Raw genomic sequence first — 50217 nt, 5'->3', positions numbered from 1 at the left:
CCGCCGTACCAGAGCTGACGCTTCTCGGTGCGGAGCACGAGCCGCTCGAGCGCGTAGAGGATTGACTCGGCCGACGGCGGGTTCTCGCTGGAGTAGCCCATGTAGCTAGGCGGCATCCCGTACTTCGACGCGACCGTGAGCGCGAGGACCTTATAGCTCTCGTGGAAGTTCCGCAGGTCACTGGCCGAGAACTGGCCGACCTGGATCGGTGGCGCGGTCTCGCCGCGGACTGTCGACTTCGCGTGAGGGATGCCCCAGACGTCTCCGGTGGCGACCTTCCACAGCGGGATCGGCTTGTTGTTCTCGTCGACGAAGTCTTTCGCCGTGGCGCCGACGATCCACTTGCGACCGACGGCGTGGTGCTCGATGCCGGCCATCATGTTCGTCATCGTCTGGTTAGCACCGTCGAGGCCGTGCTGCAGCTGCTTCAAGTCCGAGAAGTACCGGCCGCGGCGGGGATTCGACCGCATCGGTACGAGCGGCACGCTGGGTAAGCTGCGGTCGTTGGCGATCACACGTGACCAGTTGCCGAGGTCGGGCAGCTGCTCGAACTTCCCCTTGTCGTTCATCTCGTACACGCGGCATGGCCCGAACGCGCCGTCCGTGACGGTCGGGAACGTCGGGATGTAGAGCGCGGCGCGCTCGGTGTTGCCGCCTTCGAAGTTGTCTTCCTGCCACCGCTTGAGACCGACGATGGGCTGCCGGGTCCGCGGGTCAAGCTCGACGGCGACCTCGTCGGCGTATTCGGTGGTGACCATCGGTCCGCCGCCGGGGCCGTCCGGACCGACCATGACGTACTGCAGGCCGCCGACGCCGGCGGCGATGTGCGCCTCGTCGCTGGCCTCGTCGAGGTCGTTGGCCTGCCAGGCTTGGTTGAGCTCGTCGACGGGCTGCTCGCCGGAGAGGAACGCCTCGTGCCGGAGCCGTTCCACAACGGACTCGATCACGAGCTCGGACCAGGGCATGAGCATCGGCGGGAACCGGCCGTCCTGCTCGGCGATGATCCGCGCGACGTACACGAGGTCCTGCTCGAGGTCCATGTACTTCCACCACAGGACCGCGTCTTCGCGCTGCTGCTCGGCGCGGTCCTTGAGCCGCCCGTACCACTGCTCGGGTGTGAGGTCGGACAGCTTCACGCGGACCTCCCCCTGCTCGAAACGACGATCTTGCGGCTTTCCGGCGGCGCAGTTTCAGCAAGCGGCGACCGGAGCATCGCGTTGCACGCCATCGCTGCGGCGGGCACGCCGTCGATTCGCTTACCGGTCTTGCTGCGTTCCGGCTTGTCCGGCCGGATCAACTCCGGGTTGTACGGTGCTTTCCGCACCTCGACCTGGTCGAAACAGCTGCGCGCTACCGGGTTCCCGTGGTGCATCAGGAGGTTCTGTTTGACCAGCGCCATCAGCTCGTCCATGCCGGGAGTCATGGACTGGTAAGTGTTGTTGTACGACTCGATCTCCCAGATACCGGTGCGTGCCTCGACCTCCTGGATGACCGGCGCCATCGACCACTGGTCGGCGTCCGCGGCGACGAGCTCGAAGTCGTTCGCGTCCTTCTCGACGTCGGCGTAGATCCGCTGGTAGTCGACGACGTTTCCCTCGGTGATCGTGATCCAGCCTTCGCGGGCCCAGCGGGTGAACTTGCCGTCGTTGTGCTTGTCCAGCTCGGGCAGCGCATCCTCCGGCAGCCAAAACCTCCACATGGCGTGAACCCAGCGGTCTTCCGGAACGAGCACGCACCAGGCGGTGAGGTCGAACTTCGCCGCCAAGTCCATCCCTGCCCACGCCGGCTTCCCAACGAGCCGCGAGCGGTGATAGTCCGGCTTCAGCCACACGTCGCCAGCGCACTCGTCGTACAGGTGCATCGGCATCCAGCGGAACTTCTGCCGCACCCACTGCGCGAGCCGGTACTGGCGGAACGAGTTTTCCTTCGCCGGGTCGTTGCGCGCCTCCTGCGCTTCCTCGCGAAGTGCCTGCCACGACAGGAACTCGCCGAGCGCGGGGTTCGCGAACTTCCAGCCCGATTCGTCCCACGGGTCGGCGTCCGGCGGTGTGTTCCGCAGGAAGACGTGTGTATGCGGCGCCCGGTCGGGCTGCTCGGCGACGCGTTCCATCTCGTCGTGCATGCCGCCGCACCACGACGACGGGTCGTCGCCGGGCGTCGTCGCGGCGACCATCATCGCCTGGGAACGGGTTCCCATGGCGGTGCGCAGCGAGTCCCACAGGTCCCCATTCTTCTGGGTGAGGACCTCGTCGAAGACGATGCAGTGCGGGTTGTGGCCGAGGTTACCGGCGGCGTCCGCGGCGATGACCTCGTAGTAGGACCCGGTCTTCTCGTCGACGATGCGCTTCTCGTGCTTCTTGATGATCAGCCGCTTGGACAGCAGTGGCGACAGCTGCACCATTCGCGCGGCGACGTCGAACACCTTGCGGGCCTGGTCGCGGTCGCACGCGGCGCCGTAGATCTCGGCCGAGTCCTCGCCGTCGGCGCACAGCATGTAGAGCGCGATCCCGGCGAGGATTTCGGACTTGCCTTGCTTGCGGGCGAGCTCGATCCACACGATGTGGATGACTCGCACGTAGCGGTCGAACTCGTCGGACCAGCGGACCGGACCGAACACCGGGCGGATGATCTCGTGTGCCTGCCAGTCGGCGAGCAGGAACTTCTTCCGTGCCCAGACGCCCTTGGTGTGGACGAGGACTTCGGAGAAGAACAGCTCGGCGTGCCTGGCGCGTGGCTCGCAGAAGTGGTCGCCGCGCTCGGTGCACTCGATGTCGTCGAGCACGCGCCCGCAGATCGGAGGGGCCATGGTGACGCCTCCGGTCCTCAGCCGAGGAGCCGCTCAGCTCCCTTGCCGGACTCTTCGACCGGCGGCAGGGACAGCTGCGAGCGGTCGGACGGGTTGAGCCCGAACCGGCCGCCGAGGGTGACGATGAGCGTCGCGGATTCTCGGGCGACCTGCCACGCGGGGTTCTTGCGCAGGTCGTAGATGCAGGTGCCGTCGTGGGTTTCGCGGACCAGCGTCGTGATGCTGGTGCCGTTCTGCTCGACGTCGCGGGTGGCGTCCTGGTTGACGACGACCATGGTGCAGAACGTCGCGAAGCTGTCGACGTCCCAGGCGGTGAGGACTCCCTTGCGGATGAGGTCGGGGGCGAGCCGGTCCCAGATCTCTTGAGCTCGGTGGTCGAGCTCCCGCGGTGGCACGACGGTTGCGGTGTCCGGGACGGGCTCGTTCTGGTTGATCCTGCTCGGTTTGGTGCCGTGGAGGATTTTCAGCGCGGTCGGCGCCGGGGGCTTCCCTCGCGCTCCCATGATCACCTCCGCTATCGCATGCCCAGCGGGTTCCGGCCGCCGTGCTCAGGAACGTTGGCCTCGGTCCGAGACTGGATTTGGAAGTCGACCGGCGCGGGCAAGTTCGCGGACTTGGCCACGAAGTCGCCGAGTGCGATGTTCAGCAGCAGGTGGACTTCGTCGTTCAGCACGAGCTGGTCGAACACCTCGTCGTCGAGGATCAGCCGCACGTCGATGTCCCGGTAGTCCGGCCGGGTCAGCGCCGAGCCGACGAGGTACGGCGGCCTGCCGAATGCGGCGGTGATCGGCCGGCATGCCCAGTCCAGGCGGCGAAGATCGGGCGGGCTCAGGTAGGTCGACCGCGAGCCCATCAGCGGCCAGCCTCTTCGTCGTCCTGGAACGCCGCGGCGTTCATCACGGCGTGAGCCAGCCTGATCGTGTTCTCGATCGGCAGGCCGAGCAGCGACGGGCGCGACGTCACGCACATCTCGATGCCAGCTCGGAGGATGTCTCCGACCGGGCCGCGCAGGTCCGGCGGCTGGATCACGCCGAGGTTGGTGAGCGCGCCGGACAGCAGCACGGAGACAGCGCGCGGACTGTGGTGGTCGATCTCCATCTTGATCACCGCCGTCCGAAAACTCGAAAAGTCGTCCGCCCGTACGTGTGCCTTGCCCGGGGCGAATGGGCGCGTCGGTGGGGGGAGGGGGCACCCCCTGGGTCTGCTTGCTGATCATCTTTATACATTTGTTCATCCATTGTGGATGATCATCATTGGTGATCAACTAACGATGATCGCGTTGCCCTTGTGCCCTGCCTGCTGCTGCCTGCCCTGACCTGGTGCTCACTGTGCCTGCGTCGCGCTTGCTGCAGCTGGTCAGCGTGCTGCCTTGCGGCTGTTGCAGGGGCGACAGAGGACCGAGAGGGGGCCGCGGGGGTGGCCACCCTTGGCGATGGGTGTCACGTGGTCTGCGGTGAGGTCGCTGCTCGCGTGGGCTGGGACGCGGTAGCCGGGGCACCAGTCGCCGTGTTCGGCTCGGTGGGCTGCGACTGTTCGGCGTCGGCGGTTGATCTCGGTCCAGTCGCGTGTGCGTTTGGTGGGTGTGGTGCGTGCGCGGTGGCGGTTGGCCATGGCGCTGTGTCGGGGGCAGGGGCCGCGGTGGTCGACGGGGGTGGGGCAGCCGGGTTTGCTGCACGTGATGACCGGCATGGCGGTCAGGTCGTGTCGTTCGAGCTCAGGATCTCGAAGACGTGGAAGACGGCGTGCTGCCCGGGTAGGAGGGCGCTGCCGAGGTGGTGGTGCGGGCGGTCGTCGAGGGGATGCCCGGTGCCTGCGATGCGGAAGGTGCGGGGGGTGTCTGGCTGGCTGCTGTCGACGCGTGCCCAGACGTCGATGTCGGGGAGCTGGGACCACGGGCGGTGGGCGACGTGAAGAACCTCGGCGCCTGCGGGCATCGGGACGGTCTGCTCGTCGACGACCTTGAGGCGGTAGCGGTGGATCGTGGTGGCCACGGTGCGCCTCCCGTGGATGTGCGAAGACCCCGGCCGGGTGGGCTCGGGGTCTGGGTGATGGATCAGGTTTCGGACCCACTGATCGACATCTTGGCAACATAGTGCGTTCGCCCAGGTCGGTTGTCAAGTTGGGCGTGGGGCTGGCGTGGCGGATGTGACGGAGCCGACGGGGCCTCGCGTGTGTGCGCGCGTGCGCGACCCCCCAAAGAAACCACCTACGAGACGTAAGAGATCCACTTCCCTAGCCATAACCATGACAGGGTTCGCGAAGGGTATCGAGAGGGTATGGATTTCGGAGGGTTCTCGAAGGGTATGCGTAGGGTCTCGGAAGGGTATGCGACTACAAGATCTTGTGGTTGGCAAAGGGTTCCGGAACCGTTCAGGAAGGGTCTCGCAGGTACGATCCGGCGATGCTGACGCCGCCTCCCACCTTCACCGGAACCGACATGCCGCTCGCCGCGACCGTGTTCGGAATCGACGCCGATGTCTTCGCCGGCTGGGGCCAGTGGGCAGGCGCGATCGGGTCTATCGCCGCGGTGATCGTCGCCCTATCGATCGCGATGCGAGATGGACGGCTTCGCGACCGTGAGCGCCGGGACCAGGAGTCAGCTCAGGCCCGGCTGGTCACGGTCGGCCGCGACCTGATCAAGACGGTCAGCACCCGGCTGACACGGGCGGGGGCACAGAAGGTCGAGAGCAACGTCCCGGGGATCGTGATTGAGAACCACAGCGCCTTCCCCGTGTCGGCGGTGTCCTTGGTCTCAGTGGTCCCGTCAAAGCTGAACGGGACGGCCGAGCCCGGGTTCGTGATCACGATCGGAATCGACGAGTTCGACAGCAAACGTCCGCTGTACGTGTCCGATGTGCTGGGTCCCGGCGATCGGGTCGAGCTGCAGACGTTGATCACACCCGCACCTGGGCAAGACCGCGAGGCATTGCCCGAAGGAACGCTCATCACGATCGAGTTCACGGACGCGGTCGGCCTCCGCTGGCGACGGGTCGGCGTTGGCAATCCAGACAGGCAGCTTGACGACGCGATCGCCAGGTCCCGACGCCGACTGCAACGTCCTCGCTCGGCCGAACGCACGAACGGTTCCTAGAACGCGGGCTGGCCGTCTTCGGTGTCGTAGTAAGGTCCGGCGGTCGAGCGCCCGTCGGGCAGGAGCGCGGGCTGGCCGAGGCCGTCGCAGCGCCAGATCTCCTCCGTGATGATCCACTGGTCGCGGTCGTGCTCGGCAAAGTAGGCCTCGGCGTCCAGCGGGTGGCGCCAGCCGCGGACTTCGCGGGTGAGCGTGTGGACTGCTCGAATGGGCATAGCGGGTCTCCAGCGTGGGGGCGGCGCTGGCCGGGCTTCCGGGGAAACGGCGTGCCCGGCCAGCCGCTGGAGTCGAACACGCGTGCTAGCAGGGTGTCAACAGTCGCAGTTTCTGGCCATCCTGAAAGGCGCCTCAATCACGATGCGACCTCCGGCGGGCGCTCCCCGACCCGCCGCCACCTCGTGCCGCCGAGGTCATTGAACTCGATCTCGATCTCGACGTGGCCACTGGACATGATCGAGAGTGGGGCTTTCGCAGGTATCACCCACAGCCCCCACTGCTTTCCAGGCAGGAGAACGTCGGTCCGCTCGACGAAGCGTGAGCACTCGACTGGGCCATAGGTGTCTGAGTGGACCTTCACGAATTCAACGTTCAGGATGGGTTCGGTTGAGTGATTGTCGACAACGACCCGCGCGCGACCTTCGGTTGTTGTGCCGCCATACGCCCCCGAGACGTAGTAGGTCTGGATAGCCAACCGCTCGGCTTCCCTGGCATTTTCGCGACGCGCCTCGCCCTTGGCGATGTCCAGCGCCGCCCACGCCGCGAAGAACGCGCCGAGTCCGCCGACCCATTGACCGAGCCCGGCCCAGTCGGTCGCTCCGAGCAGGAAACGGAACGAAACGACGATCAGGATGGTCGATGCCGCGACGAGCAGGATCGGCCATTGCTTGGCCCACTTGAGCAGCCACATCTGCAGCCGTCTCGGGTTAGCCACGTTCGGTTTCCTCCTTGAGGAATTGTGCGCGTCCGGCCAGGTACTGGTGTGCCTCGACGGTGTCGTGGTCGGCGTCGAGGTTAAGGACGCGGTAGTCGATCTGGGGCGAGCTGACATTCGGCTTGTACTCGACGATCTCGAACACGCCGGCCACCTCTGGCAGCCGGTAGCGCGCGCCGATCCGGTAGAGCGAGTGTCGATGGACGGGCCGACAACGTTTTATTTCGGCATGTTCGACGGCGTCTCGCCATTGCCAGTCCGCCGTGCGCACCGTGTATCGGTCGCCGTCCAACTGCTCGGCGACGATCAGTTCGACGCCGGCGTCGTCGAGGTAGCGGTAGCCGAGCGGGTACCGCTCAGCCACCGTCGCCGACCTCGCCGTCCTTGAGTAGGTGGGTGTTCTCGCGGATGTAGTCCTTGAGGCTGTCGCGCAGGATCTCGGACAGGTTGTCGCCGCGGGCGTCGGCGATGCGTTGGGCTTGGTCGAGCATCGAGGGCCGGACGCGGAACTTGAACGGCTCCATCTTCTCTGCAGGCATCCGCGAAGTGTACCCCCATATTGGCCCACATTTGTCCCCTCTTCCCTCTTGCATCGTGGCCACGCATGGGGGTACATTTGTACCCACAGGCAGCGAGCAACGGAGGACACGATGACCGAGCAGACCACCACCACCCCGGAGATCACCCCCGCCGCACTCGCCGACATGCGCGACGTGCTGGAGCGCGACCTCGGCTACGTCGGCGCCGAGCGAGCCCCGGAGGCCAACGTCATCGCCAAGATCGCCACGACGTTCGGCAGCGTCCAGAAGTTCCTCGACCACTACGGCCACTGACCGACCCGCCCCCGGCTCGGGGGCACCACCTCGCGCAGTTCCATCGCCGCCCGACCGTCCACGCCAGACAGGAGATGGGCGGCCGGGCCCTTCCCGCCTCCACACCAGACAGGAGCACCGAGATGCTTGGCACCGAGCCCACCGACCTGACCGAGCCGGTCACCGGCGAGCAGTACATGGACATCCTGCTCGCCCGCCAGGCAGCCTGGATCGCGCGCTATGACGGCAACCGCAGCTTCCCGCCGCTGCTGGAGTGGTTCATCCGCGATGGCGACGAAGCGTTCGTGGTCCTGCCAGCCGCCGCGCCAACGCCCAAGCGGCCGCGCACGCCACGCCTCTACCGCTCGGCCGCGTCGCTGCGAGAGGAACGCGCGCAGGTGCAGGCCCGGCTCGACGTGTTCAACGACGACGGCCCCGCAGATCGGGCCATGGCCAACCTGTCGCCGAACTCGCGCTCGCGCGCCGCTCGCAACGCTGGACGCCGCCGGTTCGAGCAGATGGACCGCGACCTACAGCGCTACGCCGCGCTCACCGAGCGTCTGAACCGGCTCGATGGCCGTATCGCGCTCGCCGACGCCCGAGAGGCCAAGGCGGCTACCCGCGACCGACCGCAGCACTGAACAACAGCCTCCCGCCCGCCGGGTGTGACGCCGGGGATCGAATCCCCCGGGAGGCACTTCACCGTCCACACGCGACGCCGTCGCCACCTGTCCCGAATCTGAAATGATCGCTGACCAGATTGGAGATCGAGATGACCCTGTCCACCTCACTGACCAACCTCTCCGACGCCGAGCTGCGCGAGCGGCTCGACGACGCGCTGCTGAACCTCGACGCCCCGGTCGACGCGCCCGACAACGACGGCGTCGACGTCGAGGTGCGCGACCTGATGGGTGAGACGCAGCGCCGCGCACTCCTCGACCACGCCGCGCGCACCCCGGCGCTCAAGCCCTGGCCCGCCGTCGGCCGCGGCTCGACCCTCTAAGCCGCGCCGACCGACTCGTGAACCCGCTCCAAGGCCTTCCCCGCCGGTACCGCACCTGCTTCGAGTGGCCGCACCTGCCAACCGATGTGCAGCGCCGCGCCCGGCTCCACGAGCGGGAAGCGGTGCTCCTGGCCCGCCAGATGGCCCGCATGGATGACACCGGCCGCACCGCGTGGGTACTGGACGTCGATCCGGTCACCGGCACCGAGACCGAACTTCTCCGCTACACGCCCGAAAACCCGCCACCCGACACCGACGACGATCTCAACTAGAAAGGAACCCCGCATGATCACTGTGGAACCCATCCCCGGCCTCACCCTCGACGAGACGATGTACGAACTGGCCGCCGCCGGCGTCGCCGAGCACACGCCGCACGTCGGCCAGCTCACCTGGGAACGCTTCACCGACCCGGCCCACTGGCTCCACATCCCCGACCTCGACGGCGAGATCTCGAAGTCCGAGCTCACGCTGCTGAACGGCGTCGAGGCCACAGTGAAGCTGAACATCTGGTTCAGGCCGGACGTGCGCGGCGGCGAAGACCAGCAGATCCCGCACAACCACCGCTGGTCGCAGTTCCGCGGTCACCTGCTGCGTGGCGCGTACGCCGAGGCCCGCTACGAGCGCACGAACGTCGATCCGGAGACCGGCCGCGCCGAAGTTCTGATCACGCCGCGTGTCGTCCACGAGAGCCCCGGCGTGAACGCCGTTGACCACGAGACGTACCACGAGGTTCTCGACGTGCTGGTGCCCGCGACGATGAGCCTGATGGACTGCGACCGCGGCGAGTTGGGCAACTGGGGCCACCTGGACCTCGCGACCGGCAAGCAGTTCCGCGACCAGCCGGTGCCGACTTTCGAGGCGATGTTCGCGGCACTCAACCCGCATCGAGCCCCCCGCTGACGATAGCTCCCATTCGCCAGAACCCACACCAGAAGGAGAATCACTGTGCCCGACGTGCCCCCTGCCGAGCCGTGCGAATTCGAGGCAGGACAACGTATCGCGTTCACGTTCAGCGACAACGTCTACAACGTCACCGAGGTGGTCGACCACCAGGTGACATACCGCGCGGCTGCCGACGAAGAGGACTGCACGACGTCGCCGTGCCACGAGCTCAAGCCGCACGTCGAGATCCTGACCGGAAAGGGCTGACCTCATGCCGTCACGTAGCGAAAAGCGGGCCGAGGAAATGGCCCAGCAGAAACGCGACAACGAGGAAGAGGTGGTGCGTGCGGCGGGCAACTCCGACCCGAACGACCAGAGCCCTGCGGCGCAGCACCTTCGCGAGACCGCCGACGACATCCGCGACCAGTGGTCCAGCGGCAGCTAGCCGCGCCGACTCAATAGGAAGATCGGCTAGGCAGCAAGCGGCCCCCGGCCTGAGCCGGGGGCCGTTCGTCGTCGAGCTACTGCCGCGCCGCGGCTTCGCGGTTCTGCTCGAAGCGGTCGAGCGCGTCGCCCACCGCGATCGGGTCGCGCCTGTCGACGCCGGCCGTGGCGCGGGCGACGTCGGCCTGGGTCAAGGTGGGTCCGTAGACGACGGTGATTTCAGGGTCCGCCTTGTACAACATGTTGATCATCCTTCCGTTAGTCCCCCTCACCTCCTAGCTCGTTAAGGAAGGCATGTGGACAGGATGATCAGCATTAGGTCGACGGTAGCCACGTCGAGCGACGCTTTAGCCTGGTCATGATCTCACTCGGGCGGCGAATTCGGCGGCTTGGCTGCCGGGGAACGGCGCGTGGGACGGCTCCCCCGGTATGGCCGTCCTGTGCGCGTGCGGCAGACAACGATTGGTGCCGTTCGCTGCGTCGAGGATGCAGCCGCTGACGTTGCACCGCCGGTACGACGTCAACCCGGATCGTCCGACTGGAGCTTCGCCACTGCTTCGCCACTGTCCACAGTGGATGGCGAAGTACGTGGCGAAGCTACATCGCACCGCGTGCACTCGCACTCGGCTCGCTTCCACGCGTTGTGGTAGTCGCTGCCCGCCTGTCCAGGCTCGTTGGAGCCAGTGCAGGAGTTACCGTGGAACCGGGCGTGCGGGCAGCGCTTGTTGCCGCACGTCTCGCACACGACCATGTAGCTCTCCATGTCACCCCAGGTCGGCGACACACAGGCAAAGCAGGGGCAAACGGGACTCGGCTTCGCCTCACCCGGCGTGGGCTGGTCGTCTTGCCACCACCGGTCGGCGGCCGTGCCTTCGCCCGGATGTTCGCGTTCGGAGATCTTCTCGATGGCGTCCGCCCACAGGTTTTTCTGTTCGGTGGTCAGCTGCTTGGTGACGTAGCGCCACTTCACATACAGCCACAGGTAGGCGAGCAACTCCTCATGCTGGTCGACACGGGCCTTCAGCTCGTCCCGCTCGGCTTCGGCCTGGCGGCGAGCCTGGTGCGGGGTAAGCCCGTTCTCCCGCTGCACGGTGAAGATGAACCGCTCGGTCTCGCCCGCAGCCTTCACCTCCATCGAAACCGGTGTCTCGCTGTAGTTCGGGGCTTCACCGAGCATGTGCCGAGCGGCACGTACCCAGGCGACGACGAGCTCGTGCGGTGGCACCATCTCCAGGTTCATTGCGCCGCCGTCGGCAAACATCGCCTTCAGCTGCGCGGTGTCGGCGAAGGCGTTAGCCGCCTGCTCTCGAAGCGTTTGCAGATCGGTCGCGACCTCACGAGCGTGGATGCTGATAGCTCGGCCGTCCGGCGTACCAAGGCTTTGCCGGATTCGGGCAAGCACCCAGTCATGGTCGCGGGACTCTTGCTCCAGCAAACCCTTCAGCTTCTCCACTTCGACGCTCTGCTCGACGTCGACCAGCAGCCCGTCGCGCGCAAGCGCATCCACTAGATCAGCTGCGTCTGCGTCCAAGCCAGCGTTGAACGGGTCGTTCCCCAGTGTCTCGACGACAACGCGCCTGGCCTTCTCGATCAGTTCTTCCTGTGTCTGGGTCATGCAGCACTCGTCTTCTCTGCTTCTTCAAGCGCACGCGTTACCACGGCATCACCCAGGCGCGCCTCTGCCCACTCCTCCAACTCGGTCGGCACCGCAGCGAGAAGAGCGCCGAGGACGTCGTACGGAACGAGGGCGTTCTTGGTGCGGCCGGAGCGGACACGCCAGCGTCCCATGTAGACCGTGAACGCATGTTTGCACGCCGGGCACGGCTTCTCGCTGCGTTTGTAGTGTGCCTGGTAGCCGCCGTAGGTACCGCACCTCGAATCGATCGACGTAGGCGTCTCAGGCACGGATCGCGTCCTCCTCGAATCGGACGATGATCTCCCCGTCGCCGGGGATCAGACGGATCAGGTCGTCGGCTGCTTCCTCGCAATTCTTGAGCTTCCTCGACGCGACGAGTTCCTGGTGCGCAGCGCTGATCGCCTTGGTCAGCTCGACCCAGCACGCGCCTTTCGGCCACGGCGCGGGCACGACGAACTCGACCGCATACGTCGTGACTTCTCTACGTTCGTAGGTGGCCATCACCTGCCCTCTCGTTCAGCGCGAGCGCGGTCCACAATGGCCTGCCACTCCTCGGCGCTCGGCCGGAAGGTCTCGACGAATACAGCGCCGACCACCGCGCCGCCGACACCATGGCTCTGCTGGACCATGTGTTCGTCCACTCGAATCGCCGAGCCGTATTTGGAGACGATGAAGGTGCCGATGGGCACGGTTTCGCCGGGGAAGAACACGCGTGGCGGAGTGAGCAGTTTGGCCAGCGGGATGACGGGCTCCAACCCGCAACCCGATTCGTGCGGGAAATCGCCGCCGCTGCCACAAGTGCACTTGTCCACCCACTCGGCAAGCATGTCGCCAACGATCTCGAACCTCTGCGTTGTCACAGTCCGTCTCCTTCGCGCACGACGCTCAACCCTTTAGCTGGCTGAGCGTTCGAGGCACACCGATGCCCGTCTGGCCGGTGCCGAACGGCAAGGTAGATCTGCCCGACCGTTTCGCCGTTCATGGTGGCCCGCCACGTCTTGGTGTCGGGGCCTTCTGTTGGTCGGCATGTCGCTTCAACTGGGACGTGGCGAGGCGCGCCACAGCGAGGGCAAGCAAGAATGGCGTGGCCGATTTCGACGTACTCGCCTCGGGGTTCAGCCATCGCGGGTGGGCTCCTCAAACGAGCAACGCCACAGCCCGTCTGGGCGCAACAAGTCGGCGATCTGGCTGATGTTCACCAGCGCGTAGCGATCATGGCCCTGGATCGCCTCGCAACGCGCTTTCACGCGGTCGAACGCAGCCAGCTTCTGCTCGTAGTCCTTGCAGGACGTTGGCCGCCACCCGGCAGCCAGCAGCCCATCGGCGGCCGCCCTAGCCTCCGTGAGCCCATGCCCGGTATCGCATCTACCAGCCACGGCCTGGTACTGGTCGTTGATCAGAACGGCCAGTTCATCGCGGATCTGCTCGCCGCTTGTCATGACACCCCCTGATTCGTCGATCGTGCTAAGCCATTCCCTGCCTCGCGCGCGTCGGACAGCCGGGCCTCAGCCGGGTCGAAGTCGTCCAGCGCCAACCCGACCATCCACCGGCGCGGCACGTGCCACAGCTCCAGCATCACCGGGTCGACCGGCCACCGCGGGTTCTTCGTCTTCCCGTTCACCTTCGCCACATGGTGTTTCACGATGCCTCCTGAGTGCGGGCGGATTCCGCCCTGATCTGGTTGAGCAGGTCGATCACGTCGCCGACGCGGTACGTCGGGTCGCTCTGCTGGCCGCGCTGGCGGTACCCGTGCGGCAGGATCCGGCCGCGCGCCGCATAGCCGCGGACCATCGCCGCCGTCAGCGGCTGGTCCAGGTAGGTCGGCAGCGCGCGGGACATTTCCGTCGCCGTCTGCAGCTGGTCCTCGACCTCGTGCAGCAGCCACTGCCGGCGGTCCGCCATGCTCCATTCCATGCCGCACGTCGGGCAGACGACGGTCGCTCGGTCCGGGATGCCATAGAGGTCTTCCGGGCACAGGACTTCCTCTTCGGACTCGGGCTCGTCGGGCTGCGCGAGGCTCGCGGCCATGCACGGGCCGAGGTAGACGCGCTCCTGCGGGCCGAAGACGACCCGCCGCGCGCGACGAATGACCGCGGTGAGCTCGTCCCACAGCTCGAACGCGGCGCGATGCGACTGCACCCAGCTGGGGTGCCGGATAATCCAGCGGGACAGCGGCACGGGGTGCATCGCGATGTCGAGCGGGTCGACGTGTGTGTCCCACGTCCCGGGGCACGTCGGCAGCCGGTGCTCCTGCTTGCCGTCGCGGCACTCGGCCGCGCACACCTGGCACACCGTCCAGCGGACGGCGTGGTGCTCCCACAGGTCCCGCACCCACGACGAGAGCAGGTCACGCAGCTGCTCGAAGGTGTCGGACGCGCCGAGGTGCAGCGGCAGCGCGGTCTCGGGGTTGCCGGTGACGAACCCGATGCCCCCGCTGGTGATCTTGGCTTGGCGGGTGAAGGTGACGTCGAGCTGCTCGCACAGCCACTTCACGTCGCCGAGCTCCCGCTCGAGCAGCGTCCAGCACGCGCCGCACAGCTCGGTCTCGGATGGCTGGCCGCACGCGGTCGCACACATGTTGGTCATCGGCGTGCCTTTCCGTCGAGTCGCTTGGGGACGCGCATCTTCTGCGCGGGCCCGGTGTTTCGGTTGCGGCGCGCACCGAGCGCAGCCTGCATTCGCCGAGCGCGCGAATCCGGCTCGGGGTCGCGCTGGGACTGAGCCAGCTCGTCGAGGATGACGAATCTCGGGGTGCTGCCTTGGCGTCGAGAAGACATCGGCGGGCGAAGCGCTTGGCCAAACTGGAGCACTGCCAGGCTCGCCGCCTCGACCGCGTGCTGGAGCACCGACACGTCGACACGCATGATGATCTGCGCGTAGGCCTGATACCTCCGCCTGACGCGGATCAGGAACAGCTCGGTCGGGCTGTACTCAGGAAGAGGATCGCCACGCTGCGCCATCCACAGCTGTTGATGGTCCTGTGAACAAAAGTCGACCGACGCGCTGTCGGCGGCGAGCGCCTCACGGCACCAGCCGCATTTCGGGTCGGTGAGCGCGTCAATTCGGTCGAGCAGTTCGTCCATCGAGGGGCTCCTTCCGGTCGATGGTGGTCCACAGAGCAGGTTTCGCGTCGCGGTGGTTGACGCGCACGATCAGGCCGTAGTGCTCGAGGTCGCGAATCGTGCGGTACACCGTCGACCAGGTCGGGCATTGCGAGTAGCCGTGCCCGGGGAACTGGGCGCCGTCCATGGCGTCGTGTGTCGTGAATGGACGCTTCTGCGCCTCGACCCACTCGACGGTGGCCTCGATGCCGAGGATCGTCTTCTCGCGCGGGGTGTCGCTGATGTACCGGCTCACGCGACCTCACCGAGGTCGATCGTGCAGGCGCACACAATCCGGCCGTCGACGAGCCGGAGGTAGAACCATCCGTGCACCCGGCACGGCGGCGGAATGAGGCCCGGTCCGGGTTTGTGACGGATGATGTGCCGCCCCGAGTAGTACCTGGAGATCGGCGGCGCGGTCACGTCCTCGCCGCACACCAGGCACGGGAACGACCTCGTCGGCCGCATCCACGCCGGGTTCTGCACGCCGGTCGCCGGGCAGATCCGCGGCGGCAGCGACGACCGCGGCGTGAAGACGAGTGTGCCGTCCTGCTGGGCTTGAAACCGACCCTCGCAGGTGCCACAGACGTCATCGCCGACAGGGGTCTCCTCGACACCAAGGCAGTCCGACGCATCCGCCCCGCACCAGTACCTGATTGCGACCCGATCTTTGGCGAAGCGCCAACCTGACCGCGGTCGGTGCCACCGGTTCGCATCGCGTGAGCGAACGTAGCTGGGGGCAGTGTCGAGTGGCTCCGGCGCGAAGGTGATGCCCCGGACGTAGCAGGGCAGCAGCTGAACGGTCACACAACACCTCGCTGCGGGTTCATGCGGCGAACTCGGTTCGGTGAAGGCTGGCGCGCATCCTCGTGCCGATCCACTCACCAACCGACGGGCTGACGGCGTTGCCGAATCCGTCCGTCTGGTCGCGGGCGCTGCCCCACACGATGAACGTGCCCGGGTGGTCCAGGAAGGGAACGTCGAAACCGCATCCGCGGCCGATCTCGTACTCCCGCATCATCCGGAAGTGGAGATCGTCCAGGCTCAAATCCGCGAGAGCAGCGCGCCAATCAGCGGCGACCAGTGCGGTGGTATCCCTGGCGGTCAGGGTGCCCAGCGGATCTATGAGCGGGTGGGCGGCGGTGGCGTCCGCGCTGGTGCCGTTCTGCTTGATCCAAGCCGCCGAAAGCAGGCCGGGGATCTGGTCCGAGGTGACGGTCGGCATCGGCTCGCCGTGCAACGTCGGGATGGTGTGCTTGCGGTATGGCAGCACGCCGGCGGACACGAGGCTGAGCGTTTCGGAACCGAGCTGGGTCGGCAGTGGCTCGCCGAGGCCGCGCGGTGCTCCCTGGTAGTTGTTCACCGCCGCGAATAGGACCGCCTTCTCGTGCGTCGACGTGACGGTGTCCATCGGCAGCGAGAGGTGCTTCCCGTCGCCGTTGTGCCGATGCGCCGCGAACACCTGGCCTGTGGACAGTATCGCCGTTTCTTGCTGGCTGGTCTGCGTTGCCAGCGGCTGCCACGGGTGACGCTCCGAGCCGTGCACGGCCTTCGCTGGCATCAGGATCGCTGGGAACTCGGCGAACCGCTTCCTGCAACGCTCGGCGCGCGCCATCGTCGGCGCCGAGAGTGGCTTCTTGCGGTCACCGATCCGCGTGCCGAGATTGGTCAGGTCGAGCGCATGCAGACTCGGCGTCATCGGCGGCACGACTTCGCGGCGGCACTGCGGGCAGGTGTAGAAGTACTGCTTGCCGTAGCGCACGGACCCAGTCGGCGGGACGCCGGTCTTCCACGACCACACGGCTTCCACGGTCGTATCGCAGTTGTGGCACCAGGATTCCGGCCGGTGCTCCAGGTCTGGATCCGGGAGGCTGCGGTCCCAGAAGGCGCCGTAGTAGCGATCTCGGGACTGCGGGACGCCGAAGAACTGCGAGTTCAGGTACAGGACCTTGTGCTTGTAGTTGAGGTCCTCGAACTTCTTGATCCACCAACGGTAGGTCGAACCGTCGCCGACCGACGGCTTGTTCGGAAGCGCGGGCCCCCACGACGTGAGCTCGGTGGTGCACTCGACGATGATCAAACGAGGGTGGTGCTCGGCCGCGTAGTGGAGCACGCAGTTCGCCGTAGCCCGGTCACGTTCGCTGCGCGTGACCCGCGCCTCGAATTCGGGATCGTCCATGTTGAACAGATTCATGCGCTGCTCGTAGGCTTTTTCGGTGTTGGCCTGCGAATGGTTCTTGCAGCTGACGCCTGCCGCGAGAAGATCAGCGGGCGGGAGGTCGCGAGCTGAGTGGTAGTCCGCGGCCTCCGGGTCAACGAGATCGGCGATCCAGTGTTCGGCGTGAGGATGGTTCGCTTCGTGCACCTCGACCTTGTAGCGCTTGTGGTTCGCCGCCATGATCGTCGTAAACCCGGCCTGCTCGATACCGCGGGTAAGTCCGCCGAACCCGCTGAAGAGATCGACGGCAACGTGGTCGTCGTGCTTGAAGCGACGGCGGCGCTTGGCTGGCCGGTGCGTGGCGGTGCGGCTCATCAGATCGTTCCCCCTTTCCCGAAGTTCGGCAGGACACGGGTGCCGTCGGCGCGGCCCCACAGGTGCAGGGCGCGTTCGTGGATGTTGATGTGGTCGTCCGGTGGCACGAAGCACTGGTAGGCGTTTCCGTCCGGCCAGACGGCGCTGTGCAGCAGCTTCAGGTCCTCGTAGGACGGCACGCCGTTGGCGCGAGACATGGACGCGTGGATCCAGTCGATGCCGTCGGGCTCGGTCCAGCCCGTGACGACGATGTGGCCGCTGTCGTCGCGCGCCTTGAATGCGAACCCTTCGGGGCCATACACAATGGGCGCCGACCAGGCGCTCGGCCCGAGCCGCTTACGGATCTGCAGGCCGTTGACGAATTCAGGCACGGGTCACCTCGATTTCGATCCACAGGCGACGTTCCCCCGTGCCTTCGTGGATGATCGGCATGTTCTTGGTCATGTACTTCGGGGTGTCGTCGGGCACGAGCTCGAGCCCGACCCAGTCCCGGCGCGGGCCGCGCGCGAGGGCGTCGCACGCGGCCTTCAGCGTCGGCACGAGGTTGTCGGCGTCGCGGCGCCGGTTGTCGCCCGGCCGGTAGTGCAGCGTCACCGTCATGTGCTGGCACACCGGGACTCCGGCCTTCCGCGCTTCGTCGCGCACGCCGATCCGGATCGCCGCGGTCCGCTGCGCGCGTTGCGTGTAGTGCAGGCGTTGGTTGGCGGTCAGCGGCGGCTCCAGCGGGCCGCCAGAGCGGCGGCGCATCATCGGCACGTCGACCTCGTAGCGGGCGCTCATGCGTCGTCCCGGCAGCACGGCCCGGCGTACCCGACGCTGTCGGGCAGGCGCGCGATCAGGACGCCGGCGGGGTACGGCTCGTCGCACACGGCACAGGTTCCGGGGAACTGCGCGGTGAAGATCCGGTGCCTGCCGTCGACCTTGACGGGCGGCCGGTCGCCGCCGGGTCGGCAGTGCGAGCACGAGTCCTTCGGGAGGTCGCTGAGGGCGCAGCGCTCGACCTCGACGACCGGCTGCTCGGCGGCGCGCGCCTTCGCGGCGGCCTGGGCGATCTGGATGCGGTCGGCCGCGGTGAGCGGAAGCGGCTTCCCGCTGATCCACTCACGGCCCCGGGTCCGGTTGAAGGCGTCGAGCGCGGCGTCGTCGAACTGGTCGGTCAAGATGCCCTCCTGTTCAGGCTGTCCATGGTTTTCCAGGTGGGGCACGGGGCTTCCGGCCAGTACGGGATGAAATCGCCGTCGCCGTTCCAGTCCTCGATCCGGGCGCAGCCGCGGCATTCGAGACGGCCACCGTCCTCGACGGGGACGTGTTCCTCCAGGAGCTGCTTCACCTCGGCGGTCTGGGCGTCGGCGACGAGCTCGGCGTGCCGGGCGAGCACCTCGGCGCGCGCGGCAGCCTCCCTCTCTTGCCGTTCAGCGGCGCGCGTCTTCACTCTCTCGGCCGCGTCGGCCGACAAGGAACTCGACGGAATTTCGGCCACGCCCGGGAGGTACAGCTCCTTGGCGTTGACGGGCTCGCCTACGAGCCGCATCTTCGGTAGCCCTGGCGGGACGTCGGTCACGCTGAACCCGACGGCCGCGAGCTTCGCGAACATGCGGTTAGCGGCCTCCTGCATCGGCATCATGGCCGCCGCAGCGAATCCGGCCGGCGGCGTTTTGACCCCGTCAGCAGACAGCGGATACGGCCCGCTGCGGCCAGGCGGAACGTCGGTGTCGTCGGCGGGCCACAGTTCGGTGTCGGTGACGTACTCGCATCCGTTGTGGTGCCAGGCTCCGGCGTGCGCGAGGCATCCGACACCGTGGTCGGTGCACACCGGGCAGATGATGCGGTCGACGTGCTCGCCGCCGGGGATCGTTGCGAAGCGGTCGGTCGCCGCGCGCTCGTGGCCGCCAAAGGGCACGTTGCACGATGGGCAGGGGCGCCAAAAAGAGCCGAGCACGACGGCTTGGAGGTGCGCGATCCAGCGCGGCAGCGGCTTGGTCATCATGCTGCACCGCCGAAGGTTCGAATGGTGCGGTCGAGGTCCGCCAGGACGCGCTTGAGCGTGTCGAGGTCAACTCTCGCTTCGAACTCGAGCTTGTCCTTGATCGCTCGGGCCGCACCGATGTCTTTCAGCACGGCGACGACGTCGTCCACCTCGATGGGGTGCTTCCAGTCGCCGAGCTGGACGTCAACGGAACCGCTGGCGTGGCTGTGTTGAACACCGAGCGCAGCGACGATCCGCTGAAGCACCAACTGATCGGGCGTCGGACCGCGTCGCTCAGACACAGGAACCTGCAGACGAAGTTCGGCTACCTGCTGCTGCCATTTCTCAGCCTCGCTCATGGCGGAGCGCATCTTGATCTCGGCGGTGTTGACCCGCCAGTGCAGCCACGTAGCGATGGTGCGGAGCGCCGGGCCCTGGTCGGTGGGATCCAGCTTGGGAGCCTTGACCGCGACGGTCATCGACCGCGTTCGGCGGCCGGACGGCGGCAGCAGCACACCCCAGGTTCCGGGGAGGTCCAGACCCTCGACGAGGTCGAGCGACGGGATCACGAGGTACCAGAAGTTGCAGTACTTCATCCACGCGTCGGCCTTGGTGGGGTCCGACAGCTCGGCGAGTACGTCGGCACGGGACACCTTGATCTCGTGCCCGACGAGCGCATGCCCGGAAGTCGAGGTGACGCCCTGCCAGATGAGGTCGGCGCGCCGGGTCGACTTCGGCGCCTGGATCTCGGCCGCGAAGATTCCGCCGGGCGGCTTGGACTCGGGTAGGTAGTGCCTGCGGAGCATCGCAAGCATGTCGTGAGCGGCGGTCACAGCACACCGCCGGCGGGTTCCGCGTCGACGATGCGCGGCTTGGCCGGGAGCAGCGACCGCTTGGTGACGCCGTACGCGGCCAGCAGCGGCTCGGCGGCGGACCAGGCCCAGTCGGGCACCCCTTCGGCGCGCGCTCGGGTCCGGGTCCACTGGCCGAACTCGATGTGCCGGTATTCGGCGAGGGAGAACTGGAACGCGACGGTCCGGCGCACGCAGTTGACGAGCAGGACGCGGTCGGCGGCGTCGGGTCCGCCGACGATGACAGGCGCGTGGACGCGGTAGGCGGTGCCGTCGCCGGGCAGCCAATCGACCCAGCATTCCTTCGCGGCACGCGCGGTGATGTCGGCATCTCTAGAGCTCATGTTCAGCGTCTCCGCTTCAGATGTCGTAGGGCCCGTGCAGCTGGGCACGCAGCCGGGATGGGGCGAGGTGGGGTTTGCAGATCAGGCAGGGGCGCATCGGGTCGGCATCGCGGTCGAGCCACCCGTCGTCGCAGTCGTGTTCGTCCGGCTCGACCAGCTCGCCGGTGCGGTCCTTGCGGGGGCGTTCGTCGTCGCTCATGACGTCCTCCGAACGATCTTCGGTCTCGTCTTGTGGTCACAGACCGCGCGGTCGTCATAGCCGTCCTCGTCGCACCGGTCGCACGCGTCGATCGCCGCTCTCTTCTCCGCAGCACGAGTCCGCGCCTCGGAGGACGTCTTGGTATTCGCGTCGCTCTGGCGCTGCGTGTCCCATTCCTCGGCGGTACGTCGAGCCGCAGCGCATGCGCGGCACGGCTTCGACGTGGACTTCGCCTGGTGCATCGGGCATCGCGACGGCGGCCGCTCCGCCGTACCCTTCTCGGACGGTTCGGGAACGGTCTTCGAACCCTTCGCCGACGGCTGCGTCCGCCGCTTCCCCATGCCGTCGAGCTCGTCGGCAGTCGCGTGCGCCTCGTCCGAGTCCAGCTTCCGCAGCTCTTCGGCGAGCTCGTGCCGCAACCTCTTCGACTGGACCAGCTTCGATGCCTTCAGCGCGTTCTTCAGCACGAACGGCATCCGGTCGACCTTGTCGTTGCGGATCAGAGTCCGCACGAGAACCTCTTCGGTGTCCTCGTCAACGAACACGAACCGATGCTCGTCCAATTCGGACAGAGCAGCGTCGAGCTTGTCGACGGGCCACTCAAGCTTCTTGCACCACAACGATTTTCGAAGGGCACCGACGCCGCACTGCGTGACCGACGGCTCGGTAAGAACCGCCGCGTACGCCAGCTTCGCCTGATCCGAGCGGCCTTTGAGGCCTTCCCAGATGTCGAAGCCGAGACGTGCTTCGCTGCGTGGCATCAGGCAACGTGTCCTTCCAGAGCAGGGTGCGCCGCAAGGTCGAGCTCGGCTCGGATGCGACCGGTGGTGAAGGTGGACATTCGGGTATGCGTGGCGATCTCGACGTCCGTCCAACCGATGGCCCAGAGCTCGCGCACGAGCTTGGCGCGGTCGGCAGTGTCGAGGACCTCAGCGGGGAGCTCGCCGCGACGGCATGCGCGGACGAGGCGAGCACGGGCTATCGGGGCGGTGTCGGGTCGGTCCAGCGACTGGGTGATCTGTAGTGCCACGGGGAACCTCCCTTGGTAGGTGGGGCCGGGCGGGGACTCAGGGGGTGGCTGGGGTGAGCCCGCCCCCGCCCGGCCATGTGGTGCCGTCGGCCTCTATCCAGGCGCGGACTCCGACGGCACAGGGTCCTTCTTGACGTGCTCCGACACTCCACCGGCGATGTGCGGGCACATGCCGGCGAGTGCCCAGCACCACGAGCAGTAGGGGCCGCTGCCGTCCTCCACGAGGAACACGAGGCGGGCATCGCTTCCGCCGACGCGCTCCAACTCGTTGACCACGTAGTCAGCGATCTGCTCGGCACGCGCACCGCCGACCTCAAGGTCCTTGCCGACCTGGTGCACGAACTCGCGCGACGCGACCTTCTCGGGCCGGAGCAAGGCTCGAAATGCGACGGACTTGGGCGCGGTCATGGCGTCGAGCCCGCCGTCAGGTCTGGGTCGTCGGCGCGCAGCTGGTTGTCAGGGTCGTCGGCGGGCTCGGCGGCTTCCTTCGCGGCCTTGCCTGCCCGCGCGAGCTTTTCGGCGAGGTCGGGGCGGGTGCTGCCGTAGAGCCCCTTCGCCTCCTCGTAGAGCGCGCGGACCTTCTCGACGTCGCCTCCTGCCTCAGCGATGCGAGCGTCCCAGTCGATTTCGTCCCCACGCTTGGCCGCGCGGTCCTTGTTCGTCTCGACGAGCGGCTCCACGACGAACATCGCGCTCTTCCCGCGAGACACCAGCAGCGGCACCTGTTTCCGCCGCTCCAGATGGCTCAGGTGGGAAATCCGCGTCCCGCCGATCTCTTGGCCGCCGAAACGAACCGTGGGGTCGCAGTACAGAGTGAGGCGGCGGCCGACGTACGTTGCCGCGTCGGGCCCCCAGCACGCCACGAGTACGCGGCGCATCGACTTCCCGGGCCGCCACGTGCGCGGGAACTCGACGAGGTCGATGTTCACGGGCTGCTCGGCGTTGCCCGCGCTGACCTTCTTGATCGTGAAGGTGCGCGGCCCGGCAAGGAGATCGACCGCGTCGAGCTGGTCGCTGTTCGGGGCGATGGTGTCGGAGATATCCATCAGATCCTCATCTCCATGTGGATGATCCGCTCAGTCGCGGGCAGGCCTTCGGTCTTGGTCGCGTACTCCGCGACCATCTCCGCTGCCGTCTCCTCGAACTGCTCGACCGCGGCGACGATCGCCTCTTGCCATTCCGGGTTCGGGCGCAATCGCTTGTGCCACATCGCCATGCCGCCGGAGTAGCTGATGAAGTCCAGCCATTCGCGGCCGGACACGAGCAGCCCTGCCTGGCACTGCGCCATGTACTCGGCGGGAACCTCACCGGAGAGGACCGTTCCCAGGTGCAGCTTGGCGCGCCGCGATTTCACCTCGATCAGCCCGTCGTCGCCGACGAGACCGTCCGGCGAATAGCCGAGCTGCCAGCTGTCTTCCTTGCGCAGGAGGAAACCGACCTCGCGCACGGGCCGCTGATAGAACTCGGCGTACAGGTCGCGCGCTCGTAGCTCGTCGTCGATGCCGCGCAGCATGTCGTCGCCGATGTAGGTCGGTTCGGTGTAGCCGGTGATGCGCTCGGCGACGAGCTGCGCGACGATGCTCCGGCTCTTGTCGTTGGACGCGATCTTCAGCGTCTTCGGCGTAACGAGCTGGCCGACGACGGACGCGGTGACGAGCCCGCGGCGCTGGTCGAGCCACTCGTCGGAGCCCTGGATCACGTCCGGAAACTCGGTGAGGGGCATCAGATCTCCCACGTTCGAGGCGCGTCGGTGTCCTTCAGGAACTCGGAGATCTGCTTCAGCCGCTTGCTGTGCGGACCGATCACGGCGAACCACAGGCCGAACTCGACGACAAGCAGCGCCGTGCACGCGGCGACCGCGTACGGCCATGCCATGCCGGCGGAGAAAGCTGGATAGCCGATCGCGTTCACGGGCACGGTTGCGAACTTGGTCAGAATCCGGGACCGACGACTCGCGGGTTCTGCGGTACGTCGCTTCCGACGCCATACCCGCAGGGGCCGCACCAGCATCGTCGCGACCAGAACCACGGCCGCGCCGAACTGAACCCAGCCGTCCAGCAGACACACGCCGATGACGGCGAGGACGACCACCGCCAGCTCGGCGAGGGCGGTGAGCGCGGCGACCAGAAGAGTCGACAGGGCGCGCTTGACGACGTAGCCGAGCATGGCGGTGCCGACGGCTTCCTCGGCGTGTTCGAAGGCATCCATCACGCCACCGCCAAGACATCGACGCTCGGCCCGTCGACGCTGCTGCCAGTGGGCTGGTCCGGGCTGATGATGGACTTGAACCGAACGCTCAGGCCCGAACCGCCGCCCCACCCAACGATCGTGTTAGGCGCGAGGTCGAACCGCAGAGCCATGCCCGGATTCGCCGATCCGCAGTCTCTGACGATGAAGCGGTGCTGCACGAACCGCCAGCCGTTCCCGACGAACAGACCGGCGAGTGGCTGCCCGCAGTAGTCGCACCCGATGGGGATGGTCCGCTCGTCGGGGTGCCACAGCGGGATGTACAGGACGCGGGCGGTCATGACTTCCTTCCAAGGTTTTCTTCGGCGCGTTCGCGGTCATCGGCCATGCGGCCGAGGTCGCCGTCGCCGAGCCATTCGCCGAACTGGTCGTCGCTGCCCGGCCGATCGGCCGGCGGCTGGTCGTCGAGGAACCACGGCTGGAGCAGTCCGAGCCGGTCGGCGAGCAGAAGCCCGCCGACCCCGGCGCCGAGGATCGCGACGGTGGTAATCGCGGTGGCAGTGATGCTCACGCGTTCACCGCCGGGTACTCGTCGTGCAGACAGCCGTCGAGCTCGCAGCCAGCCGCGCTCTTGCCCCACTTCCGCATCGGTGCCTGGTGCTCGTCGAGCGGGTCGACGCGTTCGGAGCTCCACGGTTTCGCGGGCGGCTGGTAGAGGTCGTGTCCGTACTCGTGAGCCCACGAGGCGTAGACGTGTGTCGCGCCGCGCGCCTCGGAGTCAGCCTTCGCTGCGGCGAGCTCCTCCTCGGTGCCCTGCCAGCCGACGGCCGGATCGCACACGCGGACAGTCCACGGCGCCGGGCCCCATTCACCCCACTGCTTGAAGAAGAACGGCACGCCCGCGCTGGCGCACTGGTCTCGAACGGACCGGGCCCAGTTCGGGTGCATCGGGCGGGCGCGGTGACCGGACTCGCCGCCGACGACCACCCAGTCGAGTCCACCGACGGTCGCGGACCCGCGCGGTGCATCGAGAAGGTCCGCCTCCCAATCGGCGATCTTTTCGGGGATGTACCGACGAATATCGATCGGTCCGAGCAGGGGTTCGGCCGAGATCCAGCGCACGGCGGCCGGGGTTTCGAGCAACGCCGGGATGCGGATGTCCGCCCACCTCTGGTCCTCAGTGGATACTCCGAGCCACACGTTCGGCAGCGGCCAGGACGGCAACGGCCTGCTCCTTCCCGGGATCACGCTCTCGCGGAGGAACACCGAGCTCCGCCAGGCGGCGTCGTTCAGCAGCGACCGCATCCGAGCGTGCCGCTTGGTCAGCAGCTGGAACGTGTGCTGCGGGCAGGAAGCCATCACCGCGAACACCTTCGCAATGAACTCGTCCGGCACTTGGTCGTGGAACAGGTCGCTCATCGAGTTGACGAACACCTTGCGCGGACGCTTCCACCCCAATGGCTTGTCCAAACGGGACGGCTTCAGCTGCACCGTCGCGAACGAACCCTTGCCGTTGAACCGCTCGTGCATGACCTCCGCATAGCAGTGATCGCAACCAGCCGAGACCTTCGTGCAGCCCGTCACCGGGTTCCACGTCTCGTCGGTCCACTCGATCTTCGTCGCCATCAGACAAGGCCTTTCTGGACGCGGCGCAGCCGCTCGACGACGCCCTTTGCCACCCCGGGCCCCAGCTCCTGGGCCGCCCGCTGAGCAACAGGCTCAGGCGCTGTCAGCAGCAGCCTCGCGAGCGCAGCCACCGGGACACGGACAGAACTCGTCTGGCCGTTCGCAATCCGCCACTGCGTCCTGTAAGTGGCCATCGCCGTCAGACACGGCTCACACGCCAGCTCGCCCGCCGCCTTGTGCAGCCGGTACCCATGCGGAGAACCGCACTGCTCCCGTTCCGTCATCACGCAGCCACCTCCCCGCTGTCCGCGACGATCGGGTGCCGCACATCGGAGGCCAGGACATCCCACGCCTCCCGGTCGTCGACCAGCTCCTCGTCGACGACCTCGAACGCACGCGGGTACGGACGGCCGCACTCGCACGGCTCCGGCATAAACCCCGGCGCCACCCACTCGTAGGTGTGGCGGTGCCCCGCAGGTTCCTCGATCGCCGCTTCCAGGTCGCGGGCCCGACCGAGCGCCGTGTCCCGCTCGGCGCGCGCCGCGTTGATCTCGCCGTCCTTCGACGCGAGCGCGATCTTCAGCTCCTCGACCTTCTCCCGCAGCGCGGCAGTCGCGGTCTTCGTGGCTTCGACGGCGCGGTCAACGCGCCTCGTCGTGTCCTTGCGGGCCTCGGCGAGTTCTTCCTTCAGCCGCTCGAGCTCGGCGGCCGCGTCTGCGGGGCCACCCTGTTGATTGGCGAGCTGAGCCTTCAAGCTGTTGATCTGCTCGACCAGGCCCTGTTCAAGCGTGACGATCGCGGCCTCGGCACGCTGAGCGCGCTCCTGCTCGCCTCCGAGCTGGTCCGCCAGCTGCGCATTTTCCTGCCACAGTCGAGCAAGCTCGGCGCTGACGACCTCATCGGCACGGGCGGCGACCATCTTCGAAACGATGTGCTCTTGCACGGCCGACGCAAGGACACCGATGTACTCGGGGAGCGCCGCATCATCACCGACACGTTTCGTCCAAGCGTGGTCGGCTCGCTTGAGCACGACCTTGGGGTCGAGCACCTGACCGTTGATGTCAGCCACGGCGAGCACCACCTTCAAGAACCACTCGCGCGAGGTGCAGGAAGTACGGCCCCGATCTCTGCTCGATGGAGTTGTCGACCTGGGAGTCGGCCTCATCGAGCAGGGTTGCCAGATCCCGCACGGCCTCCTTCGTCGGCAGCATCACGTGCTTGAGCAGGTCCGGGCCGCCGTGCTCGGCGAGAAGCCGCATCGCGGCTTTACCGCCGTTGTGTCGCCGCACCTGCGCCTGGATCTGCTGGCTAACTCCGACCTGCTCGCAGTTCCCGGTGCGGGCGAACAGGTGGATCAGCCGCGAAACGTCGTGCGTTCCGGTGACCACGAGCACGACCACGGGGTCGGGCCCGAAGCCGTCGTTGTGCTCGATGTCGTACGACCTGGTCTGGTACGTCATGAAACACCGCCGACCGAGACGCGGTGGACACTGAAGCCGGACAGGGCCATCGCTTCGAGCACACTGTCGGCGAACGCGGCCCGTGCCGACGGCGTCCACTGCTCAGGCGCGTAGGCCCCCAGGATCTGAGCGAGGATGTCGCCGTCCACCCGACCAGGAAGCGACTTCAGCAGCCGAATCTGTCGCTGCAGGCCCGCCACCACCGGCCAAATCCGCGCCATCACGTCGTCGACGCACATACGCCAGTCCGCGCCGATCTCACGCGCCTTCGCCTCGACGTCTTTCCAGGTGGCCTGGATCTGCGCCCGCAAGTCTTCGTCCGATGTGGACTCGGGCATGGCGTCACCGACGAGCCGTGTCACCTCGGCCGTCGCGCTATCGAGGACGTTTTCCACGGCCTGCAACAGGCTTTCTCTGCCCAGGATGGTCATGACGCACCGCCAGCGAGCAGCGGCTTGCACTGCCACTCGTAGGTCTCGACCTTCTCGGTGACCTCGATGGTCGGCACCTCGGCCAGCAGTTTCGGGTCCGGCACGGTCTTCGTGACGGTCTCGGTGCCGGTAACGACGCGCTCACACACCTCTTCGCGGTAGGCGAGCACCTGCGCTTTTACTCCGCCGAAGTCGATGATCAGGTTGTGCCACGTGTCGTTTATGTCCTTGGTGACCTTCGCGCCGTGCCTCAACGCCACCCGCGCGAACATCGCCTGCTGCTCAGCCTCGTTCCCGTCGGCCAAGTGCACGTTGATCGCGGCGTCCGTCAGGGTGTACCGGAATCCGTCGGCGGTCTCGGGGTTCTGTTCGATCATGTCTGCAAATGCCCGCAGACCAGCGGCGAGCTGAACGTGCAATGGCTTGTCGTCGCTCATCGGTTCTGGTCCTCCAGTTGCTGCCGCATTTCCTCAGCGCGGGTTTGGGCGTTGGCTTCCTCAATGACCGCGTCGTCCGCCCCATTGCGCACGATCTCGTTGGCCTTTTTGAACGAGTCGAACATCGCCATCAGACCCCCACCGTCTTCCGGTTCAGAACGTCCAGCTCGGTGATGGTCACGATGCCCGCGAAGCCATGGCGCGCAATGAGATCTGTGCGGACGTCGACCACCACAGACACGCGGCGACCACAGTCGATCAGGCCCGTTGCCGTGATCGTCGAGCGTCGGTTGCCGCGATCGACGCGCACGGTTCTGCGTCGCAGCGACGCGCCCCACGTCAGGAAACGTGCGACGTCGTCGTCGTGCATCCGCAGCTGCGGCTCCCCCGGAATCCGGACCGACAACATCCGGTCGTCAAGATGGTTTCCCTTGGCGTGCTTGACGATCGCGTCCAACGTCTCGAAGTCGTTCATCGCGACACCGCCAGAGCGAATGCGATGCCGGCGGCGACGAAGCACAGGACCGCGCCGAGCGCCAGGCCGCTGAACATCGACGCGGACACGAGACGCCCCCACTTCGCGAGCGTCGGATGCGCGGGCACCTGGATCCTGAGCACGGTCGGCATGTACTGCGACAGGTCACCGACGAGCGCGTCGACACCGGTCTGCTCGGCGGGTCTGATCCCGCTCGCCGCGCTCATCGGTGATCCCGCGTCGGGTAGCCGTCGGCGTCGATGTCGTCGCCGACCTTCGCGGCGAGCTCGACGACGGTGACCTGCTCGCGGATCGCGGTGCCCGCGCGGCGCGCGAGCTCCCCCGCCATCGCGTGGAAGGCCTCGACGCTTACGGTCTCTCTCAGGCGGACGGTCATCTCGACCTCGCCCACGCGGCCGCGACGGCCATCAGCACGCCGAAGCTGGCGGCGGCGACAGCTGCTTTACGCACGACGTACGGCCTCCGCAGTGCCGCGGATGCCTTCGTCGTCACGTCGATGGCGACCCAGGCCGTAACCCAGGCGGCCGTCGTCATGAGGTAGACGAACGTCGACAGTGCCCACAGGATCGGCTCGGCCGCGCTGTGCTGGTCGGCGTGCTTCGGTTCCGGGTGTTCGACCCGGGCGGGCCGGAAATTCCGGTCACCGGTGAGCGGGTCGACGAATTCGAGCATCACGGCGCGCGGCTTGCCCGGCGGGGATGCGAGGATGGTGCTCGTCATGGAGGTATCTCTCCTTGGCTGGGCCCGGTGTTCACAGCACCGGGCCGACTTATTTCCTTGGTGGGTCAGGCAGAGCGCAGGTTTGCGCCTGTGCGCATGGCGGCCCGGGGCTCGCCCTGGTCCTTGATGGCGGGCTTGAGGTAGCGCTCGATCTCGGCGAGCGGGATCAGGTACGCCCGGCCTTCCTTGATGTGGCCGAGGCGTCCGAGGTGGATCAGGCGCATGACCGCGCGGTATCCGATGCCGCCGAGCAGCACCGAAGCTTCGGCAGGCACGTACGCCTTCCGCTCGGGGACGTCGCCGACCGGCTCCTGCGTCTGCGTCTTGGGCGAGGCGTTCACCGCGGTCTCCTCTCCGGCTTGGGGGTCTTGGGCTGTGCAGGTGCCGGACCTTTGGGTGTTGCGGGGGCTGGTCCGGCCGGGCGAGGCGGGGGAATGGGATGGGCCTGGAGATCGATCACGCGGGCTGTTTGACCCAGTCGCTGGCCATGACCTGGTCGATCGGCAGATCGAGGACCTTGGCGAGGCGGTGTAGGACTTCCGGTTTCGTGGAGTTCCAGCCGTTCTCGATGTTGTAGAGCGTCTTCGTCGACCGGCCGATCTGCTTTGCGACCTGCGCGGGTTCCAGGCCCAGCTCGATCCGCCGTTTGCGGATGTTGCCTCCGAGTGCTGTGGCCATGCGAGACACCATAGGACAGTTTTCAAGACAGTGCAAGACAGTAAAGGACAGGGCTGGGCCAAAAGTGGCGCATGCTTGCGCCCTAAGACGGTTTAAGAGTAGAAAATGAGCACACGGAGGGGACAGGATGAGACACTTACAGCGAAGACCGCGACGTCAGAGGCCATGTGTCGTAGACACGAGGCGACTCTTAGGCCACACTTACCGAGTGGCCGGGGAAGGACAATCTAGGAATCTCGCCGACCAGGTGATCTCGGGACGTGCCCGCGAAGGCCTGGAACAGGCAGACCTTGCCGACCGCATGGGCGTCAGCCTGAAGACCGTGCAGCGCATCGAAGCGGGCAAGCCGGTCTCACCCACGACGCTCAGCAAGCTGGGCGACGCACTCCACTGGCCAACCGGCGGGTACCGCGTTGCCATGGCCGGCCGCGACCCACTCAGCGTGTCGCGCCTCGCGCCCGAAGTTCTCGCCGCGCTGCAACGCATCGCCGCGCGCCAGACCGAGGTGCACCGGAAGATCTCGCTCGTCCCCGACGTCTACGACCAGTTCGGATCGGAAGCCGCGCGCGCCGCGCTCACGAAGCTGAGTACCGAGGCGGCGGCACTGAGCGCCGAAACGGCCGATCTGCTCGCTTCCCAGCTGTCGGATTCTGCCGACGAGGGCACCGAAGTCAGCTGAGCACGTTCGGAGTTGCCACTACTCCATACAGGCGATGTTACTAACGCTGTGCAACTGTCTCTTGATACACAGGACAGTCTCGGGGAAGCGGCATGTGTAGAACGTACAAAGGGAGTCGCGCATGTCCAAATTCATGCTCTGGTTCGCCGGATTGGCGGGCCTATGCACTGGGGTCGTCCTCTTCGAAATCGTTTACCGACTAGTTAGTAAGGAGCATTTCCTATCTGAATCGCTTCTGGACCTGTTCCGGGCGACGATGTTCCTACTGTGGATCTTCGCAGGTCTCTGCGCTGCAGTGACGGAGGTGCTGGACTATATTGACAGGACCTATGTGGACTGGATGGAGACCGCCAGGGAGGCACGCGAGAAAAAGAAGAAGGCAGAAGTAACCGCGATGATGAAGGATCTTGGTTGGAATTTCCCAGGTTCTTCACCGGTCGACAATTCGAACACGGACGGCCCCGCCACTATCCCCTTTCAGGGGGATGGCCGAGTAATTCCTATGCGTAATCGTCCCGCCAGCGACGCACGGTAATGGCGCGACAACCAACCCCAATCGGCACATGGGGCAACATCAACTGCAAGCAAAAGCCGTCAGGCAAATGGCGCGCAGAGGCCTATCTCCGCATGGGGGACGGCACCTCCAAGCGCGTCGAGAAAACGGGCGATACCAAGACCAAGGCGATCAATGCCCTGAAAAAACGCCTCTCCGAGCTGGTCGACGAGATCAAGGCCGGTGAGATCAACGCCGACACGCGCATGCGGGTGATCGCGTACGCCTGGCTGGAGTGGCTGGAGGCGGACTACCGCCTCTCCGGCAAGAGCATGGACACGGTGCGGCAGTTCCGCGGCTACGTGAAGAACTGGGTCGTCAAGTCGATCGGCGAGCGAACCGCGCGCGAGTGCCGCTCGGCCAAGCCGTACAACGACTTGATCCAGCGCTGCCGCGAGCAGCGCAGCTACGACGCCGCGAAGAGCCTGCGGACGGTCCTTTCCTTGATCTGCGAGTACGCGATCAAGTGCGAGGCGCTGGAGGTCAACCCCGTCAAGTCGACCCAGCGGCTCAGTCGGGCCGTCGACAAGAAGCCAGAGATCAAGTCCCTCGACGCAGCACAGCGAGCAGATTTGATCGTGAAGCTGGAGGCGTTCGGCAAGGCAAGACAGACGGACAAGAGGGGGCGACGGATCGGCCGCAAGGCGTTGGTGTGGACGCAGTTGCCCGACCTGGTCGACTGCATGCTCGCCACGGGCGTGCGCGTGGGGGAACTGCTGGCGCTGGCAGGGCCGGACGTGATCATCTCGAAGGACACGGTCAAGCTCAACATCGGGCATCACATCGTCGTCGAGCCGGGCACAGGCGTGCGCCGGATGCCGGGCCGGAAGGGCAATCGCCCGGCGCTGGTGATCCAGGTACCGCAGTGGTCGTGGTCGATCTGGCGACGACTCAAGCTCGCGGCGGGCGTCGGCCCGCTGTTCCCTGCGTTCGGTGCTGAGTGGCTGGCTCCCGCCACGATGATCAACCGGATCAAGGAGGCGTTCACCGAAGTGGGCTACGGGTGGGTCACGAGTCACGTGTTCCGCAAGACCGTCACGGCCGTGCTCGACGAGGCAGGCCTGTCGAACAAGGAGATCGCCGACCAGTTGGGGAACACGGAGCGCGTGGTGGAGCAGCACTACCGACCGAAGAGACCCGAGAATCCGCGCACGCTGGCCGCGCTGGAGGGGATGAAACGGGAGCAGGCGGGCTGATTCAATCTGGAGGGTTCTTGGAGGGCGGCACCGTTTTGGGCCCGAAAAGTAAAGAGCCCCAGGTCTATGACCTGGGGCTACGCTCCCCCGCTTGGACTCGAACCAAGAACCCTCCGGTTAACAGCCGAATGCTCTGCCAGTTGAGCTACAGGGGATCGCTCATCTGATCGGATCGCTCCGACCAACGAGAGAAACTTTAGCGCACAGCCTGAGAGGCCCGCGCAGGGACCCCCCTGTTCCAACCGGCGACATGACGGCGGGGATTAGTGGACACTGGGGAGCGCTGGTGGCGATCGAGCGTGAGGGCGTGGCGTGGATGAAGAGGTTCCTGCTGGGTGTGGCCGCGGGGTATGTGCTGGGCGCCAGGGCCGGGCGGGGGCGGTACGACCAGATCATGCGGAGCTACCGCAAGGTGGTCGACCATCCGCTGGTGCAGGGCGCCGCCGGGGTGGTCCGCGCGAAGATCAGCGAGCGGTGAGCACTCGGCTGTTAACCGGAGGGTTCCTGGTTCGAGTCACCGGTCAGTCGGGAGTGACCGCGACCGCGAAGATGCGGCGGAACTCGAACCAGGTGGTGCCGTCCGCGCGGGGCGGATAGGCCTTGGCCAGGCGGGCGGCGAGGTCGGCGCGGAAGGTCAGCCAATCTTCCGGGGACAGGGCCGCCTTCGCCGGGCGCAGCGCCGTGCCGGTGATCCACTCGAGCACCGCGTCGGGGCCGGTGAGGCGCTGGACGTAGGTGGTTTCCCAGGCGTCGACCGCGCAGCCCTCCGCCGCGAGCAACTCGGCGTAGTCCTGGGCCGTGTCGACGGCCGACTCGTCGCGCAGCGAGAGTTGCCAGGAGGCGGCCACCTCGCGGGCCAGTACGTGGGACGGGGCGTCGAAGTTGCCCGGGACCTGGAACGCGAGCCAGGCGCCCGCCGGGAGCTCGTCGACCCAGCGGCGGAGCAAGTCGCGGTGCTCGGGGACCCATTGGAGCACCGCGTTGGACACGAGGACGTCCGTGTCGGGCTCCGGGGCCCACTCCTGGGCCGTGAGCACGCGCGCGTCGACGCCCGCAGCTCGGGCGGCCGCCACCATTTCGGGTGAGTTGTCGAAGGCTTCGAGGGTCGCGTTGGGCCAGCGTTCGCCCAGCGTGCGGGTGAGATTGCCGGGACCGCAGCCCAGGTCGGCCACTCGGCGGGGCTCCTCGGCGCGGATGCGGGCCACGAGATCGTGGAACGGCCGCGCGCGCAGGTCGGCGTAGTCGAGGTATTTGGCCGGGTCCCACATGAGCGCCTCCCGCAACAGTACGGCTGTACTGAGTACGAGCGTACTGCTACGAGTGGGGCTTGGCCAGCTTCGTGGCTGCCTCGGCCGCGATATCGGACACGAGCGCCGGGTCGGTGCCGGGGTCCGGCCGGACCTGGAGTACGACGCCGTCCTGGCCGGGAAGCTTGCGCTGGACGAACCAGGCACCTCCGCCCGGCAGCTCCTGGCGATGCCTGCCACGAACGGAATCGGTGACCCGCTGGCGCACCAGGTACGGCACCTTGCCGGGCGTCTTCAGCCGGTACTTGACGGGAGCGAGGTCGGCGAGCAGCACCGCCTCGCCGGCACGGCCGGTTTCCTGAGCCTCGATCAGGGTGAACGTGCCGTCGTCCCACGCTGCCTTGGCCACGAGATGCCAGGGAACGCGGCGCGGGCCGTCGGGGATCCACAAGCCCAGCGGGGTCACCGCCAGGAAACCGCCGCCTTCGACGGCCGCGCTGCCGACGACGTGTTCGCCCGGCTCCAGCGAACCGGTGAAGCCCTCGGGCACCCGGTCCCCCAGCAGGAACTTCACCCAGCGCATCGCTAGTCCAATCCGCCGATCGCCTGCGACTTCAGCGCCTTGCGATATTGCTCCAGCGCCACGAGGTCGCCGAACAGCGCCCGGTAGTCGTCAGGGGCCTCGACCGGCGAGAGCCGCGTCAGCTTCGACTTGATCTCGGCGATCTGCCGCCCGACCAGGTTCTCCTGGACGGCCGCCAGCACGCCGCTGATGTAGCGGGTGTCGGCCTCGCCCTTGGCGCGCAACGGTTCCACCGCGAGCGCGCTCATCAGGATGCGGACCTTCCCTTGTGGACAGTGGGCGCTCGCCGCGTCGATCAGCGCCGGGCCCGCGAGTCCTGACGAGACGCCGCCCGCGGCCAGCACCGCCTTGTGCACCAGCACGTAAGCGGGGTGCGTGAACGCGTCTTCTGGCAGCGCGTCGTACTCGGGTCCGGCGATCGCGGGCTCCTGCAGCGCGGCCTTCAACGCCTCGCGCTGCGCGACCAGCCTGGGGTCGCCGGGCGCGGGCAACGGGATGTCGCCCGCTTCGCCGTTGCCGGTGGACACCGGGGCCGCGACCTTGCGGGCGGCCTGCTTGTCCGTCGCGCCGGCGCTGCCGCGCACGCGGCTGACCACCTGCGCGGGATCCGGCCAGCCGACCCACCACGAGAGCTTCGTCGCGTAACCGTCACGCGAGGCGCGGTCCTTGATCCTGGCGACCAGCGGGACGGTCTTCTGCAGTGCCGAGACCTGGCCGTCGACCGAGTCGAGGTCGAAGGTTTTGAGCATGCTCTTGATCGCGAACTCGAACAGCGGGATCCGCCGCGCGACCAGGTCACGGACCGCGGCCTCGCCCTTGGCCAGCCGCAGGTCGCACGGGTCCATGCCGTCGGGCGCCACGGCGACGTAGGTCTGCCCGGCGAAGGTCTGGTCACCTTCGAACGCCTTCAGCGCGGCCTTCTGGCCAGCCTCGTCGCCGTCGAACGTGAAAATGATCTCACCGCGGAAGGCGTCGTCGTCCATCAGCAGGCGCCGCAGCACCTTCATGTGGTCCTCGCCGAACGCGGTGCCGGACGACGCGACCGCCGTCGGCACCCCGGACACGTGCATGGCCATCACGTCGGTGTAGCCCTCGACCACGACCACCTGGTGCCGCTTGGAGATCTCGCGCTTGGCCAGGTCCAGCCCGAACAGCACCTGCGACTTCTTGTAGATCGGGCTCTCGCTGGTGTTGAGGTACTTAGCCTCGATGCGGTCGTCGTCGAACAGCCGCCGCGCGCCGAAGCCGACCACGTCGTTGCCGACGTCGCGGATCGGCCAGACCAGCCTGCGGTGGAACCGGTCGATCGGCCCGCGCTGGCCTTCCTTGGCCAGGCCGGCCGTGAGCAGTTCCTTGATCTCGAAACCCTTGTTCAGCAGGTGTTTCGTGAGCTTGTCCCAGCCGGACGGCGCGAACCCGCAGCCGAACGTCTGCGCCGTGGCACCGTCGAAACCGCGCTCCTTGAGGAAGTCGCGCGCCGCCTGCGCGTCGGGCGTTTGCAGCTGCGCGGCGTAGAACTCCTGCGCGTGCTTGTGCGCCTCGACCATGCGGGTGCGGGTGCCACGGTCACGCTGGACCGACGCGCCGCCGCCCTCGTAGGTCAGCCGCAGGCCGACGCGGTCCGCGAGCCGCTCCACGGACTCGACGAACGACGTGTGCTCCATCTGCATGATGAACTTGATGACGTCGCCGCCCTCGCCACAGCCGAAGCAGTGGAAGGTGCCGTGAGTGGGGCGCACGTTGAACGACGGGGTCTTCTCGTCGTGGAACGGGCACAGTCCCTTGAGGCTGCCGCCACCCGCTCGACGCAGGAGCAGGTACTCCCCCACCACCTCGTCGATCCGGTTGCGGTCGCGCACCTCGGCGATATCGCTTTCCCGAATCCGTCCTGCCACACCCCCACTCTAGGGTGTGTCTCAAAGTCAGGGCCGGTGGGCTTCGTGATCCAGGTGGCTCCTGGCGGTGCCGCGGAATCATCCTCGTACCGGGTTGTACTCGGGTGATTCCGCGGTGCCGCCAGGGGCCGCCTGGGCGCGGAGACCGCGGCCATGGCTTTGAGACACGCCCTAGGTTCGGACCGCGCGGAGGCCTTGCGGCACACTCGGCGTATGAGCGCGCTGGACGTACTGGCCGAGGAATTCGCCGCCCACCGATCCCATCTGGTCGCGGTCGCCTACCGGCTCACCGGCACGGTCAGCGACGCCGAAGACGCCGTCCAGGAGTCGTGGCTGCGCATCGCGGGCCTCACCGATGCCCAGCGTGACGCCATCATCGACCGCCGAGCCTGGCTGACCACGGTGGTCGGCCGGATCTGCCTGGACCGGCTCCGCTCGGCCGCCGTGCGCCGCGAGCAGTACATCGGGCAGTGGCTGCCGGAGCCGATCGTCACCCCGATCGGCAACGCGCCGTCACCGGATCCGCTGGAGGCAGCGGTGCTGGACGACGGCATCCGGCTGGCGGCGATGGTCGTGCTCGACAAGCTCACGCCCGAGCAGCGCGTCGCGTTCGTGCTGCACGACGCGTTCTCGGTGCCGTTCGGCGAGATCGGCGAGATCCTCGGCTGCAGTGCCGCCGCGGCCCGCCAGCACGGGTCACGCGGGCGCCGCGCGCTCGCCGACGCCGACCCGCCGCCCCGCGTCGCGCTCGCCGAGCAGCAGGCGATCCTCGAGAAGTTCACCGTCGCGCTGCTGAGCGGCGACATCCACGCGGTGGCCGAGGTGCTGCACCCGGACGTGGTGCTCATCGGCGACTCGAACGGCAAGGCACGCACCACCCGGCAGATCATGGTCGGCGCCGACAAGGTCATGCGGTTCTTCCAGGGCCTGCTGCGCAAGTACCAGCCCGGCGCGTTCGACCAGAGCGCGCCGGTACTGGTCAACGGCGACCTGGGCTTCTACATCCCGCCGGTGCCGGAACCCCAGGCCGGTTTCCCCGCGGTCGACGCGCATGTCGACGCCGTCAGCATCCGCGACGGCAAGATCGTCGCGATCTACGACATCGCCAACCCCGACAAGCTCACTCGTCTGACGAATCCCGTTTCTTAGCCGACCGGACCGCCAGCGCGAGCAAGATCAGCGCACAGGCGGCGAAGTACCCGAGCGCGGCAGGCTGGCTCAACGGCGAGTCCGACAGCACCTGCGCGTTGCCGCCGTTGCGGCCGCCGCTGGCGCCGCCGTCACCGCTGAGGAACTTCTTGGCGACGTTGAACGGCAGCCAGCGGTGGATCTCGATGCCGACCTCGGGGATGGCGGCGACGGCGTCTTCGGCGATGAGCACGTAGACGATCAGCAGCGCGACCCCGGCGCTGTGCTGCAGGAACAGCCCGCTCGCGACCCCGATGACGGCGGCGAACGCGAACACCGGGCCGGTGCCGGCGACCATGAACCAGTCGGCGGCGCTGTCGAGCGCGAGCCCGTCCGGCGCGACGAGATAGCCGGCGCCCCAGGCCCCGAACGCCGCGAGTTCGCCGACACAGAACGCGAACACGGCCACGACCAGCGCTTTCGCCAGCAGGATCGGCGTGCGGCGCGGCACCGCCAGGTACGAGGTGTAGATCGTGCCGACGCGGAACTCGGTGGTGGCCGACAACGCGGCGAGCACCGTGATGACGGCCAGCGCGAACGGATAGCCGAACTGGGTGCTCGCCACGGTCGGCGTGAACGTGCCCTCGACGTGGTTGCCCACGATGAGCATGCCGAAGCCGATCATGACGGTCAGCACGAGCGCGGCGCAGGACCAGGCCGAGCGGGTGCTGACGAGTTTGACGCGTTCGGCCGCGATGAGTGCCATGGGATTCCACTTCCTTGTGGTGCCTTGTGGTGCAAGGAATCCTGCGCCGTTCGCGCGCCGCGCACGTCAGCCTGAGGCCCGAAAAGCGGTCTCCTACCTCAGGGGGACCTCGCAGGCGGCGCCCGAGGTGAAGCCCTGGTCGGTGATCTCCAGCGCGCTGTTCATCCGCCCGCGCGAGTTCTCCAGCGAGATCAGGTAGGTCAGCTCGATGACGCCCTTGCGGCCGAACTCGGCTTCCAGCTCGGCGACCTGCTCGTCGGTCACGGTCACCGGCGTGGCGGTGACCGCGTCGGCGTACGCGATCGCGAGCCGCTCCTGGCGGCTGAACGCGGGCGAGGTGGCATAGTCGTCGATCTTCTTGAGCCGCTCGATGTCGAGGCCCTCGTGCAACTGCAGCATGGTGCCGAAGTCGACGCACCACGAGCAGCCGAGCTGGGTGGCGGTCCGGTAAACCGCGAGCTCACGCACGCTCAGCGGTAACGTCTTCGCCGATTTTTCGACCAACATCTCGTGCACCGCCGAAGCCCGCAGCAGGCCTTGGTGGTGCGCGGTGATCGTCAGCGGCTCGGGCACAGCGCCGAAGCGCTTGCGGGCGTACCGGTAGACGAGCTTGAGCAACGGTCCGGCATCGGTGTACTTGATCGCGGTCAGGCGGGGCATGTTTCTCCTCCTCGTCGGTGTTCGAAGTGGAGACGAGACAGCCACGAAGTGTGTGACTCGGGATGGGCCCCGCGGCCCATAAAATAATGGGCGAGGGAGGCCGCGATGGTGGATCCGATACTGGTCGGCGCGCTGATCTGGCTGCTCGACCGGATCGCGGGCCGCGGCGTCGACTGGCTCTTCGACAACGCCGTCGGGCGCGGGCGTGGCGCGCTGTCCGCACCGCAGGTGAAGCGCCACGACCTCACCTCGCCCGGCGCACAGGCCACCAGCGATGTCGACTTCACCGTGCGGCATCACCTGGCCCAGACGAGATCGCCGGTGATCCTCACCTTCCAGAAGTTCAGTGACAAGTCCACCGGCATCACCCTCCCGATGGTGCTCGGTGACACCGCGCACGTGACACTGCCCCGCAACCACTACTTCGTCACCGCGCTGATCGTCGACCTGCCCAAGAACTCGGGCGACCTGCCGACGCTGCGCGGGCTCGGCTGGGCTCAGCCGTTCATCGCCGACAACCACACGGCCAAGATCACCATCGCCACCCAGCAGCCGACGGACGCGCTCGTCACGAAGATCGGCTTGAAGCAACAGGACGGCGCCACCCCGTTCCTCCTGCCCGCCCCGCCCAGTACGACCGCCATTCAGGACTTTTTCGCCACGGATCCGAAGAAGCGCTTCCCGCTGATCGGTCAGCAGCCTGCCGCAAGCCCCGCGTTCAAACCACTCAAGCCGCAAAGCCCCTCGCTGAAGGACTTCCTCTCACGGCTGGACACGCCGTTGGAGCCGCCGAAGCGCTTCACTCCGGTGAGCCCGCGCAACAAGTTCGTCCCGCAGGTGCCGAAGAAGGCTTCGCCGGAGATGTGCCGTGCTAAGGCCTGGGTGGGCACCGGGGCCTGCGCGTTCCTCGCGCACCAGGACCGCCTCTGCAAGATCCATCGCGACCAGATCCTGAACGGAGCCAAGGTCTTCGACCACACGACCGGCCAGCGCATCGTGCTGTAGCGGGCTCGTGAGTGGTACGGCCGGTTCTAACCGGCCATACCACTCACGAGCCTTAAGGCGTCAGGGCGCGGGTGTCCCACACCCAGACGCCGTTCACGAACTGCCCAGGCTTGTTCAGCAGCAAGTCCACAGTGGACCGGAAGGCGAACTCGTTCTGCCGGGGGATCAGCACCAGCACGTCCGCGTTCCAGTACTTCAGGTCGTCGACGGCCTGCGCGCGCATGGCGTCGTCGATCGGCGGGGCCGTGCCGGTCTGCCTGATCTGGTCGAACAGGATCGACGTCGGCCGCTGGATCGCGCCGTACCGGCCGCGTTTGTCGTCAGGGCCGTTCGGGCCGACGAAATAGCCCTCCGGCATGGAAAAGCCGAGGCCTGCGTCCATCTGCCAGTGCAACGGTTCCGACTCGCCGCCGCTCGGCAGCGGGACCGTGACGACCGTGCCGCCGGACACATAGGACTTCCAGGTCCCGTCCGCGAAGAACTGCGGGGTCGGCGGGCGGTCCTTCACGATCAGTTTCGTGGGCGCGATCGGGAGCAGCACCGCGAGGATCGCGCCGATCCAAAGCAGCCGCAGCGGGACCTCGCGGGTGCCGGGGCCGAGTGCGAACACGCGGTGCGTCGCGACCGCCAGCAACGCGCCGATCAGGGGCACGCAGCCCATCGCGAACCGGGACTCCAGCACCGATTCCAGCAGTGGCAGCTCGTTGAACCACTTCCATGGGCCGGGGATGCCGGTCTCCTCATGCGCGACGATCACCTGTACGCCCAGCGAAAGCCACGCCATCACATACATGGCGATCGCCATCGAGCGTGCGAAGCGGTCGCGCCAGAGCCAGATGGTCAAGACCACCATGAACACGATCAGCGGCCAGCCGAAGAAGGCGTTCTCCTCGGTGCGGTTCATCGAGACGTCGGCGGCGGCCTTCGCGTCGCCCGCGATCGACTGGGTCGCGAAGCGGGTGAACGCCGCCGTGTCGTTGCCGACCGAGCCGTGCTCGATGGCCTGGTAACTCTCGGGGCCGAAGAACTGCCACCACAGCGGGAAAGCGGTGATCACCAGCGCCACCGCCGTGCCGATGCCGCAGCCGGTCGCGAACGGGCGGAGCATGGCCAGGATCTCGCGTGGTTTGGACAACGCGTACGCGAGAGCGAAGATCAGGAACGTCACGGCCGTGATGAGCAGCGGCTCTTCGCCGAGGAAGATCTGGTACGCCGTCAGCAGGCCGAGAATCACGCCGTTGCGCACCGGCCGCTGGCCCTGCGCGAGCTGGATCAGCTTCAGCACGATGAACGGCAACAGGAACCACGCGACGAAGTTCGGGTGCGCGTTGCCGTGCGAAACCATCGAGGGCGCGAAGCCGCAGAACGCGCCGCCGATCGCGGCCGCGGGCCGGGAAGGCACCAGGTGCCGTGAGAACACCCAGTACCAAGCCGCCGCGGAGCCGGCGAGCCCGCCGGTCAGCGCGATCGCCCAGGTCACCGTCGGGCCGAAGAGCAGCGTGATCGGCGTCAGCGGGATGCCGAGGCCGAGCATGGCCGTGTTGGCCATCATGTTCACGCTGAGCGGGTAGTTCTGCAGGTTCGACGACAGCGGGTTGTCGAGGTTCACCACATTGCGCGCGGTGACGTCGAAGAACCACTCCCAGAGATTCTGGTCGGACGCGCTGTTCCAGAGGTAGCCGCTGGTGAAGTTCAGCCACTGCCCGCTGTACAGGATGAGCGCGAACAGCAGGTAGCCCCCCGCGATGCCGACGTCCGCGCGTCTCCACTTGCGGCCGGGCGGCTCGGCGACCTCGATGACCTCGGGTTCGTCCTCGAAGTCGAAGGGCTCGGCCGGGTCCAGGCTGATGTCCGAGAAGCTGGGACGGTCACCGGTTGGGGTGTCACCCACTTGGACTTCCTCAGGGCTCGACGACGCGGGTGAAAAAGTAGACCACACCCGTTTCGGCGTGCCGCACCAGCAGCAGGAAAGGCCGGTCGACCACGACTTCCACCGGATCGTCGGTGATCATCGCGGTCAGCCGCATGGTCGCCGCGGTCGCCGCCGCGCCCTCGAGGCCGTGCTCGTCGATTCGCAGCACCGACTGGTGCAGCACGTCGGCGACGCACAGTTCCTTGCTGGGACTCAGAGGGGTGAAATCCGCGCTGGGGCTGAACACGGTCCGCACACCGAGCGATTTCAGCGTCGCGGTCAGCGGGCTGCGGACGTCGATCGCGAACTTGGGCAGCGACAGCCGGACCATCGTGGACTCGGTCGCGGTCAGCAGCCTGCCGAGCCGGGTGCCGTCGAGGTCGCATTCGGCCTCGCCGAGGTCCCCGTCGGGCAGCAGGACGACCGCTTCGACACCGCCTCCCGCAGGGAGCGTGACGATCTGCCAGCCGTCGCGGGCTCCGTAGCCGAGCGTCTCCTCCTGCCAGAGCGTCGGCACCTCGCGAGTCTCGTCCTGCACGTGGAACGGCGCGAGCGCGGTGTTCCGGTCGACGAACGGCTTCTGCCATGCCGTCTTGAGATACAGCGCGTTGACCAGCGCGGCGACCGTGTCCGGCGCGATCGTGCCCGCCTGCAGCAGCTCGGGGATCAGGTCACGCGTCGTCTTCGCGACGTCAGCGTTGATGACCTCGCGCGCGCCTTCGGGATCACTCACGAACGGCGCCGACGCGACCCGCCCGCCTGGCCATTCCGCCAGCGAGAAGTCCTCGTTGAGCGGGAGCTGGTCCCAGGCCCACAGCGTGTTCGACACGGCGATCTCCGCGTCGCGCAGATCGGTCGCCTTGTGCAGCAGGTCAGGTTCGGAGCCGATGGTCAGCGCGTCCAGTTCCTCCGCCGCACGCCCCCGCACCGACTGCCTGAGCAGGCCCAGCGCGCTCGCGATCGAGAACGGCGAGAAACAGGCGTTGCCGCCCGAGGGCGCGAGCGCCCGGTGGAGCGTCCAGCAGAAGCGCAAATGCTCGTCCGAGGAAGCCATGCCCCCGAACCTACCCGTGACGGCCGGTATGCCACGAGTACCAAGCCTGGGCCTGGGCATCCGTCAGCGACGCGACCTGGTCGACGACCACCCGCAGCCGCGCGTCGTCGTCGGCCGCCGCCTCCCAGGCAGGCACGAAGATCGGGTCGAGCGCCTCCGGCGCCCGGCTGGTCAGCAGCGTGACCAGCTCGATGACCATCTGCCGCTGCCCGTCCTGCATCGCGAGCCGCCGCTTGTCGCTCATCACGTACCGCAGCGCGAGCGCCTTGAGCAGCGCGACCTCGGCCGCGACCTGCTCGGGCACCGCCAGGTCCGCCGCGTACCTGGCCAGCGGGCCGTCACCGTGCTTCGCGCGGGTCCCGGTCACCGCGGCCGACGCGAAACGCCCGACGAGTTCGCTGGTCAGCCGCTTCAACGCGACCTGGCCCGCGAGCGAGCCATGCCGCTCCGACGCCAGCGCCGCGACCACGGGCAGGTCGACCAGCTCACGGGCCGCGCTCTCCAAAGTGGACACGGACTGGTTCGAGAAATGCCTGGCCGCGGCCTCCGCGATCGCCGAGCGCTCGTCCGCGTCGGCCAGCACGCGCAGCGAGATCCGCCCGGCCAGCACGCCGTCTTCGACGTCGTGCACCGAGTACGCGACGTCGTCCGCCCAGTCCATGATCTGCGCTTCGAGGCTCCGCGCCCGGTCGGGCGCGCCCTCGCGCAGCCAGGTGAACGCGGCGAGGTCGTCCGCGTAGACGCCGTACTTCGGGTTGCCGGGCTCCCGAGGCCACGGATACTTCGTGGTCGCGTCCAGGCAGGCACGGGTGAGGTTGAGCCCGGCGTCGCCGACCTTGGGCTCCAGCCTGGTCAGGATGCGCAACGTCTGCGCGTTGCCCTCGAAGCCGCCACACGGCCGCGCGACCTCGTTCAGCGCCCGCTCGCCGTTGTGCCCGAACGGCGGGTGCCCGATGTCGTGCGCGAGGCCGGCGGTGTCGACCAGATCGGGGTCGGCGCCCAGCTCCTCGGCGATGCCGCGGCCGATCTGCGCGACCTCCAGCGAATGCGTCAGCCGGGTGCGCGGCACGCCGCTGACCTCGGCGCCCTCCCCCGGCCCGACCACCTGCGTCTTGCCTGCGAGGCGCCGCAGCGCGGCCGAATGCAGCACGCGGGCGCGGTCACGGGAGAACGGGCTGCGCCCATCCGAGCGCGAGCCGGGCAGCGCGGAGCCCTTGGGGGCCTCATCGAGCCATCTTGCCCGGTCATGCGAGGTGTAGACGTCTTCTTCCACGTCGTCAGCTTAAGCGCATCAGCCGACGTCGGTTCCTCCGAAATCGGTCGCAGGCGTCTTGGTCAGACGGTAGAAGAGCAACGCGCGCGTCTCACGCCAGATGTAGCGGAACTGGATCTCGCGGGTCTGCACGATCGGCCCCGAGTGCACGGGTGACGTCCACGCCTCCAGCCCCGCGTCCTCGGCCATGGCCCGCGCGCGCAGGCCATGCCACGGGTCGCTGACCAGCACGACCGTGCGCAGGCCGAGCCGGTGCACCTCGCCTGCCACCGCCTGGAGGCTGCGCAAGGTGTCGCTCCCTTCACCGACGGCCAGCGTCGCGTCGGCAGGGACACCGTTGCGCTTCAGCCACAACGCGCCCGCGTCGGCCTCGGTGAAATTGTCGCCGGACTTCTTGCCGCCGGTGGTGACGATGGTCTTCGCGACGCCCTCTTCGTAGAGCCGCTTCGCCTTGGCGAGCCTGGCTTCGAAGATCGCCGACGGCTTGCCGTTGTACTGGGCCGCGCCGAGCACGACGATCACGTCGGCCCGCGTCCGGTCGTCCAGGCGCGCGACCTGCCACACCCGGACCATGGTCCCGCCGAGCACGAGCAGCGCGATGAGCACCGATCCGAACAGCGCGCGGCGCACCCACGCACCTCGCGTCACACCCGTACTCACCCGCTCAGTCTCCCAGAGCGGATATCCGAGCTATAACCACCCACGGTCCTCGGCGAGCCGCACGGCCTCGGCCCGGGTGCGCGCGCCCGTTTTGCCGATGGCCGAAGACAGGTGATTGCGCACTGTCCCTTCGGAAAGGTGCAACGTCTTCGCGACGTCGGAGACCGTGCTGCCGTCCTTGGCGATGCGCAGCACGTCGTGCTCGCGCGCGGTCAGCGGGCTCGCGCCGGTCGCCAGCGATTCCGCCGCGAGCGCGGGGTCGACCACCCGGAGTCCACTGTGGACACGGCGGACCGCGTCGACCAGCTGCTCGGGCGGCGAGTCCTTGACGACGAAACCCGCGGCGCCCGCGGCCATCGCGCGGGCGAGATACCCGGGCCTGCCGAAGGTGGTGCAGATGATGATCCGGCAGGCAGGAAGCAGCTTGTGCAGCTCGGCGGCCGCCTCCAGGCCGTCCTTTCCGGGCATCTGGACGTCCAGCAGCGCGACGTCCGGGGCGTGCTCGCGCGCCGAGGTCACCGCGTCTTCGCCGGTGCCGACCTGCGCCACCACCTCGATGTCCGGTTCCAGGTCCAGCACGGTCGCCAGCGCGCCGCGCACCATCGCCTGGTCGTCGGCCAGCAGCACCCTGATCACGACGGCACCTCGGCCCGCACCACGAATCCTCCTTCGGGACGGCTGCCCGCCCGTACCGTGCCGCCGACCTGCGCCAGCCGCTCCTGCAGGCCGCGAAGCCCGTTGCCGGGCGCGACCTCGTGCGCGTGCGCGCCGTCGTCGGCGATCTCCAGCCAGGTCCTGCCGAGCCGCACGGTCACGTGCCGCGCCCCGGAATGCCGCACCACGTTGGTCACCGCCTCACGGAGAACGTAGCCGAACGTGCGCTGCAGATCCGGCAGCACATCGTCGACGGCGTGCGGCAGGTCGGCGTCGATCTCGGCGGCACGCAACGCGACGCGCGCGCCGGCCAGTTCGGCCGAGAGTGAGACTTCGCGATAGTCCGAAACGGTCAGCCTGACGTCCGAAAGCGCGCTGCGGGCGAGTCCTTCGACCTCACGGATCTCGGTGATCGCCTTCGCGGGCTCGGCGGAGCTTTCCAGTATCCGCCTGGCCAGCCCCGCCTTGACGGTGATCGTCGTGAGGCTGTGCCCGAGTATGTCGTGCAGGTCGCGGGCGACGCGCTCGCGTTCGTTCGCGACGGCGAGGTCGGCGATGTCCTCGTTCGCCTTGCGCAGGCTCCTGATCGCGCGGACCAGGCGGCCGAACATGAACATCGAGCCGGTGACCGCGGTGACCGTGGTCAGATCGCCGAGCTTGTCGAACTGCCCGCCGGCGATGATGACGATCGTGGCCGCCAGCAGGCTGCCGACGTCGAGGATGAGCGCCGGTCCGATCGGGAGCGCGAACCCGACGATGCCCAGCGCGTAGATCAGCTGGTAGATCGCGTCCATTCCCCACATCCAGAGCAGGCACCAGCCGAGCGCCACCATCCCCGTGCAGAACAGGATCCTGGCGCGCAGCTTGAACCTGATCATGGTCAACGGGAAGAGCAGGTAGCACGCGCTGTAGACGAACAGCACGGCGAACATCAGCGCCTTCACCCACACCGGCCCGTCGGCGGCCGAGATGTCGCGGACGCCGGGCACCACCATCGGCAGCAGGAAGGCGGTGCCCAGTATCAGCCAGCGGAAGGGGAACCGCTCCGGGCGACTCGGCCTGGAGGACTGGATGAACTCATCATTCCACCAGTGCCCCCACGCCCAGACCGAGTCTTCGACCGCTCCCACGACTGCCTCTCCGTTAGACCCGCGCGCCGTCTTTACGGTAACGCCTGATCACGAGCGCCCCGAGCACCACGGTCCACGCGCCGGTCAGCAGCAAGGCACTGCCCATCGAAGCGTCGGCGCCGGAGCCTGCGACGTGATAGCCCAGCTGGACCGCGCCGTAGCTCGGCAGGAACTGGGCGATGTCGTGCAGCCACGACACGCTCTGGACCGGGATCCACAGTCCGCCGAGGAAACCCATGCCCATCATGATCAGCATGTTGACCGGCTGCATGGAGTCCACCGTGCCGAACTGGCCGAGCAACAGCCCGAGGAAGATGAACGGGATCATGGTCGCCCACGAAACGCCGATCAGCACGGCCCATTTCGCGAGGTCGAAGTCGATGCCCTGGTTGAGCCACGCGACCACGGGCACGAGGACCATCGCGGGCAACCCGACCAGCAGTGCCGAGACGGCCTTGCCGCTGAGATAGCCGGTGCCCGAGAGCGGGGTCAGCCGGAGCTGGCGCTGCCAGCCGGTCGACCGTTCGTAGGCTAGCTTCGTCGCGTTCGACATGGCGGCGCCGAAACCGCCGAACACCATCATGTTGACCATCAGCACGACCACGACGGCGGCGTGGTCCTTGTCGTTCTTGCTGACGAAGACGTTGCTCTGCAACAGGAACATCAGGATCGGGAAGGCCACAGCGAACATCACGAACCGAGGCGAGCGGAACATGCGGAGTATTTCGGAACGCAGGTAGGCGACGCTCATCGGTTGTCCTCTTCGGAAGTCAGTGAAAGGAAGGCGCCTTCGAGGCCGACCGCGGTGACCTCGATGTCGCGTGCGTCAGGGAAACGCGTGAGCAAGGCACGCAAGGTGATGTCGGAATCGTTGCTGGACAAGGCAATCCGGTCCGCGCGCAGTTCGTAGCCGGTGACCGCGGGCAGCGCCGCGATCACCGGCTCGGTGGCGGTGGGCACGACCGCCCGTACCGTGCGACCCCCTTGCAGCGCACGGACCTCGGCGACCGAGCCATCGGCCACGATTGTGCCGCCACGCATGAGAATCACGCGGTCGGCGAACTCCTCCGCCTCTTCGAGATAATGCGTCGCGAAGAGCACTGTGCGGCCGGAGTCGGTGTACGTGTACATGGACTTCCAGAACTCGCGTCTGGTTCCCACATCCATCGCGGCGGTCGGCTCGTCGAGCACGAGCAGGTCCGGATCACTCACCAGCGCGACCGCGTACCGGACACGCTGCTTCTGCCCGCCGGAGAGCTTGTTGGCCCGCCGACCTGCGATGTCCTCGATACCGGCGCTGCGCAGCGCCGCCTCGACGGGCATCGGCCTGCGGTGCAGCGATGCGATCATCGTCACGGTCTCGCGGACAGTCAGATCGTCGAGCAGCGCGCCGCCCTGCAGCATCGCGCCGATCGCGCCCTGCGCGACGGCCTCGTCCGGCGTCGCCCCGAACACCGTCACGCTGCCACCGTCGGGCTTGGTCAGCCCGAGGATCATGTCCACAGTGGTCGATTTGCCCGCGCCGTTCGGCCCGAGCAGCGCGACGACCTCGCCCGGCGCGATGGTCAGGTCGATCCCGTCGACCGCGTGGACGTCCCCGTAGTGCTTACGCAGGCCGCGCAGATGTACCGCGGCCCCCGCCGCGACCCCCGCGTCCCCATGCCTGGTCTGTGTTTTCTCCATGACCAGAACCTTGCCGCTTGACGCGCCCCCGGCCCCGGATCACCTGTCACGACCTCCCCATGACAGGTGTCATGGACATGAAAAGCGGGCTTTATCCCAGTGTGGGATAAAGCCCGCTTTATCGCGTTCTAGCAGCCGATCAGGCGAGAGGCCAAATACGACTCGAGCTTGTCGATCGCGACGCGCTCCTGAGCCATGGTGTCGCGCTCGCGCACGGTCACCGCGTGGTCGTCGAGCGAGTCGAAGTCCACGGTGACGCAGAACGGCGTGCCGATCTCTTCCTGACGGCGGTAGCGCTTGCCGATGGAGCCCGCGTCGTCGAAGTCGACGGCCCAGTGCTTGCGCAGCATGGCCGAGACGTCCTTCGCCTTGGGCGAGAGGTCGGCGTTGCGGGACAACGGAAGCACGGCCACCTTGTACGGCGCGAGGCGGTAGTCGAGCTTCAGCACGACGCGCTTGTCGACGCCGCCCTTGGCGTTGGGCACCTCGTCCTCGTGGTACGCGTCGACCAGGAACGCCATCATCGAGCGGCCGACACCGGCGGCGGGCTCGATCACGAACGGCCGGTAGCGCTGGCCGCTCGCCTGGTCGAAGTACGACAGGTCCACACCCGAGTGGTTCGAGTGCGTGGTGAGGTCGAAGTCGGTGCGGTTGGCGATGCCTTCCAGCTCGCCCCACTCCTGGCCCGCGTTGAACGCGAAGCGGTACTCGATGTCGACGGTCCGCTTCGCGTAGTGCGAGAGCTTTTCCTTCGGGTGCTCGAAGTGGCGCAGGTTCTCGGCCTTGATGCCGAGCTCCTTGTACCACTCGGTGCGCGTGTCGATCCAGTACTGGTGCCAGGTCTCGTCCTCGCCGGGCTCGACGAAGAACTCCATCTCCATCTGCTCGAACTCACGCGTGCGGAAGATGAAGTTGCCCGGCGTGATCTCGTTCCGGAACGACTTGCCGATCTGGCCGATGCCGAACGGCGGCTTCTTGCGCGAGGTCGTCTGGACGTTCAGGAAGTTGATGAAAATGCCCTGCGCGGTCTCCGGGCGAAGATAGGCCAGGCCCTCCTCGGTCTCGACCGGGCCCAGGTGCGTCTTCAGCATCATGTTGAAGTCGCGCGGCGCTGTGTACTCGCCACGGGTGCCACAGTTCGGGCAAGGCACCTCGGACAGGTTGTCCTCCAGCACCTCCTTGCCCGTGCGTGCGGAGTAGTCCTCGGCCAGCTGGTCGGCGCGGAAGCGCTTGTGGCACGAAAGGCACTCGATCAGCGGGTCGGTGAAGACGTTCACGTGGCCGGAGGCGACCCACACCTGGCGCGGCAGGATGACCGACGAGTCAAGGCCGACGACGTCGTCGCGGCCCTGCACCATCGTCTTCCACCACTGGCGCTTGATGTTGTCCTTGAGCTCGACCCCGAGCGGTCCGTAGTCCCACGCCGACCGGGTGCCGCCGTAGATCTCTCCGCACGGGAAGACGAAGCCACGGCGCTTGCACAGGCTGACAACGGTCTCAATGGTATTGGCGGGCACTCCACGCTCCGAAGCATGCGGGGACGGTTAGAAGGTACAAGCGTACAGACCCGTAGCCAGCGACTTATGTCAAGGGCGGCCAACCAGCGACGCCGTCACGATCCGGTTGTCCTCGTAGCCGGTGCTGCCCCCGACATATTCGCCCCCGCAGGTGACCAGCACCAGCCGATGCGGCCCATCCGGCGAGAAGAACTCCTCGGCACGCTGGGCGAGCTTGTCCTTGTGCACGGTCTCGACGGCCTCGATCTTGTACGTCCACTTCCCGCCGGCGGCGTCCGAGACGCTGACGTCCTGCCCCGCCTTGATCCGCCACAGCTCGTCGAACGGGCCTTTCTTGCCCTTCCAGTTCACATGGCCTGAGAAGAGCGCAGCGCCCTTGTCGGCCCCGACCTTCGAACCCCACCACGCGGCCTCGTCGAGCCCCTCGGGGATCGGCAGAGTGCCATCGTCCTTCAGGTCCTGGTGCACGAGCTTGGCGACCCCGCCGCCGGGCAGCGTCACGACACCGGGCTCCTTCCCCGACTCGTCCGGCTTCGCTGCCTGTTCGACGGCCTGGCTGGTCGGTGCGGTCTTCTGTTCGGGTGCGCTGCCCCCACACCCGCTGACCAGCACCGCGACGGCCGCGACGGCGACCAAGAACCCCTTCAAGTGTTGCTCCCTAGCTCGACATCCGTTCTCGCCGGATGTCACCGCCTGGGAGCCCCATTCGGTTGCATCGAATTTCAGGCGTCGTGAGTGGTACGGCCGGTTCTAACCGGTCTAAACACTCACGACCCCTGATCTCGCATGGCCAGGCCGTGGGCGAGGGGTTCCCCGCTGCACCCAACACAGCAGGGGAACCCCTCGTTCAGCCGCGAAATGCCATGCGCGAGTGGTGGGGGGGGGTGGGGGGGGGGCGGCAGGGAAACACCACCCCCCCCCACCCCGCACCCCCACGACAAAACAAACCCCACAGACC

The 50217-nt window shown here is 67.4% G+C and carries 78 protein-coding genes and 1 tRNA gene (1 of these 79 only partly in view); 15 read left to right on the top strand and 64 right to left on the bottom strand.

Annotation, left to right across the window (positions count from 1 at the left end; translation table 11 throughout):
- From ACFV15_RS23895 to ACFV15_RS23870, 6 genes are all read right to left on the bottom strand, one after another.
- Nucleotides 1-1136: the 5' portion of a phage portal protein gene (locus tag ACFV15_RS23895; RefSeq protein WP_378352791.1), read on the bottom strand. The gene continues 352 nt to the left of window position 1, outside the view; the window shows 1136 of its 1488 coding nt (coding positions 1-1136); the start codon lies at nt 1134-1136; its stop codon lies beyond the left edge, outside the window.
- Nucleotides 1133-2806: a terminase large subunit gene (locus ACFV15_RS23890; protein WP_378352790.1), complete on the bottom strand. Its 1674-nt coding sequence runs from the start codon at nt 2804-2806 to the stop codon at nt 1133-1135. The genes ACFV15_RS23895 and ACFV15_RS23890 overlap by 4 nt, the downstream gene beginning before the upstream one ends.
- A 17-nt stretch (nt 2807-2823) precedes the next feature.
- Nucleotides 2824-3309, bottom strand: coding sequence for a phage terminase small subunit P27 family (locus ACFV15_RS23885; protein WP_378352789.1), 486 nt, complete (start codon nt 3307-3309; stop codon nt 2824-2826).
- A gap of 11 nt (nt 3310-3320) precedes the next feature.
- Nucleotides 3321-3659 (bottom strand): hypothetical protein, encoded by a 339-nt coding sequence (locus ACFV15_RS23880; protein ID WP_378352788.1) that lies wholly within the window; start codon nt 3657-3659, stop codon nt 3321-3323.
- Nucleotides 3659-3904, bottom strand: a complete 246-nt coding sequence (locus ACFV15_RS23875; protein ID WP_378352787.1) for a hypothetical protein — start codon at nt 3902-3904, stop codon at nt 3659-3661. The genes ACFV15_RS23880 and ACFV15_RS23875 overlap by 1 nt, the downstream gene beginning before the upstream one ends.
- Nucleotides 3905-4500: 596 nt before the next feature.
- Nucleotides 4501-4797: a hypothetical protein gene (locus ACFV15_RS23870; RefSeq protein WP_378352786.1), complete on the bottom strand. Its 297-nt coding sequence runs from the start codon at nt 4795-4797 to the stop codon at nt 4501-4503.
- A 410-nt stretch (nt 4798-5207) separates the two neighbouring features.
- Here ACFV15_RS23870 and ACFV15_RS23865 point away from each other — a divergent pair, with 410 nt between their 5' ends.
- Nucleotides 5208-5897 (top strand): hypothetical protein, encoded by a 690-nt coding sequence (locus ACFV15_RS23865; RefSeq protein WP_378352785.1) that lies wholly within the window; start codon nt 5208-5210, stop codon nt 5895-5897.
- Here the strand turns inward: ACFV15_RS23865 and ACFV15_RS23860 are convergent.
- The 4 genes from ACFV15_RS23860 to ACFV15_RS23845 form a co-directional block, all read right to left on the bottom strand.
- The gene (locus ACFV15_RS23860) at nt 5894-6112 is read right to left on the bottom strand and encodes a hypothetical protein (protein WP_378352784.1); all 219 of its coding nucleotides are present in this window, start codon (nt 6110-6112) and stop codon (nt 5894-5896) included. The genes ACFV15_RS23865 and ACFV15_RS23860 overlap by 4 nt on opposite strands.
- A 137-nt stretch (nt 6113-6249) precedes the next feature.
- Entirely contained in the window at nt 6250-6804 is a 555-nt protein-coding gene (locus ACFV15_RS23855; protein ID WP_378352783.1) for a hypothetical protein, read from the bottom strand.
- A gap of 16 nt (nt 6805-6820) precedes the next feature.
- Nucleotides 6821-7192: a hypothetical protein gene (locus ACFV15_RS23850; protein WP_378352782.1), complete on the bottom strand. Its 372-nt coding sequence runs from the start codon at nt 7190-7192 to the stop codon at nt 6821-6823.
- The gene (locus tag ACFV15_RS23845) at nt 7185-7367 is read right to left on the bottom strand and encodes a hypothetical protein (protein WP_378352781.1); all 183 of its coding nucleotides are present in this window, start codon (nt 7365-7367) and stop codon (nt 7185-7187) included. The genes ACFV15_RS23850 and ACFV15_RS23845 overlap by 8 nt, the downstream gene beginning before the upstream one ends.
- A 111-nt stretch (nt 7368-7478) precedes the next feature.
- Between ACFV15_RS23845 and ACFV15_RS23840 the strand changes: the two genes are divergently transcribed.
- The 7 genes from ACFV15_RS23840 (at nt 7479) to ACFV15_RS23810 (ending at nt 9970) form a co-directional block, all read left to right on the top strand.
- A complete protein-coding gene (locus ACFV15_RS23840) occupies nt 7479-7661 on the top strand; it encodes a hypothetical protein (RefSeq protein ID WP_378352780.1) in 183 nt (60 codons plus the stop codon).
- Between the two features lie 122 nt (nt 7662-7783).
- Nucleotides 7784-8281 carry a hypothetical protein gene (locus ACFV15_RS23835; RefSeq protein WP_378352779.1) on the top strand — a complete coding sequence of 166 codons (498 nt, stop codon included), beginning with the start codon at nt 7784-7786 and terminating at the stop codon, nt 8279-8281.
- Between the two features lie 131 nt (nt 8282-8412).
- Nucleotides 8413-8643 (top strand): hypothetical protein, encoded by a 231-nt coding sequence (locus ACFV15_RS23830; RefSeq protein WP_378352778.1) that lies wholly within the window; start codon nt 8413-8415, stop codon nt 8641-8643.
- 17 nt (nt 8644-8660) lie between these two features.
- On the top strand, nt 8661-8915 hold the full coding sequence (locus tag ACFV15_RS23825; RefSeq protein WP_378352777.1) for a hypothetical protein: 255 nt from the start codon (nt 8661-8663) through the stop codon (nt 8913-8915).
- A 13-nt stretch (nt 8916-8928) separates the two neighbouring features.
- Entirely contained in the window at nt 8929-9543 is a 615-nt protein-coding gene (locus tag ACFV15_RS23820) for a hypothetical protein (protein WP_378352776.1), read from the top strand.
- A 45-nt stretch (nt 9544-9588) separates the two neighbouring features.
- Complete coding sequence (locus tag ACFV15_RS23815) at nt 9589-9792, top strand: hypothetical protein (RefSeq protein ID WP_378352775.1); 204 nt, start codon at nt 9589-9591, stop codon at nt 9790-9792.
- Nucleotides 9793-9796: 4 nt separating this feature from the next.
- Nucleotides 9797-9970 (top strand): hypothetical protein, encoded by a 174-nt coding sequence (locus tag ACFV15_RS23810; RefSeq protein WP_378352774.1) that lies wholly within the window; start codon nt 9797-9799, stop codon nt 9968-9970.
- A gap of 76 nt (nt 9971-10046) precedes the next feature.
- Here ACFV15_RS23810 and ACFV15_RS23805 read toward each other — a convergent pair whose 3' ends face one another.
- The 20 genes from ACFV15_RS23805 to ACFV15_RS23710 all read right to left on the bottom strand — a co-directional run bounded on the left by ACFV15_RS23805 (nt 10047) and on the right by ACFV15_RS23710 (nt 21360).
- On the bottom strand, nt 10047-10211 hold the full coding sequence (locus ACFV15_RS23805; RefSeq protein ID WP_378352773.1) for a hypothetical protein: 165 nt from the start codon (nt 10209-10211) through the stop codon (nt 10047-10049).
- A 278-nt stretch (nt 10212-10489) separates the two neighbouring features.
- Nucleotides 10490-11500 carry a hypothetical protein gene (locus ACFV15_RS23800; RefSeq protein ID WP_378352772.1) on the bottom strand — a complete coding sequence of 337 codons (1011 nt, stop codon included), beginning with the start codon at nt 11498-11500 and terminating at the stop codon, nt 10490-10492.
- Between the two features lie 80 nt (nt 11501-11580).
- Nucleotides 11581-11874: a hypothetical protein gene (locus ACFV15_RS23795; RefSeq protein WP_378352771.1), complete on the bottom strand. Its 294-nt coding sequence runs from the start codon at nt 11872-11874 to the stop codon at nt 11581-11583.
- Nucleotides 11867-12106: a hypothetical protein gene (locus tag ACFV15_RS23790; RefSeq protein WP_378352770.1), complete on the bottom strand. Its 240-nt coding sequence runs from the start codon at nt 12104-12106 to the stop codon at nt 11867-11869. The genes ACFV15_RS23795 and ACFV15_RS23790 overlap by 8 nt, the downstream gene beginning before the upstream one ends.
- The gene (locus ACFV15_RS23785) at nt 12106-12465 is read right to left on the bottom strand and encodes a hypothetical protein (protein WP_378352769.1); all 360 of its coding nucleotides are present in this window, start codon (nt 12463-12465) and stop codon (nt 12106-12108) included. Before ACFV15_RS23785 ends, ACFV15_RS23790 begins: the two co-directional genes overlap by 1 nt.
- A 255-nt stretch (nt 12466-12720) precedes the next feature.
- Nucleotides 12721-13044 carry a hypothetical protein gene (locus ACFV15_RS23780; RefSeq protein ID WP_378352768.1) on the bottom strand — a complete coding sequence of 108 codons (324 nt, stop codon included), beginning with the start codon at nt 13042-13044 and terminating at the stop codon, nt 12721-12723.
- Nucleotides 13041-13247 (bottom strand): hypothetical protein, encoded by a 207-nt coding sequence (locus ACFV15_RS23775; protein WP_378352767.1) that lies wholly within the window; start codon nt 13245-13247, stop codon nt 13041-13043. The genes ACFV15_RS23780 and ACFV15_RS23775 overlap by 4 nt, the downstream gene beginning before the upstream one ends.
- Nucleotides 13244-14191: a hypothetical protein gene (locus tag ACFV15_RS23770; protein ID WP_378352766.1), complete on the bottom strand. Its 948-nt coding sequence runs from the start codon at nt 14189-14191 to the stop codon at nt 13244-13246. The genes ACFV15_RS23775 and ACFV15_RS23770 overlap by 4 nt, the downstream gene beginning before the upstream one ends.
- On the bottom strand, nt 14188-14688 hold the full coding sequence (locus ACFV15_RS23765; RefSeq protein WP_378352765.1) for a hypothetical protein: 501 nt from the start codon (nt 14686-14688) through the stop codon (nt 14188-14190). Before ACFV15_RS23765 ends, ACFV15_RS23770 begins: the two co-directional genes overlap by 4 nt.
- The gene (locus ACFV15_RS23760) at nt 14663-14962 is read right to left on the bottom strand and encodes a hypothetical protein (protein ID WP_378352764.1); all 300 of its coding nucleotides are present in this window, start codon (nt 14960-14962) and stop codon (nt 14663-14665) included. The genes ACFV15_RS23765 and ACFV15_RS23760 overlap by 26 nt, the downstream gene beginning before the upstream one ends.
- A complete protein-coding gene (locus ACFV15_RS23755; RefSeq protein WP_378352763.1) occupies nt 14959-15513 on the bottom strand; it encodes a hypothetical protein in 555 nt (184 codons plus the stop codon). Before ACFV15_RS23755 ends, ACFV15_RS23760 begins: the two co-directional genes overlap by 4 nt.
- Nucleotides 15514-15532: 19 nt before the next feature.
- Complete coding sequence (locus ACFV15_RS23750; protein ID WP_378352762.1) at nt 15533-17239, bottom strand: DNA cytosine methyltransferase; 1707 nt, start codon at nt 17237-17239, stop codon at nt 15533-15535.
- Nucleotides 17239-17610, bottom strand: coding sequence for a hypothetical protein (locus ACFV15_RS23745; RefSeq protein ID WP_378352761.1), 372 nt, complete (start codon nt 17608-17610; stop codon nt 17239-17241). The genes ACFV15_RS23750 and ACFV15_RS23745 overlap by 1 nt, the downstream gene beginning before the upstream one ends.
- Nucleotides 17603-18019 (bottom strand): hypothetical protein, encoded by a 417-nt coding sequence (locus tag ACFV15_RS23740; RefSeq protein WP_378352760.1) that lies wholly within the window; start codon nt 18017-18019, stop codon nt 17603-17605. The genes ACFV15_RS23745 and ACFV15_RS23740 overlap by 8 nt, the downstream gene beginning before the upstream one ends.
- The gene (locus tag ACFV15_RS23735) at nt 18016-18399 is read right to left on the bottom strand and encodes a hypothetical protein (protein WP_378352759.1); all 384 of its coding nucleotides are present in this window, start codon (nt 18397-18399) and stop codon (nt 18016-18018) included. Before ACFV15_RS23735 ends, ACFV15_RS23740 begins: the two co-directional genes overlap by 4 nt.
- On the bottom strand, nt 18396-19223 hold the full coding sequence (locus tag ACFV15_RS23730) for a hypothetical protein (RefSeq protein WP_378352758.1): 828 nt from the start codon (nt 19221-19223) through the stop codon (nt 18396-18398). Before ACFV15_RS23730 ends, ACFV15_RS23735 begins: the two co-directional genes overlap by 4 nt.
- The gene (locus ACFV15_RS23725) at nt 19223-20020 is read right to left on the bottom strand and encodes a hypothetical protein (protein ID WP_378352757.1); all 798 of its coding nucleotides are present in this window, start codon (nt 20018-20020) and stop codon (nt 19223-19225) included. Before ACFV15_RS23725 ends, ACFV15_RS23730 begins: the two co-directional genes overlap by 1 nt.
- 14 nt (nt 20021-20034) lie before the next feature.
- The gene (locus ACFV15_RS23720) at nt 20035-20400 is read right to left on the bottom strand and encodes a hypothetical protein (protein ID WP_378352756.1); all 366 of its coding nucleotides are present in this window, start codon (nt 20398-20400) and stop codon (nt 20035-20037) included.
- A 16-nt stretch (nt 20401-20416) separates the two neighbouring features.
- A complete protein-coding gene (locus ACFV15_RS23715; RefSeq protein ID WP_378352755.1) occupies nt 20417-20599 on the bottom strand; it encodes a hypothetical protein in 183 nt (60 codons plus the stop codon).
- Nucleotides 20596-21360: a hypothetical protein gene (locus tag ACFV15_RS23710; RefSeq protein WP_378352754.1), complete on the bottom strand. Its 765-nt coding sequence runs from the start codon at nt 21358-21360 to the stop codon at nt 20596-20598. The genes ACFV15_RS23715 and ACFV15_RS23710 overlap by 4 nt, the downstream gene beginning before the upstream one ends.
- Between ACFV15_RS23710 and ACFV15_RS23705 the strand changes: the two genes are divergently transcribed.
- Entirely contained in the window at nt 21354-21623 is a 270-nt protein-coding gene (locus ACFV15_RS23705; RefSeq protein ID WP_378352753.1) for a hypothetical protein, read from the top strand. The two genes, ACFV15_RS23710 and ACFV15_RS23705, sit on opposite strands and share 7 nt — an antisense overlap.
- A 99-nt stretch (nt 21624-21722) precedes the next feature.
- On the opposite strand, the gene ACFV15_RS23700 is transcribed toward ACFV15_RS23705, so the two are convergent.
- The 18 genes from ACFV15_RS23700 to ACFV15_RS23615 form a co-directional block, all read right to left on the bottom strand.
- A complete protein-coding gene (locus ACFV15_RS23700; protein ID WP_378352752.1) occupies nt 21723-22037 on the bottom strand; it encodes a hypothetical protein in 315 nt (104 codons plus the stop codon).
- On the bottom strand, nt 22034-22675 hold the full coding sequence (locus tag ACFV15_RS23695; protein ID WP_378352751.1) for a hypothetical protein: 642 nt from the start codon (nt 22673-22675) through the stop codon (nt 22034-22036). Before ACFV15_RS23695 ends, ACFV15_RS23700 begins: the two co-directional genes overlap by 4 nt.
- Nucleotides 22675-23352 carry a lambda exonuclease family protein gene (locus ACFV15_RS23690; protein WP_378352750.1) on the bottom strand — a complete coding sequence of 226 codons (678 nt, stop codon included), beginning with the start codon at nt 23350-23352 and terminating at the stop codon, nt 22675-22677. Before ACFV15_RS23690 ends, ACFV15_RS23695 begins: the two co-directional genes overlap by 1 nt.
- Complete coding sequence (locus ACFV15_RS23685) at nt 23352-23837, bottom strand: hypothetical protein (protein ID WP_378352749.1); 486 nt, start codon at nt 23835-23837, stop codon at nt 23352-23354. The genes ACFV15_RS23690 and ACFV15_RS23685 overlap by 1 nt, the downstream gene beginning before the upstream one ends.
- Complete coding sequence (locus ACFV15_RS23680; RefSeq protein ID WP_378352748.1) at nt 23837-24157, bottom strand: hypothetical protein; 321 nt, start codon at nt 24155-24157, stop codon at nt 23837-23839. The genes ACFV15_RS23685 and ACFV15_RS23680 overlap by 1 nt, the downstream gene beginning before the upstream one ends.
- On the bottom strand, nt 24154-24387 hold the full coding sequence (locus ACFV15_RS23675; RefSeq protein WP_378352747.1) for a hypothetical protein: 234 nt from the start codon (nt 24385-24387) through the stop codon (nt 24154-24156). Before ACFV15_RS23675 ends, ACFV15_RS23680 begins: the two co-directional genes overlap by 4 nt.
- On the bottom strand, nt 24384-25442 hold the full coding sequence (locus ACFV15_RS23670; protein ID WP_378352746.1) for a DUF5131 family protein: 1059 nt from the start codon (nt 25440-25442) through the stop codon (nt 24384-24386). The genes ACFV15_RS23675 and ACFV15_RS23670 overlap by 4 nt, the downstream gene beginning before the upstream one ends.
- Before the next feature lie 283 nt (nt 25443-25725).
- Complete coding sequence (locus tag ACFV15_RS23665) at nt 25726-26511, bottom strand: hypothetical protein (RefSeq protein ID WP_378352745.1); 786 nt, start codon at nt 26509-26511, stop codon at nt 25726-25728.
- Nucleotides 26504-26902 carry a hypothetical protein gene (locus tag ACFV15_RS23660; protein ID WP_378352744.1) on the bottom strand — a complete coding sequence of 133 codons (399 nt, stop codon included), beginning with the start codon at nt 26900-26902 and terminating at the stop codon, nt 26504-26506. Before ACFV15_RS23660 ends, ACFV15_RS23665 begins: the two co-directional genes overlap by 8 nt.
- A complete protein-coding gene (locus tag ACFV15_RS23655; protein ID WP_378352743.1) occupies nt 26899-27333 on the bottom strand; it encodes a hypothetical protein in 435 nt (144 codons plus the stop codon). The genes ACFV15_RS23660 and ACFV15_RS23655 overlap by 4 nt, the downstream gene beginning before the upstream one ends.
- Nucleotides 27330-27770: a hypothetical protein gene (locus ACFV15_RS23650; RefSeq protein WP_378352742.1), complete on the bottom strand. Its 441-nt coding sequence runs from the start codon at nt 27768-27770 to the stop codon at nt 27330-27332. The genes ACFV15_RS23655 and ACFV15_RS23650 overlap by 4 nt, the downstream gene beginning before the upstream one ends.
- The gene (locus ACFV15_RS23645; RefSeq protein WP_378352741.1) at nt 27767-27901 is read right to left on the bottom strand and encodes a hypothetical protein; all 135 of its coding nucleotides are present in this window, start codon (nt 27899-27901) and stop codon (nt 27767-27769) included. Before ACFV15_RS23645 ends, ACFV15_RS23650 begins: the two co-directional genes overlap by 4 nt.
- The gene (locus ACFV15_RS23640; protein WP_378352740.1) at nt 27901-28245 is read right to left on the bottom strand and encodes a hypothetical protein; all 345 of its coding nucleotides are present in this window, start codon (nt 28243-28245) and stop codon (nt 27901-27903) included. The genes ACFV15_RS23645 and ACFV15_RS23640 overlap by 1 nt, the downstream gene beginning before the upstream one ends.
- Nucleotides 28242-28472 (bottom strand): hypothetical protein, encoded by a 231-nt coding sequence (locus ACFV15_RS23635; RefSeq protein ID WP_378352739.1) that lies wholly within the window; start codon nt 28470-28472, stop codon nt 28242-28244. Before ACFV15_RS23635 ends, ACFV15_RS23640 begins: the two co-directional genes overlap by 4 nt.
- Nucleotides 28469-28642, bottom strand: a complete 174-nt coding sequence (locus tag ACFV15_RS23630) for a hypothetical protein (RefSeq protein WP_378352738.1) — start codon at nt 28640-28642, stop codon at nt 28469-28471. The genes ACFV15_RS23635 and ACFV15_RS23630 overlap by 4 nt, the downstream gene beginning before the upstream one ends.
- A complete protein-coding gene (locus ACFV15_RS23625) occupies nt 28639-28986 on the bottom strand; it encodes a hypothetical protein (protein WP_378352737.1) in 348 nt (115 codons plus the stop codon). The genes ACFV15_RS23630 and ACFV15_RS23625 overlap by 4 nt, the downstream gene beginning before the upstream one ends.
- A gap of 65 nt (nt 28987-29051) precedes the next feature.
- Nucleotides 29052-29327, bottom strand: a complete 276-nt coding sequence (locus tag ACFV15_RS23620) for a helix-turn-helix domain-containing protein (protein ID WP_378352826.1) — start codon at nt 29325-29327, stop codon at nt 29052-29054.
- Nucleotides 29328-29442: 115 nt separating this feature from the next.
- Nucleotides 29443-29664, bottom strand: a complete 222-nt coding sequence (locus ACFV15_RS23615; RefSeq protein ID WP_378352736.1) for a helix-turn-helix domain-containing protein — start codon at nt 29662-29664, stop codon at nt 29443-29445.
- A 208-nt stretch (nt 29665-29872) separates the two neighbouring features.
- On the opposite strand from ACFV15_RS23615, the gene ACFV15_RS23610 reads away from it, so the two are divergent.
- From ACFV15_RS23610 to ACFV15_RS23600, 3 genes are all read left to right on the top strand, one after another.
- The gene (locus ACFV15_RS23610) at nt 29873-30343 is read left to right on the top strand and encodes a helix-turn-helix transcriptional regulator (RefSeq protein ID WP_378352735.1); all 471 of its coding nucleotides are present in this window, start codon (nt 29873-29875) and stop codon (nt 30341-30343) included.
- 121 nt (nt 30344-30464) lie between these two features.
- Nucleotides 30465-30878 carry a hypothetical protein gene (locus tag ACFV15_RS23605; protein ID WP_378352734.1) on the top strand — a complete coding sequence of 138 codons (414 nt, stop codon included), beginning with the start codon at nt 30465-30467 and terminating at the stop codon, nt 30876-30878.
- On the top strand, nt 30878-32092 hold the full coding sequence (locus tag ACFV15_RS23600) for a hypothetical protein (protein ID WP_378352733.1): 1215 nt from the start codon (nt 30878-30880) through the stop codon (nt 32090-32092). Before ACFV15_RS23605 ends, ACFV15_RS23600 begins: the two co-directional genes overlap by 1 nt.
- Before the next feature lie 82 nt (nt 32093-32174).
- On the opposite strand, the gene ACFV15_RS23595 is transcribed toward ACFV15_RS23600, so the two are convergent.
- Nucleotides 32175-32247, bottom strand: a tRNA-Asn gene (locus ACFV15_RS23595).
- A gap of 131 nt (nt 32248-32378) precedes the next feature.
- Here ACFV15_RS23595 and ACFV15_RS23590 point away from each other — a divergent pair.
- Nucleotides 32379-32570, top strand: coding sequence for a hypothetical protein (locus ACFV15_RS23590; RefSeq protein WP_378352825.1), 192 nt, complete (start codon nt 32379-32381; stop codon nt 32568-32570).
- 43 nt (nt 32571-32613) lie between these two features.
- Here ACFV15_RS23590 and ACFV15_RS23585 read toward each other — a convergent pair whose 3' ends face one another.
- Genes ACFV15_RS23585 through dnaG form a run of 3 tightly spaced genes read right to left on the bottom strand, consistent with a single transcriptional unit; the run spans nt 32614 to nt 35817 of the window.
- Nucleotides 32614-33360: a trans-aconitate 2-methyltransferase gene (locus ACFV15_RS23585; RefSeq protein WP_378352824.1), complete on the bottom strand. Its 747-nt coding sequence runs from the start codon at nt 33358-33360 to the stop codon at nt 32614-32616.
- A 46-nt stretch (nt 33361-33406) separates the two neighbouring features.
- Nucleotides 33407-33922: a hypothetical protein gene (locus tag ACFV15_RS23580; protein ID WP_378352732.1), complete on the bottom strand. Its 516-nt coding sequence runs from the start codon at nt 33920-33922 to the stop codon at nt 33407-33409.
- A gap of 2 nt (nt 33923-33924) precedes the next feature.
- Complete coding sequence (dnaG, locus tag ACFV15_RS23575) at nt 33925-35817, bottom strand: DNA primase (RefSeq protein ID WP_378352731.1); 1893 nt, start codon at nt 35815-35817, stop codon at nt 33925-33927.
- Between the two features lie 213 nt (nt 35818-36030).
- On the opposite strand from dnaG, the gene ACFV15_RS23570 reads away from it, so the two are divergent.
- Nucleotides 36031-36966, top strand: coding sequence for a sigma-70 family RNA polymerase sigma factor (locus ACFV15_RS23570; protein ID WP_378352730.1), 936 nt, complete (start codon nt 36031-36033; stop codon nt 36964-36966).
- Here the strand turns inward: ACFV15_RS23570 and ACFV15_RS23565 are convergent.
- Together ACFV15_RS23565 and ACFV15_RS23560 are read right to left on the bottom strand one after the other, a co-directional pair.
- On the bottom strand, nt 36938-37711 hold the full coding sequence (locus tag ACFV15_RS23565) for a hypothetical protein (RefSeq protein ID WP_378352729.1): 774 nt from the start codon (nt 37709-37711) through the stop codon (nt 36938-36940). The two genes, ACFV15_RS23570 and ACFV15_RS23565, sit on opposite strands and share 29 nt — an antisense overlap.
- Before the next feature lie 93 nt (nt 37712-37804).
- Nucleotides 37805-38371 carry a carboxymuconolactone decarboxylase family protein gene (locus tag ACFV15_RS23560; protein WP_378352728.1) on the bottom strand — a complete coding sequence of 189 codons (567 nt, stop codon included), beginning with the start codon at nt 38369-38371 and terminating at the stop codon, nt 37805-37807.
- A gap of 105 nt (nt 38372-38476) precedes the next feature.
- On the opposite strand from ACFV15_RS23560, the gene ACFV15_RS23555 reads away from it, so the two are divergent.
- The gene (locus ACFV15_RS23555; RefSeq protein WP_378352727.1) at nt 38477-39376 is read left to right on the top strand and encodes a hypothetical protein; all 900 of its coding nucleotides are present in this window, start codon (nt 38477-38479) and stop codon (nt 39374-39376) included.
- Nucleotides 39377-39428: 52 nt separating this feature from the next.
- On the opposite strand, the gene ACFV15_RS23550 is transcribed toward ACFV15_RS23555, so the two are convergent.
- The 10 genes from ACFV15_RS23550 to ACFV15_RS23505 form a co-directional block, all read right to left on the bottom strand.
- On the bottom strand, nt 39429-41174 hold the full coding sequence (locus ACFV15_RS23550; protein ID WP_378352823.1) for a glycosyl transferase: 1746 nt from the start codon (nt 41172-41174) through the stop codon (nt 39429-39431).
- Nucleotides 41175-41277: 103 nt separating this feature from the next.
- On the bottom strand, nt 41278-42342 hold the full coding sequence (locus ACFV15_RS23545; protein WP_378352726.1) for a serpin family protein: 1065 nt from the start codon (nt 42340-42342) through the stop codon (nt 41278-41280).
- A 10-nt stretch (nt 42343-42352) separates the two neighbouring features.
- Nucleotides 42353-43615, bottom strand: a complete 1263-nt coding sequence (locus tag ACFV15_RS23540) for a deoxyguanosinetriphosphate triphosphohydrolase (RefSeq protein WP_378352725.1) — start codon at nt 43613-43615, stop codon at nt 42353-42355.
- Nucleotides 43616-43633: 18 nt separating this feature from the next.
- A complete protein-coding gene (locus tag ACFV15_RS23535; RefSeq protein WP_378352724.1) occupies nt 43634-44275 on the bottom strand; it encodes a YdcF family protein in 642 nt (213 codons plus the stop codon).
- Nucleotides 44276-44305: 30 nt separating this feature from the next.
- Nucleotides 44306-44911 (bottom strand): DNA-binding response regulator, encoded by a 606-nt coding sequence (locus tag ACFV15_RS23530; RefSeq protein WP_378352723.1) that lies wholly within the window; start codon nt 44909-44911, stop codon nt 44306-44308.
- Nucleotides 44908-46059: a sensor histidine kinase gene (locus ACFV15_RS23525; RefSeq protein WP_378352722.1), complete on the bottom strand. Its 1152-nt coding sequence runs from the start codon at nt 46057-46059 to the stop codon at nt 44908-44910. Before ACFV15_RS23525 ends, ACFV15_RS23530 begins: the two co-directional genes overlap by 4 nt.
- 13 nt (nt 46060-46072) lie before the next feature.
- Complete coding sequence (locus ACFV15_RS23520) at nt 46073-46810, bottom strand: ABC transporter permease (RefSeq protein WP_378352721.1); 738 nt, start codon at nt 46808-46810, stop codon at nt 46073-46075.
- Nucleotides 46807-47742: an ABC transporter ATP-binding protein gene (locus ACFV15_RS23515; protein ID WP_378352720.1), complete on the bottom strand. Its 936-nt coding sequence runs from the start codon at nt 47740-47742 to the stop codon at nt 46807-46809. Before ACFV15_RS23515 ends, ACFV15_RS23520 begins: the two co-directional genes overlap by 4 nt.
- Before the next feature lie 128 nt (nt 47743-47870).
- A complete protein-coding gene (locus tag ACFV15_RS23510) occupies nt 47871-49259 on the bottom strand; it encodes a glycine--tRNA ligase (RefSeq protein WP_378352719.1) in 1389 nt (462 codons plus the stop codon).
- 69 nt (nt 49260-49328) lie between these two features.
- Nucleotides 49329-49907, bottom strand: coding sequence for a class F sortase (locus tag ACFV15_RS23505; RefSeq protein ID WP_378352718.1), 579 nt, complete (start codon nt 49905-49907; stop codon nt 49329-49331).
- Nucleotides 49908-50217: the final 310 nt, after the last annotated feature.

This window comes from Amycolatopsis sp. NPDC059657 (assembly GCF_042734395.1).
In the GTDB taxonomy this organism is placed as follows: domain Bacteria; phylum Actinomycetota; class Actinomycetes; order Mycobacteriales; family Pseudonocardiaceae; genus Amycolatopsis.
The sequence above is the reverse complement of the archived record's forward strand: the minus strand, read 5'-3'. Positions and strand labels throughout refer to the sequence as shown.

Coding starts and splice junctions, on each gene's coding strand:
- ACFV15_RS23650 (WP_378352742.1), bottom strand. CDS start 27,770: ATGAGCGACGACAAGCCATTGCACGTTCAGCTCGCCGCTGGTCTGCGG.
- ACFV15_RS23750 (WP_378352762.1), bottom strand. CDS start 17,239: ATGAGCCGCACCGCCACGCACCGGCCAGCCAAGCGCCGCCGTCGCTTC.
- ACFV15_RS23515 (WP_378352720.1), bottom strand. CDS start 47,742: ATGGAGAAAACACAGACCAGGCATGGGGACGCGGGGGTCGCGGCGGGG.
- ACFV15_RS23845 (WP_378352781.1), bottom strand. CDS start 7,367: ATGCCTGCAGAGAAGATGGAGCCGTTCAAGTTCCGCGTCCGGCCCTCG.
- ACFV15_RS23730 (WP_378352758.1), bottom strand. CDS start 19,223: ATGACCAAGCCGCTGCCGCGCTGGATCGCGCACCTCCAAGCCGTCGTG.
- ACFV15_RS23545 (WP_378352726.1), bottom strand. CDS start 42,342: ATGGCTTCCTCGGACGAGCATTTGCGCTTCTGCTGGACGCTCCACCGG.
- ACFV15_RS23605 (WP_378352734.1), top strand. CDS start 30,465: ATGTCCAAATTCATGCTCTGGTTCGCCGGATTGGCGGGCCTATGCACT.
- ACFV15_RS23670 (WP_378352746.1), bottom strand. CDS start 25,442: ATGGCGACGAAGATCGAGTGGACCGACGAGACGTGGAACCCGGTGACG.
- ACFV15_RS23695 (WP_378352751.1), bottom strand. CDS start 22,675: ATGGATATCTCCGACACCATCGCCCCGAACAGCGACCAGCTCGACGCG.
- ACFV15_RS23725 (WP_378352757.1), bottom strand. CDS start 20,020: ATGCTTGCGATGCTCCGCAGGCACTACCTACCCGAGTCCAAGCCGCCC.
- ACFV15_RS23555 (WP_378352727.1), top strand. CDS start 38,477: ATGGTGGATCCGATACTGGTCGGCGCGCTGATCTGGCTGCTCGACCGG.
- ACFV15_RS23690 (WP_378352750.1), bottom strand. CDS start 23,352: ATGCCCCTCACCGAGTTTCCGGACGTGATCCAGGGCTCCGACGAGTGG.
- ACFV15_RS23710 (WP_378352754.1), bottom strand. CDS start 21,360: ATGCCACGCAGCGAAGCACGTCTCGGCTTCGACATCTGGGAAGGCCTC.
- ACFV15_RS23520 (WP_378352721.1), bottom strand. CDS start 46,810: ATGAGCGTCGCCTACCTGCGTTCCGAAATACTCCGCATGTTCCGCTCG.
- ACFV15_RS23880 (WP_378352788.1), bottom strand. CDS start 3,659: ATGGGCTCGCGGTCGACCTACCTGAGCCCGCCCGATCTTCGCCGCCTG.
- ACFV15_RS23780 (WP_378352768.1), bottom strand. CDS start 13,044: ATGACAAGCGGCGAGCAGATCCGCGATGAACTGGCCGTTCTGATCAAC.
- ACFV15_RS23740 (WP_378352760.1), bottom strand. CDS start 18,019: ATGAGCGCCCGCTACGAGGTCGACGTGCCGATGATGCGCCGCCGCTCT.
- ACFV15_RS23840 (WP_378352780.1), top strand. CDS start 7,479: ATGACCGAGCAGACCACCACCACCCCGGAGATCACCCCCGCCGCACTC.
- ACFV15_RS23855 (WP_378352783.1), bottom strand. CDS start 6,804: ATGTGGCTGCTCAAGTGGGCCAAGCAATGGCCGATCCTGCTCGTCGCG.
- ACFV15_RS23640 (WP_378352740.1), bottom strand. CDS start 28,245: ATGAACGACTTCGAGACGTTGGACGCGATCGTCAAGCACGCCAAGGGA.
- ACFV15_RS23720 (WP_378352756.1), bottom strand. CDS start 20,400: ATGAGCTCTAGAGATGCCGACATCACCGCGCGTGCCGCGAAGGAATGC.
- ACFV15_RS23635 (WP_378352739.1), bottom strand. CDS start 28,472: ATGAGCGCGGCGAGCGGGATCAGACCCGCCGAGCAGACCGGTGTCGAC.
- ACFV15_RS23700 (WP_378352752.1), bottom strand. CDS start 22,037: ATGACCGCGCCCAAGTCCGTCGCATTTCGAGCCTTGCTCCGGCCCGAG.
- ACFV15_RS23765 (WP_378352765.1), bottom strand. CDS start 14,688: ATGGACGAACTGCTCGACCGAATTGACGCGCTCACCGACCCGAAATGC.
- ACFV15_RS23685 (WP_378352749.1), bottom strand. CDS start 23,837: ATGGATGCCTTCGAACACGCCGAGGAAGCCGTCGGCACCGCCATGCTC.
- ACFV15_RS23890 (WP_378352790.1), bottom strand. CDS start 2,806: ATGGCCCCTCCGATCTGCGGGCGCGTGCTCGACGACATCGAGTGCACC.
- ACFV15_RS23865 (WP_378352785.1), top strand. CDS start 5,208: ATGCTGACGCCGCCTCCCACCTTCACCGGAACCGACATGCCGCTCGCC.
- ACFV15_RS23645 (WP_378352741.1), bottom strand. CDS start 27,901: ATGGCGATGTTCGACTCGTTCAAAAAGGCCAACGAGATCGTGCGCAAT.
- ACFV15_RS23565 (WP_378352729.1), bottom strand. CDS start 37,711: ATGGCACTCATCGCGGCCGAACGCGTCAAACTCGTCAGCACCCGCTCG.
- ACFV15_RS23810 (WP_378352774.1), top strand. CDS start 9,797: ATGCCGTCACGTAGCGAAAAGCGGGCCGAGGAAATGGCCCAGCAGAAA.
- ACFV15_RS23625 (WP_378352737.1), bottom strand. CDS start 28,986: ATGACGAGCACCATCCTCGCATCCCCGCCGGGCAAGCCGCGCGCCGTG.
- ACFV15_RS23615 (WP_378352736.1), bottom strand. CDS start 29,664: ATGGCCACAGCACTCGGAGGCAACATCCGCAAACGGCGGATCGAGCTG.
- ACFV15_RS23680 (WP_378352748.1), bottom strand. CDS start 24,157: ATGACCGCCCGCGTCCTGTACATCCCGCTGTGGCACCCCGACGAGCGG.
- ACFV15_RS23885 (WP_378352789.1), bottom strand. CDS start 3,309: ATGGGAGCGCGAGGGAAGCCCCCGGCGCCGACCGCGCTGAAAATCCTC.
- ACFV15_RS23630 (WP_378352738.1), bottom strand. CDS start 28,642: ATGACCGTCCGCCTGAGAGAGACCGTAAGCGTCGAGGCCTTCCACGCG.
- ACFV15_RS23660 (WP_378352744.1), bottom strand. CDS start 26,902: ATGACGTACCAGACCAGGTCGTACGACATCGAGCACAACGACGGCTTC.
- ACFV15_RS23790 (WP_378352770.1), bottom strand. CDS start 12,106: ATGGCCACCTACGAACGTAGAGAAGTCACGACGTATGCGGTCGAGTTC.
- ACFV15_RS23570 (WP_378352730.1), top strand. CDS start 36,031: ATGAGCGCGCTGGACGTACTGGCCGAGGAATTCGCCGCCCACCGATCC.
- ACFV15_RS23805 (WP_378352773.1), bottom strand. CDS start 10,211: ATGTTGTACAAGGCGGACCCTGAAATCACCGTCGTCTACGGACCCACC.
- ACFV15_RS23830 (WP_378352778.1), top strand. CDS start 8,413: ATGACCCTGTCCACCTCACTGACCAACCTCTCCGACGCCGAGCTGCGC.
- ACFV15_RS23580 (WP_378352732.1), bottom strand. CDS start 33,922: ATGCGCTGGGTGAAGTTCCTGCTGGGGGACCGGGTGCCCGAGGGCTTC.
- ACFV15_RS23770 (WP_378352766.1), bottom strand. CDS start 14,191: ATGACCAACATGTGTGCGACCGCGTGCGGCCAGCCATCCGAGACCGAG.
- ACFV15_RS23715 (WP_378352755.1), bottom strand. CDS start 20,599: ATGAGCGACGACGAACGCCCCCGCAAGGACCGCACCGGCGAGCTGGTC.
- ACFV15_RS23600 (WP_378352733.1), top strand. CDS start 30,878: ATGGCGCGACAACCAACCCCAATCGGCACATGGGGCAACATCAACTGC.
- ACFV15_RS23655 (WP_378352743.1), bottom strand. CDS start 27,333: ATGACCATCCTGGGCAGAGAAAGCCTGTTGCAGGCCGTGGAAAACGTC.
- ACFV15_RS23820 (WP_378352776.1), top strand. CDS start 8,929: ATGATCACTGTGGAACCCATCCCCGGCCTCACCCTCGACGAGACGATG.
- ACFV15_RS23835 (WP_378352779.1), top strand. CDS start 7,784: ATGCTTGGCACCGAGCCCACCGACCTGACCGAGCCGGTCACCGGCGAG.
- ACFV15_RS23585 (WP_378352824.1), bottom strand. CDS start 33,360: ATGTGGGACCCGGCCAAATACCTCGACTACGCCGACCTGCGCGCGCGG.
- ACFV15_RS23560 (WP_378352728.1), bottom strand. CDS start 38,371: ATGCCCCGCCTGACCGCGATCAAGTACACCGATGCCGGACCGTTGCTC.
- ACFV15_RS23860 (WP_378352784.1), bottom strand. CDS start 6,112: ATGCCCATTCGAGCAGTCCACACGCTCACCCGCGAAGTCCGCGGCTGG.
- ACFV15_RS23875 (WP_378352787.1), bottom strand. CDS start 3,904: ATGGAGATCGACCACCACAGTCCGCGCGCTGTCTCCGTGCTGCTGTCC.